The organism is Glutamicibacter sp. 363 (genome assembly GCF_052379505.1).
GTDB lineage: Bacteria > Actinomycetota > Actinomycetes > Actinomycetales > Micrococcaceae > Glutamicibacter.
Genome location: NZ_JBQSYR010000004.1, coordinates 115,344 through 161,358 on the forward strand (window position 1 = coordinate 115,344; position 46,015 = coordinate 161,358).

General features: G+C 59.7%; 46 protein-coding genes and 2 pseudogenes (1 of these 48 running past the window's edge). 33 read left to right on the forward strand and 15 right to left on the reverse strand.

Annotation, left to right across the window (positions count from 1 at the left end):
* Positions 1–426 carry the final stretch of an amidase gene (locus tag ACT3UA_RS03910; protein WP_444615609.1) on the forward strand. It extends 990 nt beyond the left edge of the window, so the window shows 426 of its 1,416 coding nt (coding positions 991–1,416); the start codon falls outside the window, past its left edge; its stop codon occupies positions 424–426.
* 36 nt (positions 427–462) lie between these two features.
* Here the strand turns inward: ACT3UA_RS03910 and ACT3UA_RS03915 are convergent, their stop codons facing one another.
* Genes ACT3UA_RS03915 through ACT3UA_RS03925 form a run of 3 tightly spaced genes read right to left on the reverse strand, consistent with a single transcriptional unit; the run spans position 463 to position 3,540 of the window.
* Positions 463–1,239 (reverse strand): FadR/GntR family transcriptional regulator, encoded by a 777-nt coding sequence (locus ACT3UA_RS03915; RefSeq protein WP_444615610.1) that lies wholly within the window; start codon positions 1,237–1,239, stop codon positions 463–465.
* Between the two features lie 53 nt (positions 1,240–1,292).
* Complete coding sequence (locus ACT3UA_RS03920; RefSeq protein ID WP_105552728.1) at positions 1,293–2,063, reverse strand: SDR family NAD(P)-dependent oxidoreductase; 771 nt, start codon at positions 2,061–2,063, stop codon at positions 1,293–1,295.
* 28 nt (positions 2,064–2,091) lie between these two features.
* Entirely contained in the window at positions 2,092–3,540 is a 1,449-nt protein-coding gene (locus tag ACT3UA_RS03925; RefSeq protein ID WP_444615611.1) for an aldehyde dehydrogenase family protein, read from the reverse strand.
* Positions 3,541–3,772: 232 nt separating this feature from the next.
* Between ACT3UA_RS03925 and ACT3UA_RS03930 the strand changes: the two genes are divergently transcribed.
* The 3 genes from ACT3UA_RS03930 to ACT3UA_RS03940 all read left to right on the forward strand — a co-directional run bounded on the left by ACT3UA_RS03930 (position 3,773) and on the right by ACT3UA_RS03940 (position 6,511).
* Positions 3,773–4,414, forward strand: coding sequence for a GntR family transcriptional regulator (locus ACT3UA_RS03930; protein ID WP_444615612.1), 642 nt, complete (start codon positions 3,773–3,775; stop codon positions 4,412–4,414).
* Positions 4,411–5,523, forward strand: a complete 1,113-nt coding sequence (locus ACT3UA_RS03935) for a 3-isopropylmalate dehydrogenase (RefSeq protein ID WP_096286243.1) — start codon at positions 4,411–4,413, stop codon at positions 5,521–5,523. The genes ACT3UA_RS03930 and ACT3UA_RS03935 overlap by 4 nt, the downstream gene beginning before the upstream one ends.
* A 154-nt stretch (positions 5,524–5,677) precedes the next feature.
* Complete coding sequence (locus ACT3UA_RS03940) at positions 5,678–6,511, forward strand: SGNH/GDSL hydrolase family protein (protein ID WP_096286245.1); 834 nt, start codon at positions 5,678–5,680, stop codon at positions 6,509–6,511.
* A gap of 74 nt (positions 6,512–6,585) precedes the next feature.
* Here the strand turns inward: ACT3UA_RS03940 and ACT3UA_RS03945 are convergent, their stop codons facing one another.
* Both ACT3UA_RS03945 and ACT3UA_RS03950 read right to left on the reverse strand, forming a co-directional pair.
* Positions 6,586–7,008 carry a VOC family protein gene (locus ACT3UA_RS03945; protein WP_096286247.1) on the reverse strand — a complete coding sequence of 141 codons (423 nt, stop codon included), beginning with the start codon at positions 7,006–7,008 and terminating at the stop codon, positions 6,586–6,588.
* Positions 7,009–7,217: 209 nt separating this feature from the next.
* Positions 7,218–7,640: an acyl-CoA thioesterase gene (locus ACT3UA_RS03950; RefSeq protein ID WP_096286249.1), complete on the reverse strand. Its 423-nt coding sequence runs from the start codon at positions 7,638–7,640 to the stop codon at positions 7,218–7,220.
* Between the two features lie 241 nt (positions 7,641–7,881).
* Between ACT3UA_RS03950 and glsA the strand changes: the two genes are divergently transcribed.
* The 6 genes from glsA to ACT3UA_RS03980 all read left to right on the forward strand — a co-directional run bounded on the left by glsA (position 7,882) and on the right by ACT3UA_RS03980 (position 12,228).
* Positions 7,882–8,910: a glutaminase A gene (gene glsA / locus ACT3UA_RS03955; protein ID WP_096286251.1), complete on the forward strand. Its 1,029-nt coding sequence runs from the start codon at positions 7,882–7,884 to the stop codon at positions 8,908–8,910.
* Between the two features lie 338 nt (positions 8,911–9,248).
* The gene (locus tag ACT3UA_RS03960; RefSeq protein WP_096286253.1) at positions 9,249–9,803 is read left to right on the forward strand and encodes an alternate-type signal peptide domain-containing protein; all 555 of its coding nucleotides are present in this window, start codon (positions 9,249–9,251) and stop codon (positions 9,801–9,803) included.
* Between the two features lie 25 nt (positions 9,804–9,828).
* Positions 9,829–10,416 carry a SipW-dependent-type signal peptide-containing protein gene (locus tag ACT3UA_RS03965; protein WP_096286255.1) on the forward strand — a complete coding sequence of 196 codons (588 nt, stop codon included), beginning with the start codon at positions 9,829–9,831 and terminating at the stop codon, positions 10,414–10,416.
* On the forward strand, positions 10,413–10,982 hold the full coding sequence (locus tag ACT3UA_RS03970) for a signal peptidase I (RefSeq protein ID WP_444615613.1): 570 nt from the start codon (positions 10,413–10,415) through the stop codon (positions 10,980–10,982). Before ACT3UA_RS03965 ends, ACT3UA_RS03970 begins: the two co-directional genes overlap by 4 nt.
* Before the next feature lie 179 nt (positions 10,983–11,161).
* On the forward strand, positions 11,162–11,656 hold the full coding sequence (locus tag ACT3UA_RS03975) for a hypothetical protein (RefSeq protein WP_444615614.1): 495 nt from the start codon (positions 11,162–11,164) through the stop codon (positions 11,654–11,656).
* On the forward strand, positions 11,653–12,228 hold the full coding sequence (locus tag ACT3UA_RS03980; RefSeq protein ID WP_444615615.1) for a hypothetical protein: 576 nt from the start codon (positions 11,653–11,655) through the stop codon (positions 12,226–12,228). The genes ACT3UA_RS03975 and ACT3UA_RS03980 overlap by 4 nt, the downstream gene beginning before the upstream one ends.
* 1,161 nt (positions 12,229–13,389) lie before the next feature.
* Here the strand turns inward: ACT3UA_RS03980 and ACT3UA_RS03985 are convergent.
* Positions 13,390–14,007: a TetR/AcrR family transcriptional regulator gene (locus tag ACT3UA_RS03985; protein WP_096286265.1), complete on the reverse strand. Its 618-nt coding sequence runs from the start codon at positions 14,005–14,007 to the stop codon at positions 13,390–13,392.
* Positions 14,008–14,151: 144 nt separating this feature from the next.
* Here ACT3UA_RS03985 and ACT3UA_RS03990 point away from each other — a divergent pair, with 144 nt between their 5' ends.
* Together ACT3UA_RS03990 and ACT3UA_RS03995 are read left to right on the forward strand one after the other, a co-directional pair.
* Positions 14,152–15,129, forward strand: coding sequence for a nitrilase-related carbon-nitrogen hydrolase (locus ACT3UA_RS03990; protein ID WP_444615622.1), 978 nt, complete (start codon positions 14,152–14,154; stop codon positions 15,127–15,129).
* Between the two features lie 7 nt (positions 15,130–15,136).
* On the forward strand, positions 15,137–16,141 hold the full coding sequence (locus ACT3UA_RS03995; RefSeq protein WP_444615623.1) for an agmatine deiminase family protein: 1,005 nt from the start codon (positions 15,137–15,139) through the stop codon (positions 16,139–16,141).
* A gap of 56 nt (positions 16,142–16,197) precedes the next feature.
* On the opposite strand, the gene ACT3UA_RS04000 is transcribed toward ACT3UA_RS03995, so the two are convergent.
* Positions 16,198–17,253, reverse strand: coding sequence for a DUF3039 domain-containing protein (locus tag ACT3UA_RS04000; RefSeq protein WP_096286271.1), 1,056 nt, complete (start codon positions 17,251–17,253; stop codon positions 16,198–16,200).
* Positions 17,254–17,446: 193 nt separating this feature from the next.
* On the opposite strand from ACT3UA_RS04000, the gene ACT3UA_RS04005 reads away from it, so the two are divergent.
* Positions 17,447–17,878, forward strand: a complete 432-nt coding sequence (locus tag ACT3UA_RS04005; protein ID WP_096286273.1) for a helix-turn-helix domain-containing protein — start codon at positions 17,447–17,449, stop codon at positions 17,876–17,878.
* Between the two features lie 172 nt (positions 17,879–18,050).
* Here ACT3UA_RS04005 and ACT3UA_RS04010 read toward each other — a convergent pair whose 3' ends face one another.
* Positions 18,051–19,226 (reverse strand): FAD-dependent oxidoreductase, encoded by a 1,176-nt coding sequence (locus ACT3UA_RS04010; protein WP_444615616.1) that lies wholly within the window; start codon positions 19,224–19,226, stop codon positions 18,051–18,053.
* A 118-nt stretch (positions 19,227–19,344) separates the two neighbouring features.
* On the opposite strand from ACT3UA_RS04010, the gene ACT3UA_RS04015 reads away from it, so the two are divergent.
* The 3 genes from ACT3UA_RS04015 to ACT3UA_RS04025 are packed head-to-tail and all read left to right on the forward strand — an operon-like array spanning position 19,345 to position 22,051.
* Positions 19,345–20,088 carry a sulfite exporter TauE/SafE family protein gene (locus ACT3UA_RS04015; protein WP_141393529.1) on the forward strand — a complete coding sequence of 248 codons (744 nt, stop codon included), beginning with the start codon at positions 19,345–19,347 and terminating at the stop codon, positions 20,086–20,088.
* Positions 20,089–20,131: 43 nt separating this feature from the next.
* A complete protein-coding gene (locus ACT3UA_RS04020) occupies positions 20,132–21,388 on the forward strand; it encodes a hypothetical protein (protein WP_141393530.1) in 1,257 nt (418 codons plus the stop codon).
* Between the two features lie 9 nt (positions 21,389–21,397).
* Positions 21,398–22,051 carry a GOLPH3/VPS74 family protein gene (locus tag ACT3UA_RS04025; RefSeq protein WP_096286279.1) on the forward strand — a complete coding sequence of 218 codons (654 nt, stop codon included), beginning with the start codon at positions 21,398–21,400 and terminating at the stop codon, positions 22,049–22,051.
* An 11-nt stretch (positions 22,052–22,062) separates the two neighbouring features.
* Here ACT3UA_RS04025 and ACT3UA_RS04030 read toward each other — a convergent pair whose 3' ends face one another.
* Positions 22,063–22,731 carry a GntR family transcriptional regulator gene (locus ACT3UA_RS04030; protein WP_141393531.1) on the reverse strand — a complete coding sequence of 223 codons (669 nt, stop codon included), beginning with the start codon at positions 22,729–22,731 and terminating at the stop codon, positions 22,063–22,065.
* A 158-nt stretch (positions 22,732–22,889) separates the two neighbouring features.
* On the opposite strand from ACT3UA_RS04030, the gene ACT3UA_RS04035 reads away from it, so the two are divergent.
* The 7 genes from ACT3UA_RS04035 to ACT3UA_RS04065 all read left to right on the forward strand — a co-directional run bounded on the left by ACT3UA_RS04035 (position 22,890) and on the right by ACT3UA_RS04065 (position 29,606).
* A complete protein-coding gene (locus tag ACT3UA_RS04035; RefSeq protein WP_444615617.1) occupies positions 22,890–24,011 on the forward strand; it encodes a type III polyketide synthase in 1,122 nt (373 codons plus the stop codon).
* Positions 24,008–24,721, forward strand: a complete 714-nt coding sequence (locus ACT3UA_RS04040; RefSeq protein ID WP_096286285.1) for a methyltransferase domain-containing protein — start codon at positions 24,008–24,010, stop codon at positions 24,719–24,721. Before ACT3UA_RS04035 ends, ACT3UA_RS04040 begins: the two co-directional genes overlap by 4 nt.
* On the forward strand, positions 24,714–25,841 hold the full coding sequence (locus ACT3UA_RS04045; protein WP_176484173.1) for an FAD-dependent oxidoreductase: 1,128 nt from the start codon (positions 24,714–24,716) through the stop codon (positions 25,839–25,841). Before ACT3UA_RS04040 ends, ACT3UA_RS04045 begins: the two co-directional genes overlap by 8 nt.
* 115 nt (positions 25,842–25,956) lie before the next feature.
* Positions 25,957–27,252 (forward strand): 23S rRNA (adenine(2503)-C(2))-methyltransferase RlmN, encoded by a 1,296-nt coding sequence (rlmN, locus tag ACT3UA_RS04050; RefSeq protein WP_255248436.1) that lies wholly within the window; start codon positions 25,957–25,959, stop codon positions 27,250–27,252.
* Between the two features lie 212 nt (positions 27,253–27,464).
* Positions 27,465–27,953 carry a carboxymuconolactone decarboxylase family protein gene (locus ACT3UA_RS04055; RefSeq protein WP_096286289.1) on the forward strand — a complete coding sequence of 163 codons (489 nt, stop codon included), beginning with the start codon at positions 27,465–27,467 and terminating at the stop codon, positions 27,951–27,953.
* The gene (locus ACT3UA_RS04060) at positions 27,950–29,137 is read left to right on the forward strand and encodes a pyridoxal phosphate-dependent aminotransferase (RefSeq protein WP_105552753.1); all 1,188 of its coding nucleotides are present in this window, start codon (positions 27,950–27,952) and stop codon (positions 29,135–29,137) included. Before ACT3UA_RS04055 ends, ACT3UA_RS04060 begins: the two co-directional genes overlap by 4 nt.
* Positions 29,138–29,240: 103 nt before the next feature.
* Positions 29,241–29,606, forward strand: a complete 366-nt coding sequence (locus ACT3UA_RS04065) for a DUF2695 domain-containing protein (RefSeq protein ID WP_444615618.1) — start codon at positions 29,241–29,243, stop codon at positions 29,604–29,606.
* Here ACT3UA_RS04065 and ACT3UA_RS04070 read toward each other — a convergent pair.
* On the reverse strand, positions 29,603–30,298 hold the full coding sequence (locus tag ACT3UA_RS04070) for a DedA family protein (RefSeq protein WP_181148410.1): 696 nt from the start codon (positions 30,296–30,298) through the stop codon (positions 29,603–29,605). The two genes, ACT3UA_RS04065 and ACT3UA_RS04070, sit on opposite strands and share 4 nt — an antisense overlap.
* Positions 30,299–30,669: 371 nt before the next feature.
* Here ACT3UA_RS04070 and ACT3UA_RS04075 point away from each other — a divergent pair, with 371 nt between their 5' ends.
* From ACT3UA_RS04075 to ACT3UA_RS04090, 4 genes are read left to right on the forward strand one after another with little or no spacing between them, the layout of a single operon-like run.
* Positions 30,670–31,587: an ABC transporter ATP-binding protein gene (locus tag ACT3UA_RS04075; protein ID WP_444615619.1), complete on the forward strand. Its 918-nt coding sequence runs from the start codon at positions 30,670–30,672 to the stop codon at positions 31,585–31,587.
* A complete protein-coding gene (locus ACT3UA_RS04080) occupies positions 31,584–32,339 on the forward strand; it encodes an ABC transporter permease (RefSeq protein ID WP_096286299.1) in 756 nt (251 codons plus the stop codon). The genes ACT3UA_RS04075 and ACT3UA_RS04080 overlap by 4 nt, the downstream gene beginning before the upstream one ends.
* A complete protein-coding gene (locus tag ACT3UA_RS04085) occupies positions 32,336–33,460 on the forward strand; it encodes a sensor histidine kinase (RefSeq protein ID WP_176484175.1) in 1,125 nt (374 codons plus the stop codon). Before ACT3UA_RS04080 ends, ACT3UA_RS04085 begins: the two co-directional genes overlap by 4 nt.
* Positions 33,457–34,062, forward strand: a complete 606-nt coding sequence (locus ACT3UA_RS04090) for a response regulator transcription factor (RefSeq protein WP_096286303.1) — start codon at positions 33,457–33,459, stop codon at positions 34,060–34,062. Before ACT3UA_RS04085 ends, ACT3UA_RS04090 begins: the two co-directional genes overlap by 4 nt.
* Here the strand turns inward: ACT3UA_RS04090 and ACT3UA_RS04095 are convergent.
* A complete protein-coding gene (locus ACT3UA_RS04095; protein WP_096286305.1) occupies positions 34,059–34,559 on the reverse strand; it encodes a DUF456 domain-containing protein in 501 nt (166 codons plus the stop codon). The two genes, ACT3UA_RS04090 and ACT3UA_RS04095, sit on opposite strands and share 4 nt — an antisense overlap.
* A gap of 66 nt (positions 34,560–34,625) precedes the next feature.
* Between ACT3UA_RS04095 and ACT3UA_RS04100 the strand changes: the two genes are divergently transcribed.
* Positions 34,626–35,438 (forward strand): enoyl-CoA hydratase/isomerase family protein, encoded by an 813-nt coding sequence (locus ACT3UA_RS04100; RefSeq protein WP_096286307.1) that lies wholly within the window; start codon positions 34,626–34,628, stop codon positions 35,436–35,438.
* 35 nt (positions 35,439–35,473) lie between these two features.
* On the opposite strand, the gene ACT3UA_RS04105 is transcribed toward ACT3UA_RS04100, so the two are convergent.
* A complete protein-coding gene (locus ACT3UA_RS04105) occupies positions 35,474–37,021 on the reverse strand; it encodes a long-chain-fatty-acid--CoA ligase (protein WP_096286309.1) in 1,548 nt (515 codons plus the stop codon).
* Between the two features lie 268 nt (positions 37,022–37,289).
* On the opposite strand from ACT3UA_RS04105, the gene ACT3UA_RS04110 reads away from it, so the two are divergent.
* Both ACT3UA_RS04110 and ACT3UA_RS04115 read left to right on the forward strand, forming a co-directional pair.
* On the forward strand, positions 37,290–38,012 hold the full coding sequence (locus tag ACT3UA_RS04110; protein WP_255248437.1) for a VOC family protein: 723 nt from the start codon (positions 37,290–37,292) through the stop codon (positions 38,010–38,012).
* A 125-nt stretch (positions 38,013–38,137) separates the two neighbouring features.
* Positions 38,138–39,127, forward strand: a complete 990-nt coding sequence (locus ACT3UA_RS04115) for an aldo/keto reductase (RefSeq protein ID WP_444615620.1) — start codon at positions 38,138–38,140, stop codon at positions 39,125–39,127.
* A gap of 4 nt (positions 39,128–39,131) precedes the next feature.
* Here the strand turns inward: ACT3UA_RS04115 and nirB are convergent, their stop codons facing one another.
* Positions 39,132–41,741: a nitrite reductase large subunit NirB gene (gene nirB, locus ACT3UA_RS04120; protein WP_096286315.1), complete on the reverse strand. Its 2,610-nt coding sequence runs from the start codon at positions 41,739–41,741 to the stop codon at positions 39,132–39,134.
* Positions 41,742–42,101: 360 nt separating this feature from the next.
* On the opposite strand from nirB, the gene nirD reads away from it, so the two are divergent.
* On the forward strand, positions 42,102–42,479 hold the full coding sequence (gene nirD / locus ACT3UA_RS04125; protein WP_096286317.1) for a nitrite reductase small subunit NirD: 378 nt from the start codon (positions 42,102–42,104) through the stop codon (positions 42,477–42,479).
* A 571-nt stretch (positions 42,480–43,050) separates the two neighbouring features.
* Entirely contained in the window at positions 43,051–43,275 is a 225-nt protein-coding gene (locus ACT3UA_RS04130) for a hypothetical protein (protein WP_141393532.1), read from the forward strand.
* On the opposite strand, the pseudogene ACT3UA_RS04135 reads toward ACT3UA_RS04130, so the two are convergent.
* Positions 43,272–43,646: pseudogene (locus tag ACT3UA_RS04135) on the reverse strand (integrase core domain-containing protein); the annotation flags it as partial. The gene ACT3UA_RS04130 and the pseudogene ACT3UA_RS04135 overlap by 4 nt on opposite strands.
* Between ACT3UA_RS04135 and ACT3UA_RS04140 the strand changes: the two are divergent.
* Positions 43,627–43,950, forward strand: a pseudogene (locus ACT3UA_RS04140) (integrase core domain-containing protein); the annotation flags it as partial. The pseudogenes ACT3UA_RS04135 and ACT3UA_RS04140 overlap by 20 nt on opposite strands.
* A 687-nt stretch (positions 43,951–44,637) precedes the next feature.
* Here ACT3UA_RS04140 and ACT3UA_RS04145 read toward each other — a convergent pair.
* Positions 44,638–45,654, reverse strand: coding sequence for a DUF2599 domain-containing protein (locus ACT3UA_RS04145; RefSeq protein WP_096286323.1), 1,017 nt, complete (start codon positions 45,652–45,654; stop codon positions 44,638–44,640).
* Positions 45,655–46,015 lie beyond the last annotated feature (361 nt).

The window sequence follows — 46,015 nt, forward strand, 5'->3', positions numbered from 1 at the left end:
GCAGAGCAGGGGAAGGTCCTGGACTACATCGTGCGCTGGTGCGCCGGCGGCTCCGGATTTGATGGTGCGGACACCATCCGGAACTTCGGCGCGATCGACCAGATGCAACGGGCCACGATCGCCGCGACCGCAGGTTTCGATCTGGTGATCTCCCCGGTCTCGCCGATGGCCGCCTTCCCCGCCGAGCAGCCGATGCCGGTGGTGGACCCGGATGCGACCATGAGCCACATCGCCTTCACCGTTCCGTACAACATGTCGGGCCAACCTGCTGCCACGGTCAATTGCGGGTTCACCGCCAACGGGCGGCCCATTGGGGTGCAGCTCTCCGCCCGGGTCGGCGCCGATGCCGACCTGCTGCGCGCGGCACGCTGGTATGAGGCGCATCGCCCGGCGCAGGCAACACCGAATTGGCTGGCCCTGGACTAGGCCCACCGGGCACGGTCGAGCCTGCCCTTCGGGGGATCAGGGCTCGGCCGGGCTGCCGAAGGAGGCCAAGGCGGCCAATGCTTCGCGCTCCTCGGCGCCCAGCAGATGCCCGTAGTATTCGAATAGGCTGCTGCGCGCCAGATGCTCCGCCAGATGGGCGTCCTGTTGCTCGATGGCCGCAAACACCTCGGCGTGATGATCGATGGTGCGCAGCATCAGTGCATGGTCATCCGAGCTTTGCTCGATGCGCGAGGCGATGAGCTGTTCAATTGATTGGCGCACGGCTTCGCCGGAGATCTGCAACAAGGCATGGCCACTGGCCTTGGCGACCACATCATGGAAATCGAGGTCAGCTTCGCTGAAGGCCATTTGGCCCTGCAGGCGCGCGGCCCGCATGCGCGCCATCGCCTTTTCCAGCTGCAAGAGATCGGCATCCGTGCGCCTCGTCGCGGCGAGCGAGTTCGCCGAGGACTCCAGGGTCATGCGGTAGATGAGCAGATCGGCAAGGCTGGAGGCGGAAGTATGGGTGAGCCGGGTGATCATTTTGCGCAGCGGCGTGGCCGTAGGGGAAAGCACCACCGCTCCGCGCGGATCACCCGGGCGGGAGGCGATCATGCCGCTGCTTTCAAGCACCCGCATCGCTTCGCGCACCGAGGACCGGCTGACCTGGAAACGGGTCACCAGTTCGCGCTCGCCGGGCAGGTGGTCGCCGATTTTCAGCTCCCCGGCGAGCACCTGATTCTCGATATGGCTGACAATCGCCTCGAAGGCGCGGGTCTTCGCCGCGGCCGGAGTTTCGGGTGTCTGCGGCATCTTAAGATCCTTTCCCTCAGGGTTCTCGCTGCACGCCGCAGCTGGTGTGCAGGCTAATTTGGCGGGGTGAAGCGTCCGTCGATTGCGGTCCAGCCGCCGTCGACCGTCAGCACCGAGCCGGTGACAAAACTTGAGGCCGCCGAGGCCAGGTATACGATGGCCCCGGCCATTTCTTCGGGTTTGGCCCAGCGTCCCAGTGCGCTCTTCTCGGAATAGGCGTTGTACCACTGTTCGTTCGCCTTGATCTGGCTGGTCAGTGGGGTCTCCACAACGCCGGGGGCAATGACGTTAACGCGGACTGACTGGCCGCCGAACTCGGCCGCGGCGGTGCGCACCAGCTGGACCAGCGCCGCCTTGGTGGCCGCGTAGACGCTCTGCCCGGGCTCGACGACAGTGGCGCGGATGGAGGCGATGCCGATAATCGACCCGCCGCCGTTGGCCGCCATCCGCGGGGCGAAGGCCTGGAGCAGTGCGAAGGAGGCGCGAAGGTTCAGATTCACCACGCGATCAAATTCCTCCATTGAGTAGTCCACGATGCGCTTGCGAACGTTGGTGGCCGCGGTGAAAACCAGCGCGCTGATGTCGCTGTATTCGGCGGCTGCCGCCCGTACTGCCTGGAAATCCAGGACATCGAGTTCCAGCACGGAAGCGTTCGCGCCGAGTTCGCCGGCGGTGACCTGGACCGCTGCCAGGTCGCGATCGGCGCAGATGACCGCGGCGCCATGAGCGCCGAGGGCCAGCGCGGCCTCGCGGCCAATGCCGCTGCCTGCGCCAATCACCAGGACGCGGCGGCCGGAGAACTGAAACAACTGCGTGTAATCCATCGATGAATCTTTCTCTGAGGACTGCTAGTTACGGCCTGATAATGGCCATGCGGGTGACGGTGAATTCCTCCATGGCGAAGCGCGGACCCTCGCGGCCAATGCCGGAATCCTTGACCCCGCCATAGGGCATGATGTCTGAACGGAAGCCAGGAATTTCATTGACCACCACTCCGCCGACTTCCAGCTCCTCGATTGCCCGGAACGCGGTCTTCAGGCTGGTGCTGTAGATCGCCGCCTGCAGGCCATAGCGCGAGTCATTGACCAGTTCGAAGGCGGTGTCCAGATCCGGGACAGTGCGCAGGCAGATCACCGGCCCGAAAATTTCCTCGCACCACAGCTGCGCATCGGTGGGCACGCCGCTGAGCACCGTGGGCAGGATGGCCCCGTCGCGCACCTCGCCGCCGCTAAGCACCTGCGCGCCGCGTTCGACGGCGGCGTTGATCCAATCCATGATGCGTTCGGTGGAGGCTTCGTTGATCACCGGCGCCACCCGGGTGTCGGCCGAGCGGGGGTCGCCCACGATGACCTCACAGATGCGGGCGAGCAGCTGCCGTTCAAACTCCTTGGCGATTTTCTGATCGAGGAGCACGCGCTGCACCGAGATGCAGGCCTGCCCATTGGCGTAAAAGCCACCGCGAAGCACCGCGTCCACCGCGTCCGGGATCACCGCGTCTTCGGCCACAATGAAGCCGGTGTTGGAGCCCAGTTCGAGCACCGCCTTGCGTGGTGCCGCGTTTTTGGCGATCTGGTGGCCCACCGCGGCCGAGCCGGTGAAAGAAACGACGGCCGAGCGCGGGTCGCCGACGAGTATCTCCCCGACCTCGATCCCGCCGGTGACCAGCTGCACCGCCGCGGCACTGACCCGATGCTCGGCAAGCGCCTGGCGGATCAGGTGGACCGCCCACAAAGTGGCCAAAGGGGTGTTGGGGGCGGGCTTGAGAATGATGGGGCAGCCGGCCGCGAGGGCCGGGGCCAGTTTGTGGCTTGCCAGCAGCAGCGGGTAGTTGAAGCCGGCGATGCCGATGACAATTCCTGCCGGCTTACGGGTCCAATAGCCAATCATTCCCGCACCGGATGGCTGAAGATCTAGGGGAACCGTTTCGCCATGGGCGTGGGCGACCTCTTCGGCCGCCGCGGCCCAGGTAGTCAGCGTTCTTGCGACCTCAACGCGGCAATCGACCAGCGGCTTGCCGGTTTCCAGTACCAGCAGGTTTTCCAGCTCTTCGCGATGGGCGGCAAGTTTCTCGTGGACCGCAAGCAGAATCGCCCGTCGGCTTCCGGTGCTCAGCCGCGCGACTTCCTTGGCGACTGCTTGCGCCGCATCGAGTGCTTGGCTCGCATGCTCGGCGGTGCCCACAGGTGCCTGGGCAACGAGCGATGAATCGTAAGGGAAGACGACTGGTGCGGAGCTTTCGCACGGAACCCACGCATCACCAATGGGCAAGCCATCCGGGAAGGCCTTTGAATAAGTGGACACCGTTCCTGCTTTCGCGTCGTCGATTATCAGAAGCTCTACTGGTCTGACCAGTAGATGACCAAAGCTAATCAGTGATCTACCTCGCAGTCAATGGATTTTTCCTAAAAGGCACCAAATATTGCGAAAACTGCTGAATTCATTGACATGTGGTGGTGCACCGGGAACAGTGATTCTCACCAAATAACTTCTGGATACCAAAAATTGCGGGCGACCGCCGGAGTGCGAGGCGGTGATGATGACGTCCGAATGGCGGAGCAATGTCTCTCTGGCCCGGGAAACCGCGGGAGTAATCAGCGAACGCGTATTCTCCGGACGCTACCTCCCCGGACAGGTTCTTGCGCAGAGCAAACTGTCCCAGGAGCTCGGCTTGAGCCGTACCCCACTGCGGGAAGCATTAAGTCTGCTTGAGCGCGAGGGAATCATCTACATCGACGCTGCCGGGCGCGCAATGGTGCGGATGATGGCCGGAAGCCAACTCCGCGAGGCGCTGGTCTTTCGCGAAGCGCTCGAGTCGGCGGCGTGCAAATTGCTGTGCGGCCAGCTGCCCGAAACGGCGCTGAATGAACTTCAGCGGCTGATTCAACAAGCCCGCACCGGTGATCAACGCTCGATGTCCAGATTCCATCTGGTGCTTCTCGATGCTTCGAACAACAGCTACCTGCAAAGCTTTTCAGGCTTGGTGCGGATGACCGAAGAGGTTATCCTGCCCGGCCACGGACGGCGTGGGCAGGCACTTCAAAATTCGCTAATCGACTTAACGGAGCTTGTCCTCGCTCTACGCGAGGGTGCTAGCGGCAAGGCTCTGCAGCATCTCTCCGAGTACTTCGATAAACAACTAGCTCTCCTGGACAATCCTGAAAGGCATTCCTTATGAAAACCTACAATATTGCAGCGATTCCCGGTGATGGCATCGGTCCCGAGGTCATGGACGGGTCGTTGAAGGTATTGGCGGCGGCTCAGCAGGCGTTTGGGTTTGCGCTAGAGCTGACCAAATATGAGGCGGGGGCACAGCATTACCTGCAGACCGGAGAATTGTGGGGCCCTGAACTTGCCGAACAACTTCGCGGTCACGAGGCAATTCTTTTCGGCGCCATGGGTGACCCCGCGGTGGAACCCGGGATCCTTGAGCGCGGCTTCATCTTGGCTATGCGCCAGGAATTCGAGCAAGCTGTGAACCTGCGTCCGGTCAAGCTCTATCCGGGTGTGGCAACGCCCATTGCGGGGCTGACTCCCGAACGCTGCGATCTGGTGATCGTCCGGGAGAACACCGAGGGCGCCTACGTAGGCCAGGGGTCCACCATTCATGCAAACACCGAGCACACCGTGGCAGTGCAAGAATCGGTCAATACCCGTGCAGGCATCACCCGAGTCGTCGAATACTCATTCAAACTAGCCGCCAGCCGGCGCGGAAAACTCACCCTGTGCCACAAGAAAAATATCCTGATCGAAGCCGGCAAGCTGTGGCAGGAAGTGGTCACTCAGGTCGGTGCACGCTACCCGCAGGTCGAAGTGGACTATGTGCATGTAGACGCAATGTGCTTCCACCTGCCGGTATCCCCGGAACGATTCGACGTGGTGGTCACGGATAACCTGTTCGGCGATATCATTACCGACTTGGGCGCGGTGATCCAGGGCGGACTCGGTGTGGCAGCCAGCGCGAATCTCAACCTCGACGGATCCGCCCCAAGCATGTTCGAAGCCATCCACGGTTCGGCCCCGGACATCGCTGGCAAGGGGTGGGCTAATCCCGTCGGCGCAATTTTATCCGCCGCTATGCTGTTGGCCCATCTGGGCGAAACTCAAGCGGCACTGGCCATCGAATCCGCCGCGGTGCGCGTGCTCGGACAGCTCCCGGTGCTCGCCGGCCCGGATATGGGAATGGATACCACAGGGATCGCCGAGGCGATTGCGCTTCAGGTATCGCAGGACTTCGAGCAGGTGGGCGGCCAGTCGGTGATGAAATGTTTGGCCGAGGTGCGCTGAACGAGCTGTGCGGACCCGCGCTGTTCACCCGCCCGGAACGGGCCTGCTTGGCGATTCCCGCGCACCAAGGTGAGCCCGAACGACATGTGGCGGTAAGGATTCGTTTGCCGCTAAGTCATTGGCTGGTCAATTGCCGAGAGTAGCGTAGCCAGTCATGAGTCGGCTATTTGTAGCAATCGGGGATTCGTTCACCGAGGGTGTGGGGGACTGGGAACCTCGCCTGCCCAACGGTGTGCGTGGCTGGGCGGATCGCGTGGCCAAGCAGCTCTCCAAAGAAGATCCCGGGTGGCGCTACGCCAATCTTGCTATCCGCAGCCGCCGGCTGGACCGGATCATCGAAGAGCAGATCGAACCTGCCCTTGCCATGAACCCGGATGTCATCAGCTTCTATGCCGGTGGAAACGACATTCTGGAGTTCCGCAAGGACCTGGATGTGGTGTTGGCAAATTACACGGCCGCGGTCGAGCGGCTGGCAACCTCTGGCGCCCAAATTTTGCTTTTTACCGGCTTCGATATCCCGGTGCACCCGATGCTTGCTCCGTTTAAGCGGCGTAACTGGAAATTCAACGATCGTGTCCGGGAACTAGCACGTCAGCACGGGGATATGGTCACGTTGGTGGACTACTGGGAATGGGAGGTCTACAGCGATCGGCGCATGTGGGACGTCGACAAGCTGCATATGAACCGGGCCGGGCATCGTTACATGGCCATCAGGGTGCTAGAGATCCTAGGGGCCAATCACCAGCTTGCATTCGAAGACTTCGGCGATATCGAGCGGGTATCTCCGGTGCAGGCGGTGCGCCGCGACGTGGAGTGGCTGCGCCAGTGGGTCCTGCCAATGTTCGGTCGCAGGCTTCGTGGGGTGACCTTGGGTGATGAGCTCGAACCGAGATGGCAGCAACCGATCCGTCCGGCGGACGGCATGAAGAAGCAATACCGCAAGGAGCTGCAGAAAAGGACCAGGCAGCACTCCAGGATGCCGGATTAGCGAGATAAGCAAGCAGGGATCCCGTCGAGGCCCTCACGGACCAGCGACAGAACCCCGTCTAGCTGATTGTTGAACTAGCCGCCAGGGTTCTCCATGGCTTCTGGGCTCATCCATGCGATTTCCCAGACGTGTCCGTCGGGGTCCTTCACGGCTGCTTGGTACATTCCCGGGAACGGTTCGTCTGCCGCGCGGTAGATGCTCCCGCCGCCGGTCTGGGCATTGGCTACGAACTCGTCCACGCCCTCCCTGGTCTCAGCCGAGATGGCGTTGAGCGTCTCGCGGTGCGGTGCGCCCAGTGCGGGCACGTCTCCATCGACGAGGAAGCTGGCAAAGAATTCCTGGACCAGCACCATCACGGTGATGTTCTCGCTGATCATCCAGGAGGAAGCGTTCTCGTCAGAGAAGACCGGGTTTTTCTCGAACCCCAACGAAGCGTAGAAAGTGTCCGCTTTGGCTAGGTCAGCGGTGGGTAAATTGACGAAGATCATCCGGCTCATACTCAATACCTCGTTCGGTTGGGGGGAAGGCGCTTAATGCGCCCGGCATTTACTTTGCCCTACCAGGCCACGCGGAACAAGAGCCAAAGTATGCAAATTTTCGGGACGCAATTAGAGCCTTGATGCGAAACGGCCCCGATCCTCGTCACGAGGATCGGGGCCGTTTCCACACCGTCAACCGGGTAATGGCTGAAGGCATCCGCCGGAAGCTAGACAAGTGCCTTGGTGATTTCCAGGGGAATGCGGTCGCGGGTGTAGGTGATGTGGTCATAACCGTGTGGCTCTGGTTTGCCGTCTTCACCGATGTTCACGAACACAATCTTCTCGATGGTCAGGATGGATTCCTGCGTGAAGATGTTGCGCACCTCAGCACGCAGGGTGACCGAGGTGCGACCGAAGTCGATAGCAGTCAGGCCCATCTCGATGAGGTCGCCCTCCTTGGCGGAAGCGATGAAGTTGATCTCGGACATGAATTTGGTGACCACGTGCTTGTTGCCAAGTTGGATGATCGAGTAGATTGCCGCCTCTTCGTCGATCCAACGCAGCAAGCTTCCGCCGAACAGCGTGCCGTTTGCATTGAGGTCTTCGGGGCGAACCCATTTGCGCGTATGAAAAGTAATACCTTTAGCCATACTGAAAATGCTAGGTCAGAACGGGAGTTAACGCTGTAAGGCCGTGCACATTGTCACCGAAAACACACTTTGTTCCACGGTCAAAGCATCTGCAGCCCCACCGCGGAATCGATCAGCTGGGACCCTCGGTGCTGCGCAGCCAGTCGCACTCCGAATTGAAAGATGCCAACTGAGGTCGCTGTTGGTAGTCTCAAAACACGTAGTAGGAAACTAATGGCGCCATAGGCAAAGGCAGGTGAAGATGAACTATCCTTCGGAAGGGAATAATGAAACTATTCCTACCGACTTTGATGATGTCGAACAGCAGGTATCCACTGGTGACTTGGAGCATCAGCGCATCGACGAGCTCCTCAAAGAGGCCCATGAGCGCTATGCCGACGCAGATGACGGTCTGCTGGCCCACTACATCCCAGTTCTCGGCCAAGCCGATCCGAACCTGTTCGGCATTGCCATGTCCCACGTTCGCGGATCGGTGCATGAAGTTGGCGACTGCCGGCATCTCTTCTCCATCCAGTCAATTTCCAAGATGTTCGTCTACGCGCTGGTAGTGCAAGAGCATGGGCGCGAAGTCGTCCGCGAACGCATCGGAGTGAACAACACCGGAATGTCGTTCAACTCGGTGATGGCCGTTGAACTGAACAATGGACACCCGATGAACCCCATGGTGAACGCCGGAGCCATCGCCACCACGGAAATGATTCCCGGCAAGACCGCAGCTAAAAAGTGGGAGAACGTCAGAGAAGGGCTTTCGGCCTTCGCCGGCCGCGCGCTGTCCCTGGACGACGAGGTCTACCACTCCGAGTCGCTGGCCAACGAACGAAACAAGGCTTTGGGCCGTTTGCTCAAGAGCTACGGGCGGCTCGAGGGGGATCCCTTGGATGCCGTGGATACCTATACCAAGCAGTGCTCGCTGAATGTCACCGCCTATGATCTTGCCGTCATGGGAGCGACCCTCGCCGACGGTGGGGTTAACCCGGTGACCGGAAAACAGGTGGTGGATGCCGATGTCTGCCGTGACACCTTGGCCGCGGTGGCGTCCAATGGCCTCTACGAACGTTCGGGCGAATGGCTCTTTGAAATCGGCATACCGGCCAAATCCGGAGTTTCCGGAGGCATCGTGGCTGTAGCGCCCGGCAAAGGCGCCATCGGCGCATTTTCGCCGCCCTTGGATATGGCTGGCAACTCGGTTCGAGCGCAGCTGGCCATTGGACAGCTTTCGCGCGCCATGGGCTTGAACCTCTTTGCTTCTGCGCCGAATCTGGAACGCTGACTTTAATTATTCAACGCGATGGTAGCTCTATGTGGAGTTGTCTACTCGTCTAATAATTTTTAGACGATCGGTTCAAGACAGCCAGGCAATAGTCGGCGAATGGAGCTTGACGATAAAAGTTGCTATTTCGATATCCGCTAAATGCGCTACTCAGCACCGAATAAAACGAAAATAATTGTTCGTGATTCAGGAGGCGGCAGAAAACCTCACGAGAAATCTTCGATCTCGACCGAAGCCAAGAAGTCCTCGCGCTAAAGGCAGGTTGAATTTGCTCCTAAATACGCTTTACTGAAAGTAGGTGCCATCACAGGCACTCTTATTTTGAGGATGCGGAGCATATGAAGAAAGTAACTAAGGCGACGATAGCGGCCGTTGCCGCGGGTGCCCTATTGCTCGGCGGTGCCAGTACGGTGGCCCGCTGGCAATCACAGCAGACGGTAGACGCAGGCGTGGTTGAGACCGGCCATCTGAACCTGACCCTGGGCGCCGACGGCGTTTGGCAAGACATCAGCAACACGGAAGCGCCGGAGCCATTCGATCCTGAAACGCAGCAGCTTGTACCCGGGGATACGGTGACCTATGGCCAAACCGTCGCTATTGACGCCGAGGGCAAGAACATTGCCGGTGTCTTGAGCATTGCCGAAGCCGAGACCGTGCTGGGCGCTTTGGATGGTTACGTGACGGTGGGGCTTGAAGTTGACGCCTCGGCTGCTGGTATTACGGAAGAACCAGACGGCACGCTGAGTTTTGCCGAGCCAGGCACCTACAATGTTCCGGTGTTGATTACCGTTGCCTTTGCTGAAGGCGCCGTAGGCGACACCCCGCCATCGACCTATGACCAGCCTCTTGACTTGGGCGACCTGACCTTGACTTTGGATCAAGTCCGCTCCTAGGTAACGAACGCGGGATAGCCCCTATATGCCCAAGCCTCTGAAGTTTGCGTTGATAGCGGCCGTGCTTTTGGCGCTCGGACTGGGCGCCCAAGGTACGGTCGCTTCGTGGCGCGCAGAAAGCAGCGTGGATCCCGGAACGCTTCAGACCGGTTCCTTGATGTTGCTTGCCGGCGATGGCGAAAACGCTACGCAGCATTTCCAGTTCTTGGAGCTCGGCAGCGACAACCTTGTCCCGGGGCAATTCACGCAGGCGCCACTGGTTATCAGCAATGGCGGCACCAGCGATCTGGGCTATCGGCTGGACGGAGCGGTCAACGCGGCAACCTCACCAACTGCCGCCGATATTGCCTTGTCCGAAGCAAGCCAGCTGCGCATTCACGCCGGCATGTCTGCCTCCGCTTGCGAAGCTGGGCAGCCGCTCGCTGGCGAGCAACTCTATGCAGGTTCGCTAGGGGATGCCGCGGAGTTTGCAGCGCCCAGGGCGTTGCCAGCCGAAGGCGCTGGGGGCGAAGAAACACTATGCGTGCGAGTCTCGCTTCCTGCTGGCGCCTCCCAGGCAGCAGCCGGTGGAAAGCTGGAACTCAGGCTGGGCTTTGTCGGGCAGCAGCGATGACCGCGCAAACACGAGCGGAACTCAAAAAAGAACGTGAAAAGACGGGCCTGTTGTGGTGGAGCGGGCAAGTTGCATCTTGGCTTGCCCTCTTCGTTGTGCTGGCTTTGATCGCCGTCATGATCGTAATTCCAAAACTTGGCGGTGCCACGGCCTATACCGTGCTGACAGGTTCCATGAGGCTAGAGTTCCCTCCGGGGTCGTTAATCGTAGTGCGGCCTGCAGATACGGAAGAGATCCGGATTGGCGACGTGGTGACCTACCAGTTGAAATCCGGTGAGCCTGAGGTGGTTACCCACCGGGTCGTCTCCGTAAGCTCTACCTTGTCGGGTGAAACGCAATTCACGTTGCGCGGGGATGCAAACAACACCGATGACGATCCGGTAAGGCCAGAGCAGATCAGGGGCAAACTCTGGTATTCAATGCCATTGCTCGGTTTCATCAATTCGGCCATTTCCGGCCAGCAACGCACTTGGCTGACCTGGGCTGCTGCAGGGAGCCTGCTGGTCTACTCGATGATCATGTTCGCCGGAGCTTGGCGTGAGAAGCAACGAAAGGAACGGACATGACTCTTCGTCTTCACCCGGTCCTTTTGAAGGCCTCGGCCGCTGCACTCATTGCATGTCTGAGTGCAGCTCCCGTCCATGCTCGGGGTGATCAAGATATTGCCGCTGGCTTGAGCTATAGCAGTGATGGCAGGAATTTTTCACAGGCCCCACCGCCGTTGTTCAGCGGGGAGCCCGTTCTGGTGCCAGGCGATGAAATCATTGGCGCGCTGTGGATTCGAAACGACCGCGGCCAAGAGGTTGAAGTTAGCGTGCGACCCAAGGCATCAGCAGCGCACACCCAGATCTATTTCGAGACCATCGGCTTGTCGCGCTTCCGTCTGGAACCGGAGGAAACGGTCAAAGTGGGACTGCGCATGGGGCTGCCGGGGTCCGCGACGAACGGGTCGCAAGATCAGGAAAAGCGTTCCCTGCAGGTGCAGATCAACGCGGTCGAAACCGGCATAGGCAAGACACCGGAGCCCGAACCGTCGCAACCACCACGAGAAACCCACGCGCCCCCAGAAGATTCCCCCGAAAACGAAACGCCGGATCAGCGGGATCAGCTCAGTGATACCGGGTTCAGCGGAGGGGTAATCGTCTTGGGGATCGGTGCATTGGTAGTTGGATGCGCGGCCGTCATGCTCTCGTGGAGACAGAATCGAACTGAAGTAACAAAGGCTGGTGGCAAACGATGAGCACCCGATCTATTCGTATCAAGGCGATCCTGTCCATGGGAATCCTTGTGGGCTTTGGCGCGGTTTCTACGTTGGCTGCGTGGACAGGCACCGCCACCGCGACCTCCAATATCAGTTCCGCGACCGTGGCGCTTGGAGTCGGCGCAACGGCAGGTGCAGCCAATGCAACTACCTATCAGATGCCCATTACGGGCAATAATCTATATCCGGGCACCAGCTCCGCGTCTACGGTGGTTGTGAAAAATACGGGAACCATATCGGCTCCGTACACGGTTCAGGGAAAGATCACCGAATCAGGTGCTTCGACCTTGGGCGCGGGTCTGAACATCTCCGTAAAGATCGGCGCAACCGTTAGCGGCAGCGGCTCCAACGTCACGTGTTCAGGCGGGACGACCATAGTCTCCAAGAGCGCCGGTGCGCAGTTCAACGGTTCCTCGACTCCACGCTCTTTGGATTCTGGCGCTTCCGAGTTGCTTTGCATCCAATATTCATTGCCGACAACGGCTGCCAACTCACTGCAAGGCGCAACGACAAGCATTGGCCTGACCTTCACCTCAACGGTTGGTTCCTAGTATGAGTCTGCGAAAATCACCAACCGTTGAGAACAAGAACAAGAACAAGAACAAGAACAAAATCGCGTGCGGATGGCAAGGCTTGGTGCTTAACCTAGGTGCCGTACTTGGTTCTCTTTGCATTCTCATGACAGCGATGACTCTAATCTTCGGGTTCAAGCCACTGGTTTTTGCTTCGGGGTCGATGGCGCCGGAGATCCCGACTGGATCTTTTGGTCTAGCAGTCCCTACTCCGGTCAGTGAACTGGATCCGGGCCAGGTGGTTTCCGTCGTAGCAGCAGACCAAATGCGGGTTACCCATCGGATCCTGGAGAATACGCCGCTGGGACTCATTCTCAAAGGCGATGCCAATCCTGTAGCGGACCTGCAGCCGTATGCGGTGGAGAGCGCCGACCGGTTATTATTCAGCGTTCCAAATCTGGGGTACGTGATTAGTTGGTTTGGCCAGCCTTGGGCCTTCTTCGCTGGAGGGCTACTATGCGCGTATGTATTCTATCTAGCTTTCATTCGCCGAGGTGCGAATGATGGCGATGACTTGGATGATATCGATAGTCGTATTCGGCCTAGCGCGACTGGGAAACCAGACGATTCTAGGGATCGAAATTCTACATTGTTTACCTGGACCGGGCTAGTGGTCGTCCTTGCTTTAGCCGTGTCAGTGGGCTGGGCGGGCAGGGTTGAGTCAACTACGGCTGCTTTTGGTGCCACTGCGCAAGGGTCGGCTGCAGTAGCTACAGATGTAATGTCTGCTCCAGCGGGAACCAACTGCGCGCAATCAACGGTAGGAAACACCAATACGAGGAATCAGACGATCGACTTTACTTGGTCTGCGCCTTTGTCTGGATCGGTAGCACCTACCGGCTACTTGGTGAGTGTGCAGGTCAACAATGCTGATGGGACCCCGTCGAATACGAACCAAATTACGAATATTCCATTAGGAGCATCTGTTAGGCAACAAAGTCTCACTACGGTGGGCAGCTCCAGGATCCTCAATACGTTGCTCTCGCTCCTCGGGGATCTTCTAGGGTACGATCGCACGATCACGGTGAAAATATCTGCCACATATCCCTCAGGGTGGACGTCTGTGCCAATCGTTTTCAACAAGGTCCATGCGACGGCTGGGTTGTTGGGAACCTCGAAGAAATTGACTTGCACACTGCACTAGGAATCCGCTTTTTTCTGTTTGCCGGTCAGGCCTCGGAGTATGAACGTAAGCCCGTGAAAGAACGTCTGCTCGGCGCGGTTTGGTTCCTGTAGTCCCGCTGCTAGCGCCTCGGTGAATGCATGGGAGGACTGGGTGTCGGCCTCCCATACAGCGCGCGGCGCTGTAGCGTCCAGGGCCGAACCCAGGACGAACGAATCGATGATGGTGATCGCTTGCAGGCGTTCCTTCGGCTCAAAACCAGCCACGGCAAAAGCTTCAGCCAACGCGTCATAGACTCGCAGCGTTGTTTGATCCCGGACCGTATGGCTGGTGAAGAGTGGAATCAATCTTGGGTGCTTGGCGTAGGAAGCCCAATACTCCATGGCGATCTGGCGAACAGCCTCCTGCCAGTCAACCCGATCCAGATCGGGTAGCTGGATTTCTGACATGGCCCGCCCACGCATCAACTCAATGATCTCGGCCTTGCCCTCTACATGGTTGTAGAGCGAAGATGCAGTCACCGAGAGTGCTTTGGCCAGTTGCGGCAGAGTGAACTCACCGTGTGCGTCGACAAGCGTGAGCGCGGCGTCGGCAATCGCAGTGGTGCTGAGCTTTGGTTTCGACGGTCTAGCCATACGGACTTCCTTTGCTTCGAGACTCTTTGACTAGAGCATACACAGACTAAACGAAAACCATTCGTTAAAATCCTTGATTTTGGCGATGGGCTAGGTCTAATCTGAAAACGAATAGCATTCGTTAAATATCCCGAGGTGAACCAAATGCAAGAAGTCCTCGCCCTGAACCCACCGGTCTCCCCGGCGCGTGCCGGAGAAAAAGTGCGTGGTGACATCACCGTTGCCCTAGTGCAGCACCGCTGGCATGAAGACCGCCAAACCCTGGAAGCGGAGCTTGAAGATGGAATCCGGCGAGCTGCGGGCCATGGCGCACAAATTGTCTTCCTACCGGAGCTGACGCTGAGCAAATACCCGGCCTTCGTAATCCCGGATACGGCCGCCGCCGATGTGTCCGCAGAAGAGCTGTTGACCGGTCCAACATTTATCTTTGCCGCGCAGATGGCAGCCAAGCACCAGATCCACGTACATATTTCCTTGTTCCGCAAGGCGCCATCACGTGATGGACTGGGGCTGAACACCGCGATTGTCGTGTCTCCGGAGGGCGAACTGGTGGCGACCACCAATAAGCTGCATATTCCGCGGACCGCAGGCTACTACGAGGACAAGTACTTCCGCGAAGGCCCCAACGAGGAACCCTATCCGGTGCACCGCATCTCGGGCCTGAAAGACCTGGCCATGGGACTGCCTACCTGCTGGGACGAGTGGTTCAGCGAACCGCCGCGCATCTACTCGCTGGCCGGGGCCGACCTGCTGGCCTATCCCACAGCCATCGGATCCGAACCGGACCACCCGGATTTTGATACCGAACCGCTGTGGCGCCAAACCATTCTCGGCAATGGCATTGCCAACGGCCTGTTCATGGTCGTCCCGAATCGCTGGGGCGACGAAGGGGCGTTGACCTTCTACGGCTCCTCTTTCATCTCCGACCCCTATGGCCGGATTCTGGCCCGCGCCCCACGCAACGACTCAGCGGTGCTGGTCGCCAGGCTGGACCTCGATGCCCGCCGGGACTGGCTGACGCTGTTCCCATTCCTGCGCACACGCCGCCCGGAAACCTACGCAGCCCTGACCGAAGCGCGCGTTGAGAGTGAACTCGGGGAAGAGGAGCAGGCCAGTGCCTAACTACTTCATGCCCGCCGAAACCGCAGCCCACGAGCGGATCTTCATGGCTTTTCCAAGCGGAGGATACACCTTGGGGCAGAGCGAGGCGGAGGCGGAAGCCGCTCGCACCGCATGGTCCAACGTGGCCCGCGCGGTTGCCCGGTTTACCCCGGTGACGATGATCGTTGATCCAAGCGCACTTGCCGAAGTCCACCGCCATCTCGGGGAATCCGTGGACTTCGCGGTACGCGAGTTGGATGATGCCTGGATGCGCGATATCGGTCCAACCTTCGTACGTGATGCCGCGGGTGAACTCTTTGCGGTGAACTGGAATTTCAACGGTTGGGGCGCCCAAGCATGGGCAAACTGGGGAAAGGACAGCAAAATCGCCAGCGAAGTTGCTGCCCTGACCGAAACCAAGGTGCTAAGAGCGCTGATCACCAATGAAGGCGGCGGCATTCACGTGGATGGGGAGGGCACCGTTTTGGCAACCCGCAGCGTGCAGCTGGACCCGGGACGCAATCCGGGGAAAGCGGAAGCCGATATTGAAACGGAATTTGCCCGGCTGCTCGGTGCCACGAAGACCATCTGGCTGGAACGGGGATTGACCCGCGACAACGAAGAATTCGGAACCCGCGGACACGTAGATATCGTGGCCTGTTTTGCCGCACCCGGTGTGGTGCTCTTCCACGACCAGCAAAACCCCGAGCACCCCGACTTTGAGGTATCCGGGCAGGTGCGCCAGCAGCTTGAATCTGCAGTTGACGCCAAGGGGCGCAAACTCACGCTCATACCGGTACCGGCCCCGACGGTGCTCACGGACACCGAGGGATGGGTTGATTACTCCTACATCAACCATCTGGTCACCAACGCCGGAGTCATCGCCTGCACCTTTGGCGATCCGATGGATGCCCAGGCCTTGCAGATTTTGGCGGAGGCGTACCCCGGGCGGGAAGTGGTGGGGGTTGATGCCCGGGAGCTATTTGCGCGCGGTGATGGAATCCACTGCATCACTCAGCAGCTGCCAACTTAAGGTGGCGTGCTGGACGCAGAGAGTTCGGGTAAGTCGCAACGCAATTGCAGGAAAGACTATGTTGCGTAGGCTTCATATATTCTCTCGCAGTCCGGACAAATTTTCATATCTGATACGTCTTGCGATGGAACGAAGTTGAATCCGCAAATAGCTTGGCTGACTATTCCATAGACGTATGCGTCAGTGAGAATTCTCTGCCTAGCATAGTGCGCGTAGTGTGTGCGCGGCACTTCGGGTTTGTGCGTGTACGTGTCGATCGATGCGTTAGCTAAAGTTTCAGCAGCGAGGAGTTGTTGAATCTTCACTTCGGTGGTCTGAACAAGGTAGACCATATCTTTGCCGTTGTGTTCAATTATCTCCCAGTGTTCTTGAACTGGATCAATAAGACCAATCATGATGGGAACGACAACATCACGAAGCGTCGAGTCGGACCAATTTTTAGTATGGACGGTTAAAAATATGTCTGCGGGCAGCTCGTGTGGTGCCTGTTGATCTTCGACGCGTTCCACGTGGAAATCAACCACTAGCTCAGCGCCCTTGTGCGAGGGGTGGAGTGGGAGCGTAACTTCGACCTTATGATTTAAAGTAATCGACTTGCTGACTGAAGAGAGTATGGAAGCGGCGCAGCTGGCCTCCCAAGCTTTCTCCGTGGCATTTGCAACTTCAAGTTTTTGGAGTGTGTAGTCATCTGACGTCGGGTAAAGCGCTAAGAGAGCATGCCGTTTCATCAAATCTAGTTTTCGGTAAACGTTCGACTCGTCGCCTGCACGGCGAAGTCCAGCGAACAGTATCCACCATTGGGCATCCTGCTTGGGTTGAGTCACGAGTCCTCGCCATTGACCAGGTTTTAGCTCGCGCCAAGGAGTTGGCATTCCACAGGTAACTGCATGTTTGTAAACTATGTGCGAGTTGGCACATTCTGGATCACTTGTTGCCCAGTTTCCTGACTGGATAACGGGATGCTGGAGTTGGGAGAGTGGGCCGGCGTCTTTGAAGCGACCTTGTTTGACGGCTCTATATTGCTCCGGGTTTGCCCAATCATCTGGGGCCGATAGGCATTCATGCAGTACATACAGCGTTGGTCGAACCCCGACGAGTTGTGCATTCATCATGGCTTTATCCTACGTAGAGCGTCGAGTTTTGTTTAGTGACCATTTTGGTAATTCCAACGCCGAGTGTTGAGAGGCATTGTTCACAGCCGGTAGCTTCTCTCTTGCGGAAGCCGCGTTGGCCGAGATAAGCTAGTTTCAGTTGAGTCACTTGTGCTACCTAAGTTAGTTAGTATGGAATTCTGAAGGGCACGAAATGTCACTTATTGAGCTACCTCTAGCACCAAAAGACAAGACTCAAGATGTTCGTGCCGTTTTAGAGACTCTTGCCGATAACGAATTAGCTGACATGCTGATGCAGGTAGTTGGTCTTGTTGAAGAGGGCAAGAGCCTTGTCGTCAGGCGATCGCCTGACGCGGAGGTCTCTCCGAAAGAAGCATCTGAAATGGTGAACATGAGTCGAACTTTTATATGCCGCTTATTGGACCAGGGGGTCATCCCTGAACAACCACGGGTTGGTACACATAGAAGAATCCTCGTAAGTGATTTGGAGGAATTCATGAAAAACCGTGGCCGCGCATCACGCCATTTCGCTAAGTCGTTGGCGCATGCAGAGGATTCCAAAGCGCAACTTGTGCGCGACATTGCTGGGGTTTCCCGTGAGGAAGCTAGTAAGTTTGGCTATTAGTTCTATGACGTATTAGACGACGAAAATGATCTATTGGTATCGCTAGGAGAACTAGCGCCAATGCTGGTGTTTTGGTGAATCCGAACGAATCGGATTCACCAAAACGCGTTTAATGGGCCAACAGCGCGTTTGGCTGCAATACCCAGCAGCAGCCGGACCCCTGACAGGAGAGCTAGTCCAGCCCGACCTGACGGCGCCGCTCCAGAAATACAGGACGGGTGATCCTGCGGTTCGCGGCGAAAATCGGCTCGGTGCTGCAGGCTCCGGTGGCCAGATCGGCCAGATGCTCGCCGATGGCCGGCACAAACTTAAACCCATGCCCGCTAAATCCAGCACCCACGGTGATCGGTCCGAAACGGTCCAAAATGAAGTTCTCGTCTTCGGTATTGGAATAGGTGCAGGAGACCGTCTCAAAACGTTCGGGGTCAACACCAGGCAACCAGCGTGCGGCATAAGCCTGCAACGCCCGAATTTGTTCGTCCACGAGCTCATGCGGGCGGGCATTCGGGTCAACTATGCGGCCCGAGCCGTGCCAGCCGACCTTGATTCCCTCGCCCGGAGTGTGCATTCCATAAATCGGGCCGTAGACCGGGGAACCGGTATCACGTGCGGGGTCCAAGCAGTGATTGAACCCGGGCCACCGAGCAGGAAGCGGGGTTTGCGTGAAATGAACCGGGTGCTCTTCGGTGACATGGATCCGTGGAAGGCTGATGGCTTCCCCGAGGAGCGACCGGCTCCATGCCCCGGCGGCCACGATGACATGGCGTGCTCGCAGGGTTGTGCTCCCCGCAGGCTCCTCCAGCTGGATGCTGACAAGTTCCTCGGAGATCACTTCCAGGGCCGACACACGCCGATTGTGGTGAATCGCGGCCCCGGAGTTCAGCGCCAGGCGTTGCAGCGTCGAAACGGCAAGACCGGCATTGATCTGGGCTCCTGCGGGAATATACAGAGCCTCGGTCTCAAATTTCATCCCGGCAAAACGTTCTTCGGCTTCTGCCATGCTCAGGGACTCGCAGTCGAATCCGGCCGCGCCGAGACTGCGTTGGATCCGGCGTTGCCCGACTGGATCGCCGTGGTTCACCAACCCGGTGCGGTTCAGCAGCTTGGTGCCACCGGACAGGGCAACCTCGTCCCACAGGAGGTTCGCGCGTTGCAGCAACCGCACATAGGGGGCTTCCGCGTAGGCCGGATTGAAGTTGCGGGTCGCCCCATGCGAGGCACCGTGCAGATGGCCCGGCGCATATTGCTCGACCATGAGCACTTCGCGGCCGCGTGCGGCTAATGCGTGGGCGGCGGCCGAGCCCATGGCTCCGCCGCCAATGATCAGATAATCAACGTCGATACTCACGAGACCAGCGTAGAACGAGGCAGCGCGGAATTCGTATTCTGAGGTCGCGCCCGGGTGCACTAACGTAAAGCAATAGGGCGCGACTGCGTTCGGCGCAGGAACTGGAAGGCAGCAACTATTGGATACGCTACAACTCGGCGCATTGCTCGGATTGTCCGCGGCCGTTTTTGTGGGGGCTTCTACACAGCGAATCTCCGGAATGGGATTCGCGCTGGTTGCTTCACCATTTCTGGTGATGGTTCTCGGGCCTCACCACGGGGTCATGGTGGTCAACTTCCTCGGAGCCTGCAGCAGCTTTTTGATTCTGATCCAGGTATTCAGGGACGTTGAGTATAAGAAGATCTTGCTGATGCTCATTCCTGCGGTCATCATGACTCTTCCCGGCGCCTGGGTTGCCGCGCGTTTGGGCGGCCCGTGGCTCACCATCGGGATTGCCTTGATGGTCATCCTTGCCCTGGGCTCGAGCTTCCTGGTGCGCAATCTTCGTACCGCGCAAAGCAAGGGGCTGGCAATCGGGGCAGGTGCCGTTTCCGGATTCATGTCTGTTACCGCCGGAGTGTCAGGTCCGGCCATTGCTGGGTACGCGGTGGCCAGCCGTTGGCCGCAGGCGAAATTCGCCATTTCGGTGCAACTGTACTTCTTTGTTCTGGCCGTCGCTTCGCTGCTGGCCAAGGGCGGAGTTCCCGAACTACATTGGACGCAGTGGGTGAGCTGCCTGATGGCGATGGTTGGGGGAATACTGCTGGGCAACTTCCTCGCTCCCAAGATTCCGGAGAGGTTTAGCCGCTTGTTCGTTATTCTCGTCGCGTTTGCCGGGGCCGTGACGCTGCTGGTCAACGGGCTAACCCAGGCGCTGGCGTAGGCAGAAACTGGCTAAAAAGTCTATCAGTGAGATAATTGCTACCGTGCGGACCGATCAGAGCATTCAAAACCATGGCAAACCGGCCACAGAACTAGACGTTGAACGGCAGGCATTGTGGGCAGGCTTTATCTGTTCAATCCTAGGATTAATAGTCGGGCTCATCCTGTTCGCAGGTAATCGCCCGGCTCTGGCCGGTGGGCTATCCGTAGGTGCCGTCGCCGCTTCAACCGGAGCGGTGGCAGCAGCACTGGCCAGTGCGGTGGCCTTTCGGCGGTTGCTGCTATCACGCGAGCCGTGGCTCGGGCGGATCCCCAGGTGGCGTCAGGCAGTCGCCCTGAGTGGGCTGGTTTTAGTCCATGCAGCGAGCACGGTGATGATCTTGATGGTGGCTTTCCACCTGATGCAGCAGGCGTTTTTTGGACTGCGCGTGGATATGCTTGCCGGCTCCTTGCTTGTCAGCGGCGCGACGGGGGTCAGCGCCTATCTGTGCTTGGTTGCCACGGCTCGGACAAATGCCGAAACTCTGTCGGTGGTTCTGGGTATCTTCATGGCCTCGGGAGTCGTCATCAGCATGCTGCTCGCCGAGGACCGAGGCTGGTGGCAGTCGATGTTCTCTTCCCTCGGTACCTATGACGCGGGGATTGGTTCCTTCTGGACATTCAACACGACGTTGGTGGTCTCCGGGCTCGTGCTGATGGCCTTTACCGAATTTATGACCAGAGATCTTGCAAAGCTCTCACGGACCTATAGGTGCCGCCCGAGCTTGGAGAAATACCGGATTGCAAAGCATCTGCGCCCGCGTCCCGGCGTTGTCCGCTGGTGCCTTTTGGCGGTGGCCCTTGGTGTTATTTTGATCGGGGTAGTTCCGGTAAATGTTGCCCCCGAGGTGCATGCTGCTTTTGTCCGGTTGGCGGCGGCCGGGATGATGCTGCTCCTGACGGGGACCACGGTGCTTCTTCCGGGATATCCGGTGGTTTTCCATCTGATGTCGCTGACGGCACTAGGAGCTTTATGGCTGGCCTTCTTGCTGTGGCAGGAATGGAACTACTACAACCTCACCGGATTTGAACTTGCCGTGGTCGCAATTCTCTTCACCTGGATCTCGGTGTTCATCCGAACAACTTCGGCATTGATCCACGACAAGCAACAGCAACTTCGCAAGGAAAAGCGGACGCGCAGGCGTGCGCAGCGTGAACAGCTGGCCGGTGCGCAAGATCCGGCGGCCGCAAATATCGATCCGCATTCAAGCCACGGCGAAATCCGCCGTAATGGGGAGGACGCAGGTTTCCAGAGTCGATAGCCTTGAAATATGTTGATCTCCGAAAAGCTGTATTTGCTACTGACCAAGGACGACGGCCGCCCAGAGACGGTGATGAGCTCCTATGGGTACGGAATGAACGCCGCGGTCATTGCTGACCTGATCTTGGGTGGACGAGTAGGCCTTACCGAAGACTCGAATCCGCGCATCACCATCATCGGAGCGGGGCCGATCGGGGACCCGGTATTGGCGCACTCCCTGGAAAAGCTCGAGGGCAAAGACGGCACAAGCCTGGATTCGGCCGTTGCGATCAACCGACTGTGCAATATTCGCCTAGTGACGGATTCTTTAGCCAAGCAAGGACTTGTGGAACACGGGGAACGCAGCTTCTTTGGTCTGGGCAAGGGGAATGTGAAAGTACTGAACGGGCAACTGGAACGCCAATTCCGTTTCGGGCTGCGGTCGGTGCTTCAGGGGCAGCGGGAGGCCGAAACCCACGAGGCAACGCTGCTATCCATCTTGCAAGGCATGGGCGTAGTGCCTAATGTCCTAGCCGAGGAGATCGAACCGCTGAGCGCTGCAGAGTCCAAGCATCGGATCAAGGAAGTCGCCACGGACTCCCGCGCCGGGGACGCGGTTCGCAAAGCAGTGGCAACGATGAACAGCGCGGTCGCCACGACCACCATCCTTCCGGGGTCTCGCTGAGAAGCTTGCAGCTATGCGGGCTGCTCGACTAAACCGGCTTGCATCACGACGTCAACCGTGGCCTGGAAGTGCTTGCGCAGCAGCGCGCCGAGTTTCTGCGCATCGCGAGCAAGGGCCGCATCGAGAATATCTGCGTGCTCCTGCTCGACATCGCGCGCCACCGCCGCTTGTGACGGCGCGGCCCACCGGCGATAGAGCTCCGTGAAATTTGCCAAGTCGGTGGAGAGCTTCAGCATCGGTTGGCACTCGCACGGAGCCAAAAGCTGATGATGAAATTCGCGGTGCGCAGCCGACCAGAGTGGGTTCACCCGATCCGGATCTTCGGGTAGACGGCGTGGGGTTCGTGAAAGTTTATGGTGCGCGGCGATGAGCCCGGATTCCCAGGCTACGGTTCCACGTTCCACGGCCAGCCGTGCCGCGAGCGCCTCGGTGGCGCAGCGAAGCTCGGTAATGTCTGCCAATTCTCCAAGGTTGAGATCTGGAACAAAAAATCCGCGATTGGGGCGGATGGCAACAAGGTTTTCACCGGCTAAACGGGTCAAGGACTCGCGAATGACGGTGGTGCTGGTGCTGAATTGCTCGGCTAACGTGGTGGGCTGCAAGCGATCTCCCGGTGACCAGAAGCCGTCCAGAATGGTGCGGCGAATTCCTTCGAGCGAATGCATAGATGCCTTTGCCACGCGGGCCTCTTTCTTATTGGTGAAACCTTGAGCGCAAAATCCAAGATAATCATATTATGTCCGACTACTCAGAGTATTGAGCGATTTCATTTCTTCGTGTTCGTCCTGTGTTTCGCTGCACCCTTTACGTAGCGTGGCGGTAGGCCTAGGCTCGGCTCATGCCAGTGATGCTGCGTACTATCCAGACCGCCGTACCAGAAACGCTCCTTCGCCAGGATGAAGTCCGTGATGTCTTTGCACTGCAACCGGGGCTGTCCCGGTTGGGTCAGCGGCTGATCGCCACCTCCTTCGATTCCTCGGCGATCAACACCCGCTACAGTTGCGTCAAAGACTTCGATGCCCACCACCCGCCGGCCAGCGCGTTGTTCTACGACGCGGGCACGCAGCAACTGCACTCTCCGAGCACCGCCACCCGCAACCGCGAATATGCCGCCCACGCCCCGGCACTCTTTATCGGAGCCGCGCAGAAAGCCCTGGACGACTGCCCGGATCTGACACCTGCGGACATCACCCACGTCATTACGGTCTCCTGCACCGGTTTTTATAACCCAGGACCGGACTACCAGATTGTGCGCGCGCTGGGTCTGAAGCCCAATACCGTGCGGCACCATCTGGGCTTTATGGGTTGCTATGCGGCTTTCCCTGCACTTCGTGCGGCTAGGGATTTTTGCCTCGCGGATCCGCAAGCAACGGTGCTGGTGGCCTGCGCGGAACTTTGCACCCTGCATGTGCACAGCTCGAACGACCCGGACACCATCATGGGTTCTGCGCTCTTTGCCGACGGAGCCGCGGCGGCAATCGTCACCGCACACGGCGATAGCGGATTGAGCATGGACGCCTTTGAAACGGTGCTCACCCCGGTCGGCGAAGAGGCCATGGCATGGAATATCGGGGACGAAGGCTTTGAGATGGTGCTCGGAACCTATGTTCCGCACATCATTGATGAGCATATTAGCGGCGCCTTGGAACCGCTCTTCGCGAAGGCTTCCATCCCGGAAACGACCTTCGCCCAGATCAAGCATTGGGGGATACACCCCGGTGGCCGAGCGATCCTGGACCGCGTCCAGAATCGCCTCGAACTCAGTGATGCCCAATTAGCCCCTGCCCGAAAGGTCTTGGCCGAATACGGAAACATGTCCAGCGCGACGGTCCTGTTCGTGCTCAAGGAAATCATGGATGATCGGCAAGCCAGCTCGGGCGAACGCGTCTGCGCCATGGCTTTCGGTCCCGGACTGACCGTGGAAACCGGGCTCTTCACCCTGCACGGGACGGCTGAATGACGGGTCTGCGGCGCAGCATCGGAGCCAGCGAGGAAATGGATCGACCGGATTGCGACCCTGCATTGCTACGCCGGACCTACGCGCAGTTTCCGCTGGTAAATCGGGTTGTCGCCGGATGGCGCGGAAACTACGCGCGCTTCATCCGTCCCGTGCTGCGCCGCCGGCCCGGAACAAGAATTCTGGATGTGGGCTGCGGGGGCGGCGACATCGCAATGAATCTGGCCCGCTGGGCGCTCGCCGATGGGTTTTCGACTCAGATTCTCGGGATAGATCCGGATCCGCGCGCCATCGACTACGCCCGCCGGGCTCTGCGCCAGGCGGCTCTGCCGGAGGGCGTGGTGCAATTCCGTGAGACTACCAGTGTGCTGCTTGCCGCCGCCGGGGCGCAGTTTGACGTGGTGCTCTCCAACCACCTGCTGCACCACCTGGAAGCGGGCGAATTGCAGCAGCTGCAGGTGGACACCGAGCGGCTGTGCGCCGGGATCGGCCTGCATAGCGATATTCGCCGCGCCAGAGCGGCATTGCTGTTGTTCGGCACGGCAACGCTGCCGTTGGCCGGTACCTCGCTGATCCGCCGCGACGGGCTGGTCTCCATCCGGCGCAGCTACACGCCAGCGGAACTGGCTGCTTTGGCCAGGTCTGGCTGGGAGGTGCAAGCACAACGGACTTACCGCAATGTGCTGCTCTGGAAGTCAACCGGCAGTGGATGAGGTAGCGATCATCGGAGCCGGGCCGGTGGGATTGACCCTGGCGATCCTGTTGGCCCAACGAGGACGGAAAGCCACGGTATACGAGAAGCGAACCGAACTAGCCGGGCATTCACGAGCGATCGGCCTGCATCCGCCGGCCCAGCAGATCCTTGAACTGGCGGGGGTAGGCCCGCAGGCGCAGGAATGCGGAGTCCCGATCCGCCGCGGCATCGGAGTTTCGGCGGGCCGCATCATTGGCATCATGGACTTCGCGGTGATCGGCGGGGGCTACCCCTACGTCTTGTCATTGCCCCAACAGGTCACCGAGACGCTGCTGCGCGAACGCTTGGCGGAGCTTGCTCCGGGCACACTGGTCTCCGGGGCCGAGTTCACCGGCCTTCGGTCGCAGTCGCCGGACGGGGTGGAATTCACCGCCGGCGGTACCTCGCACCGAGCCCGATGGCTGGTCGCAGCCGACGGAGTGAACTCGTCGGTGCGCAGGAGCCTGGCAGTGCCATTCGGCGGCAGAGCTTTGCCCGACGCCTACCTGATGGGAGATTTTCCGGATACCACGCAGCTGACCCACACCGCCGCCCTGTTTTTGCACCCGGCGGGGATAGTGGAATCTTTCCCCTTGCCTGGTTCCCTGCGTCGTTGGGTCCTGCGTGTGGACGGCCAGAGCTCCGGCAGCTCGGCCGCCGACGTGGTTGATGCCCTCTGCCAGCGGGTGGGATTTGTGCTTGACGCCGCGAGCTGCACCATGCACAGCCGGTTCGCTACCGCCAACCGGCAGGTTGCCTCGATGGTCCATGGGCGGGTGGTATTGCTCGGGGATGCCGCGCACCAGATCAGTCCCATTGGGGGACAGGGACTCAGCCTGGGATTTGCCGACGCGCTGGAGCTGGCTGGGCGGTTGGCTTCCAATGCATCCTTGGCCGGTTTCTCCGAAACCCGATTGCAGGCCGCGCGCAAGGCGGGTTCGCGCGCGCAGCTGAATATGATGCTGGGCCGGCCGTTGCCATGGTGGCTGGCATCGGGGCGCGATGCCCTGATTTCACGCCTGGCAGCGAGCCAACGCCTCCATGACGGTGCAGCCCGCAGCTTTACGATGACCCCTCGTGGAGGTCCGGGAAGCAGCTGATGTCCAGCAGAGGGCCGCTGGTTCTCTCCGAGGTGGAGGGCGCTGGAGGCCTCGGTGCCATGCGTGCCCAAACTCACCGCCAACTTCCAGTGGATACGTGAAACAATAGGTAGTAATGACTTCCAGCGACTCCACCACACTTTCCGCCGTTGAACGCAAGGCCCTGCGCACCGAGCAGGCCGCTGCCCAGCGCGCCCAGCAGCTGCGCATCTCCAAGTCCCGAGCCGAGGCCGAAGGCCGCGCCCAGGTCGTGCCAACGGCCGAAGGATGGAAACAGGAGATGGGCGCCGATGGCCGTCCAGAACTGCAGTTCGCCACCAAGCGCCGCGTCGCCCAGCCGCCAACGCACCTGGCGGACCTGAGCCTTGCCGAACGCCAAGCGAAGCTGAAGGAACTAGGCCTTCCGGCCTTCCGCGCCAAGCAGCTTTCGACGCACTACTTCACGCACTACACCACCGACCCGGAGAAGATGAGCGATCTTCCCAAGGAGCGCCGTGCGGAACTGGCCGAGGCCATGTTCCCGAAGCTGCTCACCGAGGTCAAGCGACTGACCACCGATGACGGCAAGACCATCAAGTTCCTCTGGCGCCTGTTCGACGGTTCGCTGGTCGAGTCCGTGCTCATGCGCTACCCGGGCCGCATCACCCTATGCATCTCTTCGCAGTGCGGCTGCGGCATGAACTGCCCATTCTGCGCCACCGGACAGGCGGGGCTGACCCGCAACATGTCCACCGCGGAAATCCTGGACCAGATTGTCCAGGCGAACCGGGTGATCGCCGAAGGCGGCCTCGGTGGCCAGAAGCATCCGGACGAACGCGTGGGCAACATCGTGTTCATGGGCATGGGCGAGCCGCTGGCGAACTACAAGCGCGTGATGAACGCGGTGCACCGCATGGTTGCCGACGCCCCCGAAGGCCTGGGCATGAGCGCCCGCGGCATCACCATTTCCACCGTGGGTCTGGTGCCTGCCATCCGCAAGCTGACCGAAGAGAATGTGCCGGTCACCTTCGCGCTGTCGCTGCATGCCCCGGACGATGAGCTGCGCGATGAGCTGATCCCGGTGAACTCACGCTGGAAGGTCGACGAGGCGCTGGACGCCGCGTTTGACTACTATGTGAAGACCGGACGCCGCGTCTCCATCGAGTACGCGCTGATCAAGGACATGAACGACCATGAGTGGCGTGCCGAGCTGCTGGCGAAGAAGCTCAACGCCCGCGGTCGCGGCTGGGTCCATGTGAATCCGATTCCATTAAATCCGGTACCGGGCTCCATCTGGACCCGCAGCGAGAAGGACATCACCAGCAAGTTCGTGCGCCGCCTGGACAGCCTCGGCGTACCCACCACGCTGCGCGATACGCGCGGCAAAGAAATCGACGGCGCCTGCGGGCAGCTCGCAGCCGACGAAGACTAAACATCTGTGACTAGGGCCTTTGCTTCACGTGAAACACGTGGAGCAAGGGCCCTTTTCGCGTTTAGGGGTGCCGGCAATCTGGCGCGCGGCCTGTCCGGAGACGCTATTTCTGGGTTCGCCGGTCGGGGCGGGCTCCGCGAACACCGGCAGCCGCCAAGACACAGGCGCCGGCTCAGCAAGAGCAACCGCGGCCAAACCGGTAGGGTTCAGATATGGCCGTTTCAGACCCACTCTTTTTAGACAAGACCAATCCCGAGTTGTGGAACTCCATGGGGAAGTTCTCCAACCAGCTTGCCAAGACCTACCGGGCAGCCGGCATCAGCGACCGGACAGCCGAACTGATCAACCTTCGGGTCTCGCAGATCAACGGCTGCGCCTACTGCCTCGACATGCACACGCGCAAGGCGCTGGAAGCCGGAGAGCGCATGCAGCGCATCGTCTTGCTCAGCACATGGGATGAATGCGGCGGACAGTTTGACGAGCTCGAATGCGCGGCCCTTGCCATCGCCGAGGCTGCCACGGATCTGCCCTGCCCGGAGGAACGCATCGCCGCCGTAGCTTCGGCACGACTGCTGCTCACCGATGAACAGGTTGCCGCGATCCAGTGGATCGCGATTTCGATGAACGCTTTTAATAGAATTTCCATTCTGTCCCGCCACCCGGTCAAGGAACGGGCGCTTGGAGCGGAGAACGCCCAGTGAAGGTATCTGCTCGCGGACAGGTGCCGCCCTTTGAAGTAATGCAGATTGTTGATTCGGTGGCCACCATGCGCACCGCCGGACATGATGTGATCTCGCTCTGCGTCGGCGAACCCGGTGGCGGGGCACCGGCCGCGGTTAATGAATTGGCTTCGAAGCTCCACGCCGAACATGCGGATTTCGGGTACACCTCCACCACTGGCTTAGCCGCAACAAGGCAGGCGCTAGCCGAGCACTACCGCCTGACCTACGGGATAGAGATTCCCGCGAGGAACTTCGTCATGACTGCAGGTTCCTCGGGCGCATTCCAGCTCGCGTTCTTGGCGGCCTTTGATCAGGGAGATATCGTCGCATTGGCGCGCCCTGGGTACCCGGCCTACGCAAATATTCTGCAAGCCCTTGGGCTGCAAGTTGTTGACCTGCCCACCGGACCCGAGCAGCGTTTCCAGCCGACGGTGGAACTTCTCGAGGCGGCGAAGGCGCAACACGGACGCCTCGACGGGCTGGTGATAGCTTCGCCGAATAACCCCACCGGCACCATGTTCAGCGCCGCGGAGCTTGAACGCCTTGCCTGCTGGTGCGAGGCCAATGGGGTGCGGCTGATCAGTGACGAGATCTATCACGGAATCGAGTTTGTTCCCGAACGCAGGGGCCATACCTCTTGGGAATACTCCCAGACCAGCATCGTCGTCTCGTCTTTTTCCAAATACTGGGGAATGACCGGCTGGCGTTTGGGCTGGATGATCGTCCCCGACGATATGCTCGCCGTGGTGGATGGCCTAGCTTCCAACCTTGCCCTTTGTGCGCCGGCGCCCGCGCAACGCGCCGTCCTGGCGGCCTTCGAACCAGCGAGTCTGGACGAAGCCGAGAGCCGGGTAGCCGAATTTGCGCGCACCCGTGAGTTGGTGCTCCGCAGCATGGAAAAGCTTGGCATCTCCCAGGCGGCCCCTGCCGATGGCGCGTTCTATCTCTACGGAAAACTGCGCCCGGCGGTGCTCGAAAAGTTTGGTTCGGCCTCTGGGTTCTGTGCCGCGGTCTTGGAAGAAACCCATGTGGCGCTCACCCCCGGCGGGGACTTTGACCCATTTGCGGGGCATCTCTATATTCGGCTTTCTTTCGCTGCGGGCTACCATCGTGTCGCCGAAGCGCTGGATCGAATCGATGCATTCCTGAAAAGGAATATTTAGCAAAGGGAGTTTATACACAGTTCGCCGTTGCGGGGCAACGCGTTGAACAAGCAGGCCCGAAGCTGGGATGAATCAATGTCCGCCGCCCAGCTTGGAGTCCACCATGCGCGATCTTCCGCTACCCGTTGAACACGAATGCCTTGCCTGCTACCTCTATCGGGTAGCCGAGGACGTCCCCTGCGAAGGTTCGCTTCGCATGCTCAAATATTACCGAGACCATTCGGCGCCCCGAGCCACCGCGCTGGAACGCAAGATCAAGCTGCTGGGCGGATACTGCGATTGCGAGGTTCTCATGAACGCACTGCGGCCGGCTACCACCGAGGCGGTCAGAGCCATGGACCACGGGGCCGATTTGGTCTGCAAAGGGGTACGCCGCGGCTGTATTCAACCCTGCGAGCAGTGGTTGATACGCCGCGGCGTGCAATGGGCTGGCGGACAATTCCGCAGCCGGGGTGCTAAAAGCTCTTAGTCGTCGATTGCGTCAGACCGATTCGCTGCCTTCTTCTTGGACGCCATACGGGCCTTGAGAAGTTCCACGAAGATCGGGATGACCGAAATCAGCACGATCAAGATGAAGATGATGTCTACGTTCTCTTCGATCCAGCTAATCTGGCCCAACCAGTAACCCAGCAGGGTTACGCCGACACCCCAGAGCAGCGCGCCGACAAGATTGTAGAAAACGAAGGTCTTGTGGTTCATTTTGGCGACGCCGGCAATCACCGGCACGAAGGTACGAACCACCGGGACGAAGCGTGCAAGGATGACCGCGCGTCCACCGAATCTCTCGAAGAATTCGTGCGCACGTTCCACGTTCGCCTGGGAAAAGAAACGAGAATCGGGCTTTTTGAAGATCGCGGGGCCAGATTTCTTACCTATGATGTAGCCCGTTTGGTCTCCGGCGAAGGCGCAAACGAAGATCGCGAGGGCAAAAAGCCACAGCGAGATATCCAGAGTTCCCGAAGCAATCAACAGCCCCACGGTGAAGAGCATTGAATCCCCTGGCAGGAAGAACCCGACAAGCAATCCGGTCTCGGCAAAGACGATGCCGCACACCAGCAGCATGACCCATGGGCCTAAGGCTGGGTCGCGGAGGAAGACGTTGGGGTTCAACCAGTCGGGGAGAAACGCGGCTCCCATGGTTGGTGTCCCGAACTCGGTCATAAGCGAGAGGAAAGGAGAAAGATCTAGCACGGTAAAAGACTACGGGAAATCACTGGGAGTTTCCCTGCACGTTAATGCAGATCACAGACCGAAAGTGCGTGGAGAAACGCCGAAATTACATCCTGACAGGTGCTTACCGAACCTTTGCGCTAGCTGGCGCACAGGTGGAGTGTGGCGGCACAGCGCCAGAGCCTATCGGCAAGATCACAGCCAACTCGTCCCTATGCTGGCACCGGGCGGGGCAACGTCTACCGAGGCGCCACCTCGTTCGTTCGAGGTCAGGCGGGCGAGCATGACCCATGACAACCGTCATGGGCGGGACGTGACTTTCTACTCTGTGCACAGCACCGGAAATTTAGAAAAATAAGAGTATGAAAACGCTGAACCGAACCGACGCTGTCACGCTGACGGGGCTTCACAAGACTTTCACGACACCCCGTACCAAGGTCGAAGCCGTTAAAGGCATCGATCTAACCATTCACACCGGACAAATCGTCGCCCTGCTGGGGCCGAACGGTGCAGGGAAGACCACCACCGTGGACATGATCCTCGGGCTGACCGCGCCAACCGCAGGAACTGCCCAGGTACTTGGCCTGGACCCGCACAAGGCGGTGTCCAGCGGCCGGGTCTCCGCAGTATTGCAAACCGGCGGACTGCTTCGAGATATGACCGTCTACGAAACGATCAAGGTCATCGCGTCCATGCACCAAGTTCATGGACGAATCGACGAAGTCATGGAACGAACCGGACTAACCCCGATCGCCAAGCGCCGCGTCGGCAAATGCTCCGGTGGTGAACAGCAACGCATCAAATTCGCTCTCGCGCTCTTGCCCAACCCAGATGTGTTGATCCTGGATGAGCCCACTGCGGGGATGGATGTGATGGCTCGCCGCGAATTCTGGAACACCATGCGCAACGAAGCCATCGACGGGCGAACCATCATCTTCGCAACCCACTACCTCGAAGAGGCACAAAACTTCGCCGAACGCACCGTGCTGATCAGCCGCGGCGCGGTGGTCGCGGACGGGGCAACAGAGCAATTACGGCAGATGATCTCCGGACGCAAGGTAGTCGCGACCATGCCGGACACGCGAAGCATCGACCAGCTCATGAGCGAAGAAGCCAAGCCCGAGATCGAAGAGCGGTCAGGGATGCGGGTGACCTTCCGCTGCCAGGACTCGGACGGGCTGGCACGAACACTTCTGACCCGGTATGGCGCCTATGATCTGGAGATCTCCGCGCCAAGCCTCGAAGACGCTTTTGTTCAGTTGACGGAGGACGCATCATGAATCCCACATATGTCGGTGTCGAGTTCACCCGAAACATTCGAGATGGCTACAACCTGTTCTTCTCCCTGTTGATGCCTTCGGCAATGTATCTGCTCTTCGGCAGCATCCCCAGTTATGGCGAGGAAGTCCTCGGGCTGGGAAACGTGAAGTTCTACATCATGGCTTCGATGGCAGCGTACGGGGCCGCGATCTCGACGGTTTCCATCGCCGGTACCGTTGCTACCGAATCCATGCAGGGCTGGGGGCGCCAGATCGCCTTGACGAGAATGTCGCCGGCAACCTTCGTCTCCTCGAAGATGTTCGTGGCGACCACCATCGCGGCGATCTCCGCGGCTCTGGTCTACGCACTGGGTGCTGCGACGGGCGCCACCACCACAGAATGGTGGCTGTGGATCGCCGCCTTCGGCATCACGATAGTTGGTTCGCTGATGTTCGCTTGCTACGGCATCGGCGTAGGCATGCTCTTCAAATCCGAATCCGCGCTGGGCCTGGCCTCGGGATTGATGGTGTTCTTCGCGTTCTTCGGCAACGTGTTCATGCCGCTGAGCGGCTTGATGCTGGATATCGCCCGCTTTACCCCGATGTACGGCTATGTCGCGCTGGTACGTTTCCTGCAATTGCAAGATGTTCCGGCAGAAACCGGGTTCGCTCCCGATGCATTGTGGATCCCAGTGACTAATGTGGTGCTATGGGCAGCGTTCTTCGCAATCTTCGCCCTGATCGCAACGCGAAAGGCACGGGCACGGCAGTGACCGAACGTAGTCAGGCACAGGCCGACGTAGACCGGTTCTGGAGCAGATTCGGCTGGTGGGTATCGGGAGTGTGGATTATTTTCCTCATCTACCCGACACTCACCCTGCTCCAGGGGGACTTCCCGGTGGCGTTGCGGGTCCTCGGGTTGAGCCTGATTCTCGTGTACGCGGCCGCTTACCTTCGCGGCTACGGACGGTTCTCCTGGACGGTGGGCCACGGCGGCAGCGGCTCTTTCGAGGTATATGCCTATTTCGGCATTATGGCAGCGATCATGTTTGCGAGTATTCCGATCCTGCACGACGGCGCGTTGGGGCTGCTGCCATTCCTGACCTCATATTCGGCCTTTCTGCTCAAGCGCAAGGTCATGTACGTGACCTACGCGGTGGCACTGGTCCTGAGCTTCGGCCTTCCGCTGGCTTACGGCGTGTTCCTGCAACAGCTCTTCCTCACCGGGTTGAACGTGATGCTCATGGTGATTTACTTTGTCACCTCCGGGACGATCCGCCGGGCAGTGGCGGCAGACATGATCAAGGATGAATTCCTGGTACTCAGCGAGCAAGAACGGATGGCTCGCGACGTGCATGACGGGGTTGGCCATTCGTTGACCGCGCTGAATCTCAAGGCGCAGCTGGCGCTGCGGCTACTGGACGAAGGCGAAGTCCAGAAAGCTCGAAGCGAGGTTGAGCAGCTCAGCGAACTGGCGCTCACGGCACTCGATTCCGTGCGCACCACCGTGCATGGAATGGCCCGTGCGGATCTCGAAGGGGAACTTCAGGCCTTGGCGCAGGTGTGCGCCGATAGCGGCATTGAGTTTAATGTCGTGGGCCGGGCAGAAGCCATCCCGCAGGCGCTGCGTTCCCACGTTTCGTGGATCGTGCGGGAGTCACTGACCAATGTGTTGCGCCATGCGCACGCCAGCGGGGTCTGGGTTGGCCTATCTGAGCAAATGCTCAGTATCGATGACGACGGAGATGGCCTGCAGAATGCCAAGGAAGGCCACGGGCTACGCGGCATGCGTGAACGGGCCCGGCTTTTCGGAGCCAGTTGCACAGTGGGGGAGTCGAAGCTAGGCGGAACCAGCATTCGAATCGATTTCGGGGCTACGGGAGCAGATGCATGATCAAGGTGTTGATTGCCGATGACCAGCACCTGGTCCGCGGCGCGCTGGTGGCGCTGCTGAACATGGAAAATGACCTCGAGGTGGTTGCCGAATGCTCCGACGGAGACGAGGTGCTGGCCGCGGTGGCCGCTCACGCCCCGGACGTGGTGCTGCTGGATGTGCAGATGCCGCGCATGGATGGCCTCACGGCCGCCGGACTGGTTCGCGCGAAGCATCCGCAGATCAAGGTGCTGATCGTGACCACCTTCGACCGTCCGGGATATTTCAGGCAGGCATTCGAGGTCGGAGCCCATGGATTCCTCGTCAAGGACGCCTCGCCCGCCGAACTAGCCGACGCCGTGCGCCGGGTGCAGGCCGGCGGCAAGGTCATCGACCCGCAGCTTGCGATGCTGTCGGTTGAATCCGCGAGCAATCCGCTGACCGATCGGGAACGCGAGATCCTGGGGCTCGCGGCGGCCGGGAGCCCGGTCTCCAGGATTGCACAGGAAATACATCTGTCGGTGGGTACGGTGCGCAACCACCTGTCGAATGCGATCGGCAAGACCGATGGGTCGAATCGGATCGAGGCCGCGCGCATTGCCCAGGAACGCGGTTGGATCTAGCGGGTCGCGAAGTGGGTGATCAGGCCGATGACCCAGATGGAAGTGGCCAGCAGGACGCAGCCGAACTCTACAATGATTCCGATACCCATGGCCTTCAACGTCGCCCAGGAAGAGGCCAAGGCGCCACCGAACTTGCGGTGGCGAGCGGCCTCACCGAGGAACAGACCCACCGCAAAGCCGAGGAACAAGCCCACGACCGGAATGAGGATGGCGCCGGCGATCGCACCGAGCAACCCCCAGAAGATCGATCCTTTGGGGATCTGATGCTGTTTGAGCTTGCGCCCGGTCAGCACCGCGGAGGCCGACCAGCCTAAGGCGGCGATCAGCATGCCGAGTCCCGCCGCCCACCAGGAAGCGCCGGACCCCAGCAGCCAACCCCAGCCGAGAAGCGTCAAAATAGTGAGCAAGGAGCCGGGCAGGACCGGAATGATTGTTCCCAAGGCAGAGACGATCAGCAGTAATCCGGCAATAATGGTGTAAATAATCTGTGCATCCACACCCTTAGTGTGGCACGGTGAGCAGAGAATAACTTTTGGGCGCGTGCAGGATTTTTGAGGTGTTTGATGAGTCAGCAACAGCAGGGCCGCATCGGTGTCGAGATCAGCAACAACGTAGCCACGGTGAGCCTGGATAATTCGAAGCAGTACAACGCGCTGACCAAAGACATGTGTCTGCAACTCGTCGGCGCGTTTGCAGGGCTCTCTGCAAACCCCGAGGTCGCGGCCATCGTGGTGACCGGGGCCGGAGCGAACTTCAGCGCCGGCATCGCCATCGATCAAATGGATCTGGTGCTCTTTGACCAGCCCAGCGCAGATGGCCTGGTTAACCACTTTGATCTGGTGGACCACGCGATTACCAGCTGTCCCAAACCGACCATCGCGGTGGTGCGCGGCAATTGCTTCGGAGGTGCCTGGCAGCTGGCGGCCGCGTGCGACGTCCAACTGGCGGCGGACAATACCCGTCTTGCCATTACCCCGGCCAAGGTGGGGCTGGTGTTTCCCCGGCCCGGCATCGAACGCCTGGTGCAGAGGGTGGGCCAGAGCCGCGCGAAATACCTGCTGTTCAGCGGCGCCGGAATCAGCATGGAAGAAGCCTCCGAGTGGGGCCTGTTTACCCGGGTTGTACCGCTGGAGAAGCTGGATAGCGAGGCGGCGGCCCTGCTCTTCCAAATGTCAGCCAATTCGAACTTTTCGATTCAGCACACCAAGGAAGCCATCTCACTGACCGGCGAAGGAAAGCCGGAGCCACTGCTTGATGCCTACTGGGAAGAGCTGTGGCGGAAGAACGCGCGCAGTGAAGACCTCAAGGAGGGCCGAGCGGCTTTTGCCGCCAAGCGCCGCCCAGAATTCAGCTGGCGCTTCGAGGGAATCAACTAGCGGCGCAGCCCGCTGCCGGAGGCGTGCACCGGTACCTAGCCGCTGTGCTTGGCTACCAGCTCGCGTTTGAGAATCTTCCCGCTGGGACCCAGCGGGAATTCTTTCACGATCTCAATGTGCCTTGGATACTTGTAGGCGGCGATCTGTTCGCTGACCCATCGGCCGATACTTTCCGGGTTCAGGGTCGACCCGGGTTCCAGCGTGATCGAGGCCGCTACTTCCTGTCCGTGCTTTGCATGTGGAATGCCGTACACGGCCGCGTTGGAGATCTCCGGATGGCTGACCAGCACTTCCTCCACCTCGCGTGGGTATACGTTGTACCCGTTGCGCAGCACCATATCCTTGGTGCGGTCCATGATGCGCAGATAGTCTTCTGCATCTTTCGTGCCTAGGTCTCCGGTGCGGAACCACCCATCCACGACGGCCTCGGCGGTCGCATCCGGGCAGTTGAGATATCCGGAGAACAGGTTGTGTCCGCGGATCACCAGCTCTCCCAGCTCTCCGCGGGGAAGCAAACGGATTTCGTTCGGATAGGCAGGGTCGGCGATTTCCACTTCGACTCCCCAGATGGGGGTGCCGATAGTTCCGGGGCGAGGCTCGCGCCCCAAATGGTTGAAGGTGGCGGCCGGTGAGGTTTCGGTCAGTCCGTACGCCTCATGGATTCGAGCTCCGAAACGCGCCTCGAAGGCGTTCAGGACCGCTACCGGCAGCGACGCACCGCCGGAGACCGCATAGCGTAGCTTGGTTGGTTTATCGCTGCGTTGTTTGCCGGCTTCCAACAGTGCGACGTACATGGTGGGGACGCCAAAGAACAAGTCGATTTCCTGGTCCAAGACCAGGTCCAGGGCATCTTTCGCGGTGAATTTCGGAAGCAATACGAGTTCGGCACCGGCGCGGAATCCGGTGTTGAGCACGGCCGTTTGGCCGAAGGTATGGAACAGCGGCAAGCCGCCGAAGAGCTTATCGCCGGGGCGCATATCGATGGTTTCCAACAACAATGTGCTGGTCTGTTCGATCAACGCCAGGTGGGTGCCGAGGGCGCCCTTTGGCGTGCCGGTGGTGCCGGAGGTGTAGAGGATCGTGGCGATATTCTCCGGATGCTGTGGCTCATAGGTCCTGATGGGATCCGCGCTCGCCGCGCGGTCTTCCAAGCGGTCGGTTTCCAACTCCGGCGGTGCCAAGACGCTGAGGACTTTGGCGCCGGCCAGTTCGGCTCCGGCTGCGCCTTCGCCTAGCAGGGGAGCGGCACAAATCAGCAGCTTGGCGGCGGAATCTTCGAGTACGTAGGCGATCTCCTGCTTCTTCAGCAACGCGTGGATGGGCACTGCAATAGCTCCCAAGGAAAGGATGGCGTAGTACACCCGGGCGAAGTCGGTGACATTGGGAATGAGCACCGCCACGCGGTCTTCCTGTTGGATTCCGAGATCGCGCAAGGCTCCAGCGTAGGCGCGGGTCTCATCCCAAAGCTGGCTGTAAGTGGTGCTTTGGCCGCTCATGGTGATCGCGTTCTGATCCCCATAGCGCGCGGCGCTTTCGGCCAAGATGGCCGCCACCGACATGGTCAGGTTTGAGTTCGAACGCATCACGCAGGGCTCCTAGGATCAACAGCTAAAACTTAGTGAGGTGGATCACTCTACAAGCCTAGTGGAACTTCGTGTCAAATCAAGGTACTACGTTTCATTTTACGTTTTCCACTTTCTTAGAGAGGTCTTGACCCTTGCTGGTCGTAGCCATTGAATAGACTGCACGGTCGTTTTAGACTCAGCGTGTCATCACTGACAACTCGCAATCTAAGGGAGCACCATGTCGACGCCAGAATTTCCACCGGGATCTCCGTGTTGGATCGATTTATTGACCAAGGACATCGAGGCTGCCAAGACCTTCTATTCGCAACTCTTTGGATGGAGCTATGTCGTGGGGGAGGAGGAAACCTACGGTGGCTACACCACGGCCGCCATCGACGGGCTACCCGTCGCGGGGCTTATGAAAAACGATCCGGACAATGGCTTCCCGGACGTATGGAGCACTTACCTGCGTGTTGCGGACATCGACGCGGCGGTAGACCAAGTCCAAGCGCATCAGGGGCATGTCTACATGCCGCCTATGGAAGTGCCCGAACAGGGGAAAATGGCGATGATTGGCGACCCCTCGGGCCTCGGAGTGGGACTCTGGCAGGCCGGCGGCCATCCCGGCTATCAGAAGATGGGGGAGCAAGGCACCCCGGTGTGGCATGAGCTGCACACCACCAAATTCGAAACCTCAACAAAGTTCTATCGCGAAGCGCTGGATTGGGATCTGGAGGTGATGAGCGACAGCGACGAGTTCCGCTATCAGACGCTCGGCGCCGGAAGAGATGCAAAGGCCGGCGTGATGGACATTGCGCATTTCGAGGACCCGAAGCTCGCCGGTTGGAAGGTGTATTTTGCGGTGGAGGACACCGATCAAACGGTGGCCGACGCCATTGCCGCGGGCGGCGCGGAAGTCAGCCCGGCCATGGATTCGGACTTCGGCAGGCTCGCGGTCATCGCGGATCCCACCGGTGCCGAGTTCTATGTCATCCAGGCCAACGGCTAAGGGCGGACCGATTGCTCCGGATGCGGTGAAAATTTTCTTGCTGATTGTGTATCCATCCAACGAATCGCTTCATGGCGTGTGGAAATGGTGCGATTTGGCGAGTCGTTCCACGTAAGCTCGGGTACATGCAACAACGACTTCTTGGACGCACCAACCGCACCGTTTCCGTCATTGGCCTGGGCACCTGGCAGCTGGGCGCCGACTGGGGAGCGGTGGACGAAGCCGAAGCTCAGTCGGTGCTCGACGCCGCCTACGCCGAGGGCGTCAGCTTCTTCGACACCGCAGATGTCTACGGGGACGGACGCAGCGAGCAGCTCATCGGCCGCTGGCTGCGGGCCAACCCGCAGGCCGAGGTCACGGTGGCCACGAAGATGGGCCGCCGCGTGGAGCAGGTGCCCGAAGCCTATAACCTGGAGGCCTTCCGCGCGTGGAACGATCGTTCCCGCGCCAACCTGGGGGTGGACACCCTCGACCTGGTGCAGCTGCATTGCCCGCCTACGCCGGTGTACTCCACCGATGCGGTCTACGATGCGCTGGACACCATGGTGGACGAGGGGCGGATGCGCTCCTACGGGGTCTCGGTGGAGACAGTTGATGAAGCGTTGAGCGCTATCGCCCGTCCGAATATCGCCACCGTGCAGATCATCGTTAATGCCTTCAGGCACAAACCGCTGGAGCAGGTGCTGCCCGCGGCCCGCAAAGCAGGAGTCGGCATCATTGCCCGCGTCCCGCTGGCCAGCGGGCTGCTGACCAACCGCTACACGCCGCAGACGAAGTTCGCCGCAGATGACCACCGCAGCTTCAACCGCGACGGCTCGGCCTTCGACGTGGGCGAGACCTTCTCCGGGGTTGACTACACCACCGGGCTGCAAGCCGCCGAGCAGTTCGCGCAGCTGGCCGCCGCCGAGGCGCCGCAGGCGACCAGCGCCCAGGTAGCCCTGGCTTGGCTGGCCGCCCAAGAAGGCATCAGCTCCATCATCCCCGGGGCCCGCAATGCGGACCAGGCCCGGGCGAATGCCGCCGCCGGGTCGCTGCAGCTCTCTGAGGGCTTCAACGCCGCGGTGCGCGAACTGTACGACACGAAGCTGCGCGCGCAGATCCACCCACGCTGGTAGCCGCCTAGCTCGGTGCCCCGATGCCGATCGTGGCACCGAGGCGCACCGGCTCGGCCGGGCGGTGCTGCCCGCGTTCGGGAATATAGCTGAGCTCCTCGTCCTTCTGGTCCGGGGCATTGACGAAGGAGCGGAAGCGGCGCAGCTTCTCCGGATCCGCGAGCGTGGCCGCCCATTCGTCCTGGTAGTTGCCCACATGCGTTTCCATCGCGGCTTCAAGCTCCGCGCCCAGGCCCAGCGAGTCCTCGACCACCACGGCCTTGACATGCTCGATGCCGCCGTCCAGATCCTGCATCCAATGCGCGGTGCGCTGCAGCCGGTCCGCGGTGCGGATGTAGTACATCAGATAGCGGTCGATGTAGCGCAGCAGCGTGGCATCGTCGAGTCCACCGGCTAGCAGCTGGGCGTGGGCGGGGTTCGCTCCGCCGTTGCCGCCCACATACAGGTTCCAGCCCTCGGCGGTGGCGATCACTCCGACGTCCTTGGCCCTGGCCTCGGCGCATTCGCGCGCACAGCCCGAGACGCCCATCTTGAACTTGTGCGGGGCGCGCAGCCCGCGGTAGCGCAGCTCCATCTCGATGCCCATGGCCACAGAGTCCAGCATGCCGTAGCGGCACCAGGAGGAGCCGACGCAGGTTTTCACATTGCGCAGCGACTTGCCGTAGGCCTGGCCGGACTCGAATCCGGCGTCCACCAGCTCCTTCCAGATCTCCGGCAGCTGTTCCAGCCGGGCGCCGAACATGTCGATGCGCAGCCCGCCGGTGAGCTTGGTGTACAGGTTGTACTTCGCCGCCACGGCGGCGATGACGCCGAGCTTTTCCGGGGTGATTTCCCCGCCCGGGATGCGCGGGACCACCGAATAGGTGCCGTCCTTCTGCATATTGGCCATCACCCGGTCGTTGGTGTCCTGCGCGCCGGCCAGTCCCGCTTCCATCGGGTGGCCCGAGGTCTGGGAGGCGAGCACCGAGGCGATGACCGGTTTGCAGATGTCGCAGCCCGCACCTTTCCCGAAGCGCTCCATGATCTGCGGGTAGCTGGTCAGCCCGGCCAGGCGCACGGCCTCGAAGAGCTGGGCGCGGGACAGCTCGAAGTGCTCGCACATCGCCGCGGAGACCTCGGCGCCGTTCTTCAGCATCTCGGCTTCCATCAGCTTCTTGAGCATCGGCACGCAGGAACCGCACTGGGTGCCGGCGCGGGTGCAGCCCTTGAGCTCGGAAAGCTTGGTGACCGGCTCGCTGCCTTCGCAGCTTCCGCAGCCGCCCACGGCGTCGCGGATCGACCCGGCGCTGACATTGTTGCAGGAGCAAAGCACCGCCTCATCGGGCAGCTCGCCCTGCGGCGCCTCGCCGCCCAGCGCGCTGAGGTAGGCACCCGGTTCGCCGGGCAGCTCGCGGCCCAGCAGCGGGCGCAGCGACTGGTAGGGGGTGGCGTCGCCGACGAAAATGCCGCCGAGCAGCACCTTGGCATCGGAAGAGACCACGACCTTCTGGTAGAGCCCGCGCGGAGCATCAGCATAGACGACCTCCAGCGCGCCTTCGGTGCGGGCGAAGCCGTCGCCGAAGCTTGCCACGTCCACCCCGGAGAGCTTGAGTTTGGTGGCGGTATCGAAGCCGGCGAACTCGGCGGTTCCGCCCTGCAGCCTTTCGGCCACGACCTCGGCCATGGCGTTGGCCGGCGCCACCAGGCCGATGCACAGCCCCTCGAAGTTCGCGACCTCGCCGATGGCGTAGACGTTCGGGATCGCGGTGGCGCAGCCGGCGTCGATCTCGATGCCGCCGCGCGGGCCGATGCCGAAGCGCGGCTGGCTGCTTTCCGAAGCATCGAGCGCCGCGTTGTAGTTGCGGGCAATTTCATCGCGGGGCCGCACCCCGATGGACACGATGACCATATCCGCGTCGATGGTGCGCTCGTCGGCCATCAGCACCCCGCAGACCAGCCCGGTTTCGGCGCTGGCGAGAATCTCTTTCGGAAAGACTCCGCCGTGCACGGTGAATCCGGTGTCGGCGATGAGCCGCCCCATGGCCTGGCCGGCGCCCTCATCGAGCTGGGTGCCCATCAGCCATTTGCCGCCGTCGATCACCACCGCTTCGGCGCCCAGCGCCTGCGCGCCGGCTGCGGCCTCCAGGCCGAGCAGGCCGCCACCGATGGTGGCCACCACCGGGGCGCGGCCCAGGGATTCGGTGAGCTCGCGGACCTGCTCGGCAATGGCCCAGACGTCCTCCAGGGTGCGGTAGACGTGGGTGTGCTCGGCTCCCGGAATCGGGAGAGTGGCGGCATTCGAACCGGTGGCCAGGACCAGCTGGTCGTACTCGAAGCTGCGCCCGTCGGCGGTGCGCACGGTTTGCTTGATGCTGTCCAGCTCGGTGACCGCTGCACCGGTTTCGAGGGTGACATGAGCGCGTTCCCAAAGCTCAACCTCACCGAGGGTCAGGTCGACTCCGGGGTTGGTCAATGCCTGGGAGAGGGCCACCCGGTCGTAGGGAATGTGTGTTTCTTCGGTGAGCACGGTGATGTGCAGGTCGCTTGGCTCGCGGTTTGAAATGGCCTGCGTGAAGCGGTGCGCGGCGGGGCCACCGCCAACCACCACAATGCGGCGGGATCCATGTGCTGTGCCCATGATGAAACTCGACTTTCGCTCGAAAAGATCAGTGCTCGTTGGTGAATGATCCCAGCTTAGAAAGTTAGTTTTGCGCCGCAATTACCCTTATGTTTCGGGGGCCACAATTTTCTCCACCACCCAAAAAATAGCCGGTGAGAAGCGCGAAATATGTTGGAATCAAAACTGGTGCTCCGCACGGCGTTTCCTCGAAGAGTCGCGTAAAGATCCTTGATATTCCGGGAGGGATCGGGGGCTCACCTTGGTTGCGCTACGCGGTGAAGCAGGCTTTACCGAGGCGGAACAGCAGTACGCACGGCGCGAAACATTGGAGTTCTAAGCTCGAACTATCGAAGGCACCCAGTTGAAAGGAGCGCAGTGATGAGCGCTGTAGTCGAAGAGTATGTATTAGACATTCCAACCAACCTCGCGTCGGTCTGCCGACCGGAGGACCTGGAACCAGGGTGGGGAGAAAGCGCCCTGCTCGATGGCCGGCAAATCGCGTTGTTCCGCACCGAATCCGGGGACTTCTTCGCGGCCTCGCATCACTGCCCGAACAGCGGCGCGAAGGTGATGGCTCGCGGGATTCTCGGCGATACCATCATTGACGGCCAGCGCGTGCCGACGGTCGCCTGCCCGCTGCACAAGGAAATCTATCGATTGGATTCCGGGCAGTGCCTCAGCGCCGAGGAGACGCCGCTTCCGGTGTATCACCTGGTCGAACACGAAGGCCAGCTGTGGACGGGAGCACAGCGATGAGCGGCAACACGGAAGCTTCAGCCAGTATTGAACACGCAGCTTGGCAGGGCTGGCTCGAGACTGTCCCGGAATCGGGGATAGCAACTGCCACACCGATAATGGAGAAGGCGGCATAGCCGCCGGCAAGCCGTTGCCGAGGTCAGGAAACTGACCTCGGCAACGGCTTTTAAAGCTCCATCTAGTAGCAGTGCCCCTGAGCTTGGAGCATTCAGCGAATCAATCCGAAGGCGCAGAGCCCTCCTGCGGCCCGGGGAATCCGCGCTAGTGGCCAGCTCGGATCACGTCGGTTCGGGGAACTCGATCCTTTGGTTCTGTGGACGTTCGATCCGGCAATCTGCGCTGTAGCCTCGATGCGCCACGGTCGGTTCGCTGCCGCCTGTGCAAGTCGCTGTCCAAGATGGTGGAAACTTTCAGAGGGTCTTTGCCTTCGATGCGCGTACTTATCGAGTCGCAGCAAGGCGGACTAAGCTTGGCGGTATAAGCAAAGCTAAGGAAGCGGACCTTCATGGTGAAACCACCGCGAAGGGAAAGCCTCACCACCTCGTGACCGCATCGAATGCAGGTGGCGCGAATGAGTGAAGATCTTGCCAAACTGGTTGACCGCGGTGACATCGTTGCGGCCGTTCGCGCAGCTCAAGGATTAACACCGGAGCGTGTTAGGCCGCTGCTATTCGGCGGCGGTTTCATGAAAGATTCGAAACCTTACGCTGAGTTCATTTCTCGTTGGTATCAGTCTTTGTCGAGTGCTAATCTCGCGCCGGAAATTTTCAAGTCAAGTGAGACCACTAAGTCTTAGGCCAACATCTTTTCTCCTTCTTCCTGCTTGATCGGTTCGTTAATCCAAGCCGCTTCAGGCAGCAACATTTTCTTCGGGAGCCGGTTCTTTCCAAACCGTTCAGGATGCTCCGCCCATGCCTTTTCCAACGCCGCTAGGCGTTGGTCATCCACGTGCCCAGTCATCCCGAAATGCACGTCGGCAGGAGTATGAAAACCCAATCCTGATTGGCGATGCTCAGTGTTATACGCATGAACAAACCGGCCCATAAAATCCCTGGCGTGCTCCAAGGAACCGAACCGCTCAGGAAATACCGGCATATACTTCAAAGTCTTAAACCACGACTCTGAGTTATCCCGAATTCGGGATAACTCAGAGTCGCTTTTCAAGACCATGAAGTATGGGCCTACGTTCCCCGAACGGTTCGCATCGCTAGGGGGTGCAAGGGAGTTCAGGAACGAATTCGTTCAGTGGTACAACTGTGCTCATCAGCATTCGGGTATTGGTCTGCATACGCCTGCAAACGTTCACTACGGGCTGGCTGACGCGGTGGCTGCGAAGCGTTCGCAGGCCCTGGCTGCGGCTCGTGCAAGGCATCCTGAACGGTTTAGTACCTCTAATGATCCGAGACTCCTCGCGCTGCCGGAAGCTGCATGGATCAACAACCCGCAGGACCGGCTAGCTCAGGCTGCTTGAGAGCTAATTAAACTCGTGTTGGTACCGTTTGACTTGAAAAATTCCGAGGCCGGTTTCTCGTGAAGGTTTGTGTGCGAACTTTCCATCTGAGATGTGATGGTTGTTGGCATCGATAACCGGCGTGATGGGCTCCTTGGTGACATTACGTGTTCGTTCTTGTGGTCTTCGGGTGCGGTCAGTGCGCTCGGCGGCGAAACATGAGCAACCCCAAATAATCACTACGACGACCGAGCCGCCGAACGTTTGCAGCCAAGTCCTCAGCGACCAGAAGCGATTAATATCCACATCAAGAATCAGCGATCCAAGCTAACCACCAGCGATGGCGTCGACAACACCCAGTACAAGGGTGTCAAGTAGCTCTCCGATCAGAAAGGCCAGTACCGATTCGGTACTGGCCTTCTTTCATCACTGCGGGTTAGAACTCGCGGCTCTGTTCTTTCGCTTAACCATCCACGCCATGGCTATGATGGCCGCACCAGCGAGAGCGAGCACTGGCGATCCCCAAAGCGCGAAGCTCTCAAAAGCAGTGTTTTCTCCACTGCCGCCAGCCTCTAGCCGTTGGATCTCGGCTGGGGTGAGAACTGCCATATTATACCAAGTGAATAGAACGACCCCGATGATCAAAAGCAAGGAACCAATAATTAGGCCCCACACATTTCGCTGACTTTTACGCATGTTACTTACTTTCTATAAAGGGTTGCACAGAGCCCGAAGCATCCGTGCGTAGCTCACTTTCGGACGCCAAGTATCCAGATTCCAACTCTTTTTGAGCGGGTCCCTAAGACGAACCGCGTCAATATGGCAGTACAGCTGATCTCGCATCGACGCAGTTTCTTCACGAGTACCAGGGGTTTTCGAGTTCATCTCATAATAGAACGCCTTACGAATTGATCCGTACAAGGCCGGTCCGAACAAAAGCCAAACGTTGGCTCTGCCCCACTGCGTCGGGTAAACCTCCAAAGTGTAGCCCTTGTACTTCTTGTTATAGGCCGTCCAGGAAGTCTTTGCGATCAAAGCCTTGCCGACCCATGGATCAGCTACAACCGGGTAGACTACTGATTCATTCCGGTCGACGATTTGTGTGAACGAATGCCCATCAATTATGTACCGTGTGGAGATTTCGCGACCAGAAGCATCCCGGGCCCAGGGAGCAGCTACACCGCCGATGAATACGCCCTCATCGATCACGGCGATCGCACCGTCTTCTTGCAGCTCGAGCTTCGCCTGTATAGGTAGATCCAGCTTATAAGTGAACTCGTGTGGGCTTTCCTTAGCGCTCAGCACTGTGTTGATTCGCACTGAACTCGCTTCAATTGGCTCCACTACGACATCAACCCCGTCTCCGCCGAATACAGCCGTTCCTGAGTTGAGCGTCTTTCCGCGCTTCGACACACCGGCTTGCTGAGGTAGAGAGATGCCGATCGAAGATTCTGTACCTTCGGCACTGTCCGTCTGGATCTCGATGAGCTCATCTCGCATGAGAGGAATCGACAAAGAGTCACCTGAGGTGTCAGAACTCAGGGTGATTTCATCACGTAGTACTTGTGCATCTGTTTCCGGCGCAGGCAGCTCGTCAGGGGTGGCTGCTTTAACCGCTTTTGCAACTTGCTCGGAAGGGTTTTCTGCAGCGTACGCGACAGAGGGGAAAAGAAGTGCAGAAACTACTGCACCCGCAATTCCTGCAGTAACCAGTCGTTTTCCCATAATTTGCCTTATCTAGGGTGAGAAGCTGAAATTAACTGCGACCAATTTATCAAACAGAATTTTGATAATCAAAGAATCGTCCTAGCGCAACAGATTTGAGAACATAATTACGTCATAGGTAGTTGGAATTTACATCTTATGTAGTATTGGAGAGCCGGCAGCGTTCCGAGGAATAAAAACGATCACTGACCTCACTATTGGGATGAGTCGCTTGTTCTTTAGGCATGCAGCAAAACTTATTAGGCATACGCCTGACTGTTCTGTCCTAAATTGGGCATGGCCGCGTCAGAAGAAGTTAATGACCTTGGCTAGCCGGGCGCAGAGGCCGGTGGTTGGTTCGCACAGGCATACCTCACTGAGA

Coding starts and splice junctions, on each gene's coding strand:
- ACT3UA_RS04080 (WP_096286299.1), top strand. CDS start 31,584: ATGAATCCCACATATGTCGGTGTCGAGTTCACCCGAAACATTCGAGAT.
- ACT3UA_RS03990 (WP_444615622.1), top strand. CDS start 14,152: ATGCAAGAAGTCCTCGCCCTGAACCCACCGGTCTCCCCGGCGCGTGCC.
- ACT3UA_RS03960 (WP_096286253.1), top strand. CDS start 9,249: ATGAAGAAAGTAACTAAGGCGACGATAGCGGCCGTTGCCGCGGGTGCC.
- ACT3UA_RS04090 (WP_096286303.1), top strand. CDS start 33,457: ATGATCAAGGTGTTGATTGCCGATGACCAGCACCTGGTCCGCGGCGCG.
- ACT3UA_RS03915 (WP_444615610.1), bottom strand. CDS start 1,239: ATGCCGCAGACACCCGAAACTCCGGCCGCGGCGAAGACCCGCGCCTTC.
- ACT3UA_RS03930 (WP_444615612.1), top strand. CDS start 3,773: ATGATGACGTCCGAATGGCGGAGCAATGTCTCTCTGGCCCGGGAAACC.
- ACT3UA_RS03940 (WP_096286245.1), top strand. CDS start 5,678: ATGAGTCGGCTATTTGTAGCAATCGGGGATTCGTTCACCGAGGGTGTG.
- ACT3UA_RS04130 (WP_141393532.1), top strand. CDS start 43,051: ATGAGTGAAGATCTTGCCAAACTGGTTGACCGCGGTGACATCGTTGCG.
- ACT3UA_RS04000 (WP_096286271.1), bottom strand. CDS start 17,253: ATGATGAATGCACAACTCGTCGGGGTTCGACCAACGCTGTATGTACTG.
- ACT3UA_RS03920 (WP_105552728.1), bottom strand. CDS start 2,063: ATGGATTACACGCAGTTGTTTCAGTTCTCCGGCCGCCGCGTCCTGGTG.
- ACT3UA_RS04075 (WP_444615619.1), top strand. CDS start 30,670: ATGAAAACGCTGAACCGAACCGACGCTGTCACGCTGACGGGGCTTCAC.
- ACT3UA_RS04145 (WP_096286323.1), bottom strand. CDS start 45,654: ATGGGAAAACGACTGGTTACTGCAGGAATTGCGGGTGCAGTAGTTTCT.
- ACT3UA_RS04040 (WP_096286285.1), top strand. CDS start 24,008: ATGACGGGTCTGCGGCGCAGCATCGGAGCCAGCGAGGAAATGGATCGA.
- ACT3UA_RS04035 (WP_444615617.1), top strand. CDS start 22,890: ATGCCAGTGATGCTGCGTACTATCCAGACCGCCGTACCAGAAACGCTC.
- ACT3UA_RS03970 (WP_444615613.1), top strand. CDS start 10,413: ATGACCGCGCAAACACGAGCGGAACTCAAAAAAGAACGTGAAAAGACG.
- ACT3UA_RS04100 (WP_096286307.1), top strand. CDS start 34,626: ATGAGTCAGCAACAGCAGGGCCGCATCGGTGTCGAGATCAGCAACAAC.
- ACT3UA_RS04055 (WP_096286289.1), top strand. CDS start 27,465: ATGGCCGTTTCAGACCCACTCTTTTTAGACAAGACCAATCCCGAGTTG.
- glsA (WP_096286251.1), top strand. CDS start 7,882: ATGAACTATCCTTCGGAAGGGAATAATGAAACTATTCCTACCGACTTT.
- ACT3UA_RS03980 (WP_444615615.1), top strand. CDS start 11,653: ATGAGCACCCGATCTATTCGTATCAAGGCGATCCTGTCCATGGGAATC.
- ACT3UA_RS03985 (WP_096286265.1), bottom strand. CDS start 14,007: ATGGCTAGACCGTCGAAACCAAAGCTCAGCACCACTGCGATTGCCGAC.
- nirB (WP_096286315.1), bottom strand. CDS start 41,741: ATGGGCACAGCACATGGATCCCGCCGCATTGTGGTGGTTGGCGGTGGC.
- ACT3UA_RS03965 (WP_096286255.1), top strand. CDS start 9,829: ATGCCCAAGCCTCTGAAGTTTGCGTTGATAGCGGCCGTGCTTTTGGCG.
- ACT3UA_RS03935 (WP_096286243.1), top strand. CDS start 4,411: ATGAAAACCTACAATATTGCAGCGATTCCCGGTGATGGCATCGGTCCC.
- ACT3UA_RS04025 (WP_096286279.1), top strand. CDS start 21,398: ATGTTGATCTCCGAAAAGCTGTATTTGCTACTGACCAAGGACGACGGC.
- ACT3UA_RS04115 (WP_444615620.1), top strand. CDS start 38,138: ATGCAACAACGACTTCTTGGACGCACCAACCGCACCGTTTCCGTCATT.
- ACT3UA_RS04070 (WP_181148410.1), bottom strand. CDS start 30,298: ATGACCGAGTTCGGGACACCAACCATGGGAGCCGCGTTTCTCCCCGAC.
- ACT3UA_RS04005 (WP_096286273.1), top strand. CDS start 17,447: ATGTCACTTATTGAGCTACCTCTAGCACCAAAAGACAAGACTCAAGAT.
- ACT3UA_RS04065 (WP_444615618.1), top strand. CDS start 29,241: ATGCGCGATCTTCCGCTACCCGTTGAACACGAATGCCTTGCCTGCTAC.
- ACT3UA_RS03945 (WP_096286247.1), bottom strand. CDS start 7,008: ATGAGCCGGATGATCTTCGTCAATTTACCCACCGCTGACCTAGCCAAA.
- ACT3UA_RS04105 (WP_096286309.1), bottom strand. CDS start 37,021: ATGCGTTCGAACTCAAACCTGACCATGTCGGTGGCGGCCATCTTGGCC.
- ACT3UA_RS03950 (WP_096286249.1), bottom strand. CDS start 7,640: ATGGCTAAAGGTATTACTTTTCATACGCGCAAATGGGTTCGCCCCGAA.
- ACT3UA_RS03995 (WP_444615623.1), top strand. CDS start 15,137: ATGCCCGCCGAAACCGCAGCCCACGAGCGGATCTTCATGGCTTTTCCA.
- rlmN (WP_255248436.1), top strand. CDS start 25,957: ATGACTTCCAGCGACTCCACCACACTTTCCGCCGTTGAACGCAAGGCC.
- nirD (WP_096286317.1), top strand. CDS start 42,102: ATGAGCGCTGTAGTCGAAGAGTATGTATTAGACATTCCAACCAACCTC.